Below are 56351 nucleotides of genomic sequence, written 5' to 3'. Positions count from 1 at the left end.
CGCCGCGAGCCACTGCGGCAGCAGCTCCATCAGGTCGGGCGAGGTGCCTCGGCGGCCGCCGGTCGCGGTGCCGGAGCGGTCGGACAGCAGCATCGCCAGTCTGCGTGCCGCGGTGGCCGGCAGCGCGGGGCGCGCGTCTCCCGGGGCCGGTTCGAGGCGGCGCGCGGCCGGTGCCGGACGCAGCCCGGCCCGCCGCCGTACGGTCGCCACGGCCGCCTCGTCCAGCAGGGCCACCGGGGCTTCGCGCCCCGGTCGGCCGGTCTCGGGCGGCCGCCGGTCCGTGCCCAGCAGAGCCGTGGTGACGAGATCCTCCCAAGCGGTCACGGGGTTCCCCTTCCACGAGATCCAGGAGTTCTGTGAGTCCCGCAAGTTCTGTGAGTTCCGCGGGTCGGTTCGGGTGTGGGGTGGTGGTGCCGGGTCGGTTCGGGTGTCGGCCGGGTCAGCACAGCGGCACCGCCTCGCCCGCTTCCTGCGGCCAGGCCGTCAGCGGGGTGAAGCCGCGGTGGCCGCACTCGCCGAAGACCGTGACCGGGGCGCCGCCCGAGAGCGCGACCAGCCGCCACAGACCCGGCCCGGAACGGGCGCCGGGAGCCAGGGGCAGCGCCGACTCACCCTCGGCGTCCGCCAGTTGCCAGGAGTCGCCGTCCGGGACCGGCACGACCCGGTCGAGCGTCACCGGCACCGACTCCAGCCACGGGTCGTCGCGCAGTGCCTCCCCGTACCGGGCCGCCGCCTGTGCCGTCGGTATGCCCGGCGGCCGTGCCGGCAGGGGCGCGGGAGCGGCGAACCGCTCGCCCAGCGCCGCCCGGTGCTGACCCGCGCCCGGATAGGCGGACAGCTCCGCGTCCAGGGCGAGGCCGACCGGCAGCGCCAGCTCGGGGGCGCGGCCGGCCGCGCCGTAGGAGAGGAGCAGTGCCGTACGGCCCGAGTCGGCGCCGTGCAGCCAGATCCGGCGGGTCGTCAGCTTCGCGTCCGCCGTGTCGTACTGGGCGAGGACCAGCCAGCGGTCGCGCACCGGCGGGCCGTCCGCCGGTGCGGGCAGGCCGATGCGGGAGCGCACCGTGGCCGCGAGGTCCGCCGGGAGCCGGTCGCGGCGCAGCCAGCCCTGGTCGAGGAGGTGCAGCAGCGCGCACTCCTCAAGGAGCCGCACCGGCCAGCCCGGACCGGATCCCGGTATCGCCCCCAACTCCCGCACCCGCGCGGCCAGTCCGGGAGCCTGGGCGTCGACCATGCGGGCCGCCGTCTCCTCCCACAGGCCGTACCCCGCCTGCTCGGCCGCGGCCAGGCCGCCGCGCAGCAGGTCGGACAGCCGCTGCTCCAGCTCCGTGGCGCCCGCCGTGACCCGCTCGGCCCGCTGCTCCGCCCGGTGCCGGGCCGCCTCGGGATCAGCGGCGGCCGGGGAACTCCCGGCGCCCGCCGGCCGTTTGTCCTCCGCCCGCCTGCGTCTGCCCGCGATCCACTGCTCGGCCCAGTCCGGCGGCTCCTGCGCCGCGGGCACCGAGTCGTCCTCGCCCGCCCAGAGCAGGAGCAGTCCGAGGGCGTGCTTGCAGGGGAACTTCCGGCTCGGGCAACTGCACTTGTAGGCGGGCCCCGCCGGATCGGCGATGTCCACGATCGTCTGGTACGGCTTGCTGCCGCTGCCCTTGCACAGTCCCCATACCGTCCCCTCCTCGCAACTCCCGGCTCCGGACCACGGCCCCGCCGCTCCGAGCCTGCTTCCCGCTTTGCGTGACGCGGCGTCAGGCGCCAAGGCCAGCACCTGGTCCGCACTCCAGCGCACCCCCTGCTGAGTCATGCCATCGAAGGTAGATCCCGCCACTGACAATCGCCCCGGCGAGCACATGTGTGCAGGTCGGAGTGATTGTCAGTGGCGTGGTGCACGGTGGACACCAGATCCGAACCGGCCGAGCTGGAGGGGGCCTCAGCCATGACTGTGTCCGTGGAACCGACCGACCCGACGACCGTCGAGAGCGCGCTGCGACCGCACGCCGAGCACGCCTTCGCCGCCGAACTCGCGGCACTGGCCGCACAGGACGACCGGCCGCGCCCGGCCCGCTGGAAGCTGTCGCCGTGGGCGGTGGCCACCTATCTGCTGGGCGGCACACTGCCGGACGGGACGGTGATCACACCGAAGTACGTCGGCCCGCGCCGTATCGTCGAGGTCGCCGTCACCACCCTCGCCACCGACCGCGCCCTGCTCCTGCTCGGCGTGCCCGGCACCGCCAAGACCTGGGTCTCCGAGCACCTGGCCGCCGCCGTCAGCGGTGACTCGACCCTGCTGGTGCAGGGCACGGCCGGCACCCCGGAGGAGGCGATCCGCTACGGCTGGAACTACGCGGAGCTGCTGGCCCACGGCCCCAGCCGGGACGCCCTCGTGCCCAGCCCTGTCATGCGGGCCATGGCGGAGGGCATGACGGCCAGGGTCGAGGAGCTCACCCGGATCCCCGCCGACGTGCAGGACACGCTGATCACGATCCTGTCCGAGAAGACCCTGCCCATTCCCGAGCTGGGCCAGGAGGTGCAGGCGGTCCGCGGCTTCAACCTGATCGCCACCGCCAACGACCGCGACCGGGGGGTCAACGAGCTCTCCAGCGCCCTGCGCCGCCGCTTCAACACCGTGGTGCTGCCCCTGCCGGAGAGCCCGGAGGCCGAGGTCGACATCGTCGCGCGCCGCGTCGACCAGCTCGGCCGCTCGCTGGCCCTGCCGGCCGTGCCCGACGGCATCGAGGAGATCCGCCGGGTCGTCACCGTCTTCCGCGAGCTGCGCGACGGCGTCACCGCCGACGGCCGCACCAAGATCAAGTCGCCGAGCGGCACGCTCTCCACGGCCGAGGCGATCTCCGTCGTGACGGGCGGCCTCGCCCTGGCGGCCCACTTCGGGGACGGCGTGCTGCGGGCCGGTGACGTCGCCGCCGGCATCCTCGGGGCGGTGGTCCGCGACCCGGCCGCCGACCGGGTCGTCTGGCAGGAGTACCTGGAGACGGTCGTCCGCGAGCGGGACGGCTGGAAGGACTTCTACCGCGCCTGCCGCGAGGTGAGCGCGTGAGCGACGACACGGCGTGGCGGCGGTCGCCCGGCCCCGGGCCGCTGCTGCTGGGGGTACGGCACCACGGGCCCGGCTCCGCACGGGCGGTGCGGGCCGCGCTGGACGCGGCCCGGCCGCGGGCCGTGCTGATCGAGGGGCCGCCCGAGGCCGACGCGCTGATCCCGCTGGCCGCCGACCCGGAGATGCGGCCACCGGTCGCGCTCCTCGCGCACGCCGTGGACGAGCCCGGCCGCTCGGCCTTCTGGCCGCTGGCCGACTTCAGCCCCGAGTGGGTGGCCGTCCGCTGGGCCCTGGAGCACGGGGTCCCGGCCCGCTTCATCGACCTGCCGGCCGCGCACACGCTGGCGTGGGAGCGTCAGGAGGACCCGTGCGAACCGGATGACGGATCCGACACCGGGCAGCAGCGGATCCGTGTCGACCCCCTCGCCGCCCTCGCGGAGGCCGCCGGTTACGACGATCCCGAGCGCTGGTGGGAGGACGTCGTCGAGCACCGGGGCGGGGCCGGGGAGCGGGACGTGTTCGCGCCGTTCGCCGCGGTGGCGGAGGCGATGGGGGCGCTGCGGGAGACGTACGGGGCCGGCGGCCGCGACCGGGATCCCGTGCGGGAGGCCCACATGCGGCTCCGGCTGCGCGCCGCACAGCGGGAGTTCGGCGAGCAGGTCGCGGTGGTGTGCGGGGCGTGGCACGTGCCGGCGCTGCGTGCGAAGAGCACCGTCGCCGCCGACAAGGAACTGCTGAAGGGGCTGCCCAAGGTCAAGGCGGACATGACCTGGGTGCCGTGGACGAACCGCCGGCTGGCCCGGGCGAGCGGCTACGGCGCGGGCATCGACTCGCCGGGCTGGTACGGACATCTGTTCCGCGCCCCGGACCGGCCGGTGGAGCGGTGGCTCACCAAGGTGGCCGGACTGCTCCGCGAGGAGGACCGGATCGTCTCCTCGGCCCATGTCATCGAGGCGGTACGGCTGGCCGAGACGCTGGCCGTGATGCGCGGCCGCCCGTTGCCCGGCCTCGGCGAGACGACCGACGCGGTGCGGGCGGTGCTCTGCGAGGGCTCGGACGTCCCGCTGGCGCTGGTGCACGACCGGCTGGTGGTCGGGGACGTGCTGGGGGAGGTGCCGGAGGCGGCGCCCGCGGTGCCGTTGCAGCGGGACCTGGCCCGGGAGCAGCGCCGGCTCAGGCTCAGGCCGGAGGCGCTGGAGCGGGAGCTGGAGCTCGACCTGCGCAAGGAGACCGACGCCGGGCGCAGCCGGCTGCTGCACCGGCTGCGGCTGCTCGGCGTCGGATGGGGGGAGCCCGCGCAGTCCCGGGGCAGCACGGGCACGTACCGGGAGACGTGGCGGCTGCGCTGGGAGCCGGAGCTGTCGGTGCGGGTGGCCGAGGCCGGGGTGTGGGGGACGACCGTCGAGGGCGCGGCGACGGCCAGGGCCGAGGCCGACGCGGAGCACGCGAGCGCCCTCGCCGACGTCACCGGGCTCGCCGAGCACTGCCTGCTCGCCGGGCTGCCGGACGCCCTGCCGGTGGTGATGCGGGCGCTCGCCGACCGGGCCGCGCTGGACACGGACGTCGGCCGGCTCGCCCAGGCCCTGCCGGCCCTGGTCCGCTCCCTGCGCTACGGCGACGTCCGGGGCACCGACACCCAGGCGCTCGCCGAGGTCGCAGCGGGTCTCGCCGAGCGGGTCTTCGTCGGGCTCCCGCCGGCCTGCGCCGCCCTCGACACGGACGCGGCCGACGAGATGCGCGGCCACGTGGACGCGGTGCACACGGCGGTGGGACTGCTCGGGGAGACGGCGGCGCAGGCCGGTTCCGGCCACTCGGACCTCCGCCTCCGCTGGCGGACCGTGCTGCGCACGCTCGCCGGGCGGGACACCGTGCCCGGGGTGCTGCGCGGGCGGGCCGTGCGGATCCTGCTCGACGAGGGGGAGCTGGGGCCGCAGGAGGCGGCGCGGCTGATGGGTCTTGTGCTCTCGCCGGGAACCCCGCCGGCGGACGCGGCCGCCTGGATCGAGGGATTCGTCGGCGGGAGCGGCGGGGGCGGGATGCTGCTGGTGCACGACGAGCGGCTGCTCGGCCTGGTCGACTCCTGGCTGACCGGGGTGCCGGCGGAGGCGTTCACGGACGTGCTGCCGCTGCTGCGGCGGACGTTCTCGGCGTACGAGCCGGGGGTGCGCCGGACGATCGGAGAACTGGTGCGCCGTGGCCCGGGGGAGCGGCTCCGGGGCGGAGCGGGGCAGGCTGACGGGACACCGGGATTCGGTGCCGAGCCGGACGCCGGGCGCGCCGACGCCGTACTGCCGGTGCTGCGCCTGCTGCTCGGCCTCGGCGACGGGGAAGACGCGGCGGAATCGGACAACGACCTTGTGGGGGCGGGGAGATGACCACGGACGTGACGGACGCGGACACCGGCAGCGGCACCGGCAGCGGCACCGGTGATCCCGCGCGGGAGCGGCTGCGGCGCTGGCGGCTGGTGCTCGGGGGCGAGGCCGCCGACGGGACCGGGTGCGCGCTGTCGGGGCGGGACGCGGCGATGGACGGAACGCTGGCCGCGCTGTACGGGAAGGGGGACAGACCGCAGTCGGGGCGGGAGCGTTCGGCGGGGCTGGGGGCGTCGGCTCCGTCGGTGGCGCGCTGGCTCGGGGACATCCGGACGTACTTCCCGTCCTCCGTCGTCCAGGTCATGCAGCGTGACGCCATCGACCGGCTCGGGCTGGCCGCGCTGCTGCTCGAACCGGAGATGCTGGAGGCGGTGGAGGCGGACGTGCACCTGGTCGGCACCCTGCTCTCGCTCAACAAGGCGATGCCGGAGACGACGAAGGAGACGGCCCGGGCGGTCGTGCGCAAGGTCGTCGACGACCTGGAGAAGAGGCTGGCCACCCGTACCCGGGCCACCCTCACCGGTGCCCTCGACCGCAGCGCCCGCATCAGCCGCCCGCGCCACCACGACATCGACTGGAACCGCACCATCGCGGCCAACCTCAAGCACTACCTGCCCGAGTACCGGACGGTGGTGCCGGAGCGGCTGGTCGGGTACGGGCGGGCGTCGCAGTCGGTGAAGAAGGAGGTGGTGCTCTGCATCGACCAGTCCGGGTCGATGGCGGCCTCGGTGGTGTACGCCTCGGTGTTCGGGGCGGTCCTTGCGTCCATGCGGTCGATCGACACCCGGCTCGTCGTCTTCGACACCGCGGTGGTCGACCTCACGGACCAGCTGGACGACCCGGTGGACGTCCTGTTCGGCACCCAGCTCGGCGGCGGGACGGACATCAACCGGGCGCTGGCGTACTGCCAGTCGCAGATCACCCGGCCGGCGGAGACCGTCGTCGTCCTCATCAGCGATCTCTACGAGGGCGGGATACGGAACGAGATGCTGAAGCGGGTCGCGGCGATGAAGGCGTCGGGGGTCCAGTTCGTGGCGCTGCTCGCGCTGTCGGACGAGGGCGCGCCGGCCTACGACCGGGAGCACGCGGCCGCGCTCGCGGCGCTGGGGGCACCGGCGTTCGCGTGTACGCCGGACCTCTTCCCCGAGGTGATGGCGGCGGCGATCGAGAAACGGCCGATCCCGGTGCCGGACACCGTGTGACGCCCTGCCCGGAGGGTGACTTGTCGACTCGGTGAGGTCCGGCACCGGACGCCAAAACGGACATGACTACCCATCGGTAACAGGGGGCTTGCGCAACCTCGGGAGTCCCGTGCAAGGATCGAAGTCTCCACTGGTCTTTCACCGGCCTTCACGCCGTTGGACTCTTTCTGCTCTGTTCCGCCGCACGGGAGGATCCTCCCCGTCTTGACCTCGCCAGCAGTTCTGTCCGGTGCCGCCGCACGCGTGTTGCGTTCGGCGGCGGGGCGGCGTGCGCTGCAACTGGCGCTGCTGGTCGGCGGAGTGCTCGCGCTCGGCTTCCTCTGCGGGCAGCAGGCGCAGGCGGCCGAAGGGGCGACGTCGGCTCCGTCGCTGACGTCGGTCGTGACCCGGACCGTGCCGCTGCGGGATGTGGTGACGCCTCATCGGGAGCCGGGGGTGGCGCGGAAGCCCGTCATCAAGGCCGTGCCAGTGGTCGACGGCGTCGACGAAGTCGTCCGGTCCGTGACCGGCGCGGTGAGCGACACGGTGACCAGGACCGTGACCTCTCCCGTCACCTCGGCCCTGACCGAGACGCTCGCCGAAACGGTGCGGCAGGTGACGGAACTGCCCGCCGTACCGGTGGTGCAGGTGCCGGAGCTTCCCGTCGTCTCCGACCCGCCGGCCGAGTCGGACCCGGCACCGGCACCGGCGCCCGGCCCCACGCAGGCGCAGCCGCGGACACCGGCCACGCACGACGCCGGGCAGGAGAAGCCCCGTACGGAGGCCGTGACGGAAGCGGCGGCGACCACCGCCGCGTCGTACGGGCCGCGGAACACCGCCGCCGTGACCTTCGGGTCCGGCAAGCCGCCGCACAGCGGCGCCCACCGTGCCGCCCGCGCCGCCGACGCTCCCGCCCGCCCCGCGCCCGCCGGCGACCCGGACGGCGCGCTGGGCAAGTCGGCGGTGGACGCCGCCCCCTCCCGGCACGGTGACGCACACGCCGTGACCTTCGCCGACCGGGCGCCGCTCAGGCTCGCGCCCGGTGCCGCCGCGCGGCTCGACGCGGCCGGGACCCGGGACCGGTACCGGGACATCCCCCTCTTCCCCGGCTAGGACCGGCGACCACCTTCCCCGCCACGGACCTGCCGCGCGGGGGCGGAACAGGTCTGCCCGCCCGCCCGGGCCCTTTGCGGATCCCCCTCCGGACTCCGTGAGCACGCCTCGGCTCCCCTGCCGAGCGCTCCGGGCGGCGATGTCCCCAGCCGCGCTTCCGGCCCCACCGGAAGCTCTCCCGGCTCCGTATCTGCGCGGAAGACGCGCCGGAGCCCCGAAGGACTGACGCACGCATGAACGAGTACATCGGCCGTTCCATGGTCATAGCCGCCGGCGGGAGCTGGGCGGGGGCGTTCGGCCGGCCCGCGGCGGCCGGCGCCGAAGCACCGCCCGCCGTGTCGGGCCGGGCGGACCGGATCCGCGGTGCCCAGGCCATCCAGGGCGCCCGTGCGGCCCGCGCCGCGACGGCCACGGCCATGGCGCAGGCCACCGCCCGAGCTCACGCCCAGGCCCTCCAGAACCGCGCGGAGGCCATGCTCACGGACATGGAGACGGCCCCCGGCGCCTTCCCCTTCCGCCCGGCCGTCACCCCCATGACCCCGGAGGCCGGCCGCCGGGCGTAGGCCTGCGTGACCGGCTCTCCGCGACTCCGTGGGCGGCTCGGTACGGACGGCCGAACGCCGTCGGTCCGTCCGGCCGAATCCCACGGTTCGGGCCGGCCCTCCCCCCTGGGGCGGGGTGCGGCCGCCCGGCCCGAGGACCGGAAATCCTCGGGGCCTGAGGCCTCACCGGGCCAACCCCAGCCCGGTGAGGCCTCGCACTTCGCACGCAAGACGGCACGCCGTGCCACGAGAACCCCGGATACCCGGCATCATGTGACAGGTATCACCGCTCAGGTGTGACTCCCGATTTAGAGACCCCCAGCGAGCGGCGATAATCTGCGAGACGGACATGCCGCGCGCTCGGACACCGTGTGCGCACCCCTTGTGACACATTGCGGACGTCACGTTGCCCTTCGCGGCACGCCCACGCATCCAACGAACCGCGAGATCACTGATAGGGACGGAAGCGCGTGGACCTGTTCGAGTACCAGGCGAGGGACCTCTTCGCCAAGCACGATGTACCGGTGCTGGCCGGTGAAGTCATCGACACGCCTGAGGCGGCGCGCGAGATCACCGAGCGGCTGGGCGGCAAGTCTGTCGTCAAGGCGCAGGTGAAGGTCGGTGGTCGCGGCAAGGCCGGTGGCGTCAAGCTGGCCGCCTCCGCGGACGAGGCCGTCGCCCGTGCGACGGACATCCTCGGCATGGACATCAAGGGCCACACGGTCCACAAGGTGATGATCGCCGAGACCGCCCCGGAGATCCTCGAGGAGTACTACGTCTCCTTCCTCCTCGACCGTGCCAACCGCACCTTCCTCTCCATCGCCTCCGTCGAGGGCGGCATGGAGATCGAGGAGGTCGCGGCCACCCGCCCGGACGCCGTCGCCCAGACCCCGATCAACGCGATCGACGGTGTGGACCTGGCCAAGGCCAAGGAGATCGTCGCCGCGGCGAAGTTCCCGGCCGAGGTCGCCGACCAGGTCGCCGACATCCTGGTCAAGCTGTGGGACACCTTCGTCAAGTCGGACGCCCTCCTCGTCGAGGTCAACCCGCTCGCGAAGGTCGCCTCCGGTGACGTCCTCGCCCTGGACGGCAAGGTGTCGCTCGACGACAACGCCGAGTTCCGCCACGACTGGGACGAGCTGCACGACAAGGCCGCGGCCAACCCGCTGGAAGCCGCCGCCAAGGAGAAGAACCTCAACTACGTCAAGCTCGACGGCGAGGTCGGCATCATCGGCAACGGCGCGGGTCTCGTCATGAGCACCCTGGATGTCGTCGCGTACGCCGGTGAGAACCACGGTGGCGTCAAGCCCGCCAACTTCCTCGACATCGGCGGCGGCGCCTCCGCCCAGGTCATGGCCAACGGCCTGGAGATCATCCTGGGTGACCCCGACGTCAAGTCGGTCTTCGTCAACGTCTTCGGCGGCATCACCGCCTGCGACGAGGTCGCCAACGGCATCGTGCAGGCCCTGAAGCTCCTGGAGGACCGCGGCGAGGACGTCTCCAAGCCGCTCGTCGTCCGCCTCGACGGCAACAACGCCGAGCTGGGCCGCAAGATCCTCACCGACGCCAACCACCCGCTGGTGCAGCGCGTCGACACCATGGACGGCGCCGCCGACAAGGCCGCCGAGCTGGCAAACGCCGCCAAGTAAGCACTCAGGACGAGGACACAACACACCATGGCTATCTGGCTCAACAAGGACAGCAAGGTCATCGTCCAGGGCATGACCGGCGCCACGGGCATGAAGCACACCAAGCTCATGCTCGGTGACGGCACCAGCGTCGTGGGCGGCGTCAACCCCCGCAAGGCGGGGCAGACCGTGGACTTCGACGGCACCGAGGTACCGGTCTTCGGTACGGTCGCCGAGGCCATCGAGAAGACCGGCGCCAACGTCTCCGTCATCTTCGTGCCGGAGAAGTTCACCAAGGACGCGGTCGTCGAGGCCATCGACGCCGAGATCCCGCTGGCCGTCGTGATCACCGAGGGCATCGCCGTGCACGACTCGGCGTCGTTCTGGGCGTACGCCGGCAAGAAGGGCAACAAGACCCGGATCATCGGCCCGAACTGCCCCGGCATCATCTCCGTCGGCCAGTCCAACGTCGGCATCATCCCGGGCGACATCACCAAGCCGGGCCGTATCGGCCTGGTCTCGAAGTCCGGCACGCTGACGTACCAGATGATGTACGAGCTCCGTGACCTCGGCTTCTCCACCGCCGTCGGCATCGGTGGCGACCCGATCATCGGCACCACGCACATCGACGCGCTCGCCGCGTTCGAGGCCGACCCCGAGACCGACCTGATCGTCATGATCGGTGAGATCGGTGGCGACGCCGAGGAGCGGGCCGCGGACTTCATCGCGAAGAACGTGACCAAGCCGGTCGTCGGCTACGTCGCGGGCTTCACCGCGCCGGAGGGCAAGACCATGGGCCACGCCGGCGCCATCGTCTCCGGTTCGTCGGGCACCGCCCAGGCGAAGAAGGAGGCCCTGGAGGCCGCGGGCGTCAAGGTCGGCAAGACCCCGACCGAGACGGCGAAGCTGGCGCGCGAGATCCTGGCCGGCTGAGCGTCGTTCTCGACGCCGGTTGACTGAACGTCGGTAGGCCCGTCCCCGGGGTGGGGGCGGGCCTACCGACGTTTGCGCCGGCCACGCCGGGTGGGTGCCTCCCCCACTCTCGGCTTCGCTCGAGCGGGGGGACCCCCATCGCCCACCCGTGCCGCCCTGCGGCACGCGTGCCCGCAGCTGAGTAACCCCGTAACTACCTCGCCACCGGCACCAGTCTCTCCGGCCCCTTCTCGGTGGCCCTCCGCAGCTTCGCCTGCAACGCCCGCTCCGCGGCGGACAACGGCCCCAGCCCCACCTCCGCCGGCACCCCGCTGATCGCCTGTGCCGGGCCGATCGGCGCCTCGTAGTGCGTCGGCGCCGTCCGCAGCGTGAGGGTCGTCGCCGCGATGATCGTCGCCGTGAAGGCGAGCGCGGACCGGGTCCAGAAACGGGTCCGCTGTTCGGCGTACGTCCGCACGGTGGGCGGCTGGGCCGCCCGCAGCCGCTCCGTCGAGGCCAGTTCGGCCAGCCGCCGGTGCAGCGCGCCGGGGTCGGCGAGTTCCGGCACCTGGCCGGCGACCAGCCGCCGCGCTCGGGTCAGCCGGCCGGCCGCGGCCGGCGTGCTCGCCTCCGTCTCCGCCGCGGTCTCCGGCAGGTCGAGGCCGACGCCGTCGTACAGCAGGAGCGTGCGCCGGTACGTCGGCGGCAGCTTCAGCAGCGCCTCCAGGAGCGCGCGGTCGGCCGCGTCGGCCGGCGGGGGCTCGGGGTGGCGGTGGCGCAGCCGGAGGCGGTGCCAGGGGGAGAGCGCACACTCGTGCGCCACCGCCCGCACCCAGCCGGCCGGGTCCCGGTCGCGGGCCACCTGCGGCCAGTTCTGCCAGGCGAGTTGGAAGGCCTGCTCGACGGCCTCCTGCGCCAGCTCCCGGCGGCCGGTGAGCAGGTAGGCCTGCCGCACCAGGGCCGGGGCGCAGAACGCGTAGAGCGCGTCGAAGGCCTGAGCGGGCGTCAGAGCGGGGGACGGTCCGGCCTCGTCGGTACGGGCAGGGCTCTGCGTCATCGGGCGCACCTCCCTTCGAAAAAGCACATAAACATATATTGGGCGACACTTCGTCTGTTCCCCGGTTACGACGGGAAAGCGCGTGTCGTTGGGAGCATGGCGGTCGTGATTCGGATGACCGCCCGCCGACCGTCGTTGCCGTCCCGCCGATCGTCGTCACCGCCGCTGCTCAGCCGGGTGCGCGACCGTTCCCCGGGGCTGGGCGCGAGCCTGGCGGCCGGTGCGCTCGCGGCCGGGCTCGGACTCGGATCCTTCGCCGTACTGGCGATCGCGCTGTGGGTCAGCTCGCCGTACCCCGACAGCGGACCGGGCGGCGCGCTGCACGTCGCCGCCGCGCTCTGGCTGCTCGCCCACGGCGTGGAACTGGTCCGTACCGACACGCTGTCCGGGGTGCCGGCCCCGGTCGGGGTGACGCCGTTGCTGCTGCTCGTCCTGCCCGCGCTGCTGCTGTACCGGGCGGCGCGGTACGCGGTGGACGCGCCGGACGGCGACGACCCCGACGCACCGCCGCCGGTCCGCGCCCGTACGGCCTGGGCCGGGGTCGTCGCCGGCTACCTCGGCGTCGGCGGCTGCGCCGCCCTGTACGCGTCCGGCGGCGAACTGCGGCCCCAGTGGGCGTGGGTGGCGGTGTGCCCGCCCCTGCTCGCGGCGTGCGCGGCGGGCGCGGGGGTGTGGACGGCGTACGGCCGTCCGCGTGAACCGCTGCTGAGCCTGGTGCCGGTGCTGCCGGGTGCGGTACGGCGGCGGCTGCTCGGGCGCGACACGCGGGTGCGGTGGGGTACGGCCCTGCGCGCGTCCCTGGCCGGGACGGCCGTGTTCCTCGGGGGCGGGACGCTGCTGCTCGCGGTGTCGCTGGTGGGGCACGGCGAAGCGACGCGGGCGTCGTTCCTCCAGCTGACGGAGGGCTGGACGGGCCGGTGCGCGGTCCTGTTCCTCTGCGTCTCGCTGATCCCGAACGCGGCGGTGTGGTCCGCGTCGTACGCCGTGGGCCCCGGCTTCGCGCTCGGCGCCGGGCACCTCGTGAACCCGCTGGCCTCGGATCCGGCACCGCTGCTCCCGCCCTTCCCGCTGCTGGCGGCCGTGCCGCAGCACGGTCCCGGAACCCCGGTGAACTGGGTGGCCGGGGTGGTGCCGGTGGTGGCCGGGGTGACGGTGGCGTGGTTCGTGGCGGCGCGGGCGGCCGAGCGGCGCTGGTCGGCCGAGCGCACGGCCGGGGTGGTGGCACTGGCGGCACTGCTCGGCGCGCTGCTGGTCGCGGCGCTGGCCGAGCTGGCGGGCGGCCCGCTGGGCGTCGCCGCGCTCACCTGTTTCGGCCCGGTCTGGTGGCAGACGGGTGCGGCGACCGGCGGCTGGCTCCTCGCGGTGGGCCTGCCGGGAGCCCTGGCGCTGCGGGCGTGGCGGAGGGCGGGCGCCGCCTCACTCGCCGCATGGCTGGGGTTCGCCGGGCGGACGCCGCAGGACGGGCAGGCCGCGGCGAAGGAGCAGACGCAGGGGAGCCGCACACCGTCGGCCTCGACCCCCGCCTCGACTCCGGCCTCGGGTCCGGCTCCCGCTCCGGCCCTCGCTCCGGCCCCGGTCTTCGTGACCGGACTGCTGCCCGATCAGATCGACGGCGACGGCTACGCCTCCGAGCGGTACGAGGCGCTGCCGGCCGAGCCGCACGAGGTGCTGCCCGTCGACCCGCTGCCGGGCCCCTGGGAGGACGAGGCGGCGCGCAAGGCCCGCTGGACGGCGTTGCGGAAGCTGTCCGAGCCGGACGCCGAGGACACCGACGGCCCCTGAACCGCCCGGCGGCGTCCCCTGTCGCGTCAGCTGTTCCCGCTGCCCAGGACGCCCCGCAGCTCCTGCGGCAGCAGATGGTCGCAGGACTGCTTGGCCTCGTTGGTGAGGGCGTCCGAGACGCAGGTGTAGTAGTCGCGGTAGACCATCTGGGCCGTGAAGTTGGCCGCCACCAGGGCCAGCGCCAGGGACGCCGTCACCAGGCCGCTGATCGCCGCCGTCGTCTGAGGGCGGCCGGTGGCGGCCTCGTCCGGGTTGCGGGGCTTGGCGCGGAGTGCGCTGATGCCCCAGTACACGGCCAGGGCGCCGAGCAGCAGCGCCACGTACGGCCAGCTGAAGAGCGCGAAGAGGAAGGCCCACATGCCGCACAGCAGGGCGTACCGCGCCCGCCGCTGGGCCGGGTCGGTGGGGTCCCAGCGCATGCCGGAGCCGCCGGGACCGCCGGGACCGTTCTGGCCGCCGCCCCCCGGGCCGCCGTCGGGGCGCTCGCCGAAGCCGCCGGACTGCCGGCCGGGCTGGCGGTCGCTCCACTGACTGCCCCACGGGGCTTCCCGGTCGTCGTCACCGGCCGGGCGGCGCGGCCGCCACGGGCTGTCCGGCGTGCCCTCCGGCGGCGGGGCGAAGGGGTTGTCGTCCTGCTGGTCGCCCTTCGGCCGGTCCGAGGGCGCGTCCGGCGGCGAAGCCGGCCGCTCCCGCAGCAGCACGGCGGAACGCGTCCCTCCCTGTACCGACTGCGGGGGGAGCATACGAAGTCCCAGGCTGCGGTCCGGCATCAAGTGAGCGTCTTCCCCTAGATCAAGATGAACAGAACAGAGCTGATGGATCGGCTGGATGCGGATCTGGATTGCGGATCTGGATTACGGATACGGGCACAGATACGGATACGGATACGGCGGACGGCTGCGGGCGATCGGCACAGCAGCCGAAACGACCGCCTACCCCGTGAACGCGTCGTATCCCGGACGCGTTCCCGCCTCGGTACCTCCCAGACGCTACCTTCCGGCCACGCCCCCGTCCCGTGGGGGCCGCCCGGTGTGCCGGTATCGTTGCTGACGGTCGGCCGCTTCGTAGACTTCCCCGTATCCCGGGGCGCGAAGCACTCGTACGAATGTACAAAGCGGGTGCGGGGCCGGCCGCCGTACCGACGCTCCCCCGAGAAAGGGCCCCACCGTGGCCGCCAAGCCCGTGGCCAAGCGCCTCGTCGTGCTGGTCTCCGGATCCGGCACCAACCTCCAGGCGCTCCTCGACGCGATCGCCGAGCACGGCGCCGAGGCCTACGGCGCCGAGGTCGTCGCCGTCGGCGCCGACCGGTCCGGCATCGAGGGGCTCGCGCGTGCCGAGCGGGCCGGGATCCCGACGTTCGTGACCAGGGTGAAGGACCACGGGACCCGGGAGGAGTGGGACCGGGCGCTGGCCGACGCCGTGGCCGCCCACGAACCCGACCTGGTCGTCTCCGCCGGGTTCATGAAGATCGTCGGGAAGGAGTTCCTGGCGCGGTTCGGCGGGCGGACCGTCAACACGCACCCCGCCCTGCTGCCCAGTTTCCCCGGGGCCCACGGGGTACGGGACGCGCTCGCGTACGGCGCCAGGGTCACCGGCTGCACCGTCCACTTCGTCGACGACGGCGTCGACACCGGGCCGATCATCGCTCAGGGCGTGGTGGAGGTCCGGGACGAGGACGACGAGAGCGCGCTGCACGAGCGCATCAAGGACGTCGAGCGAAGGCTGCTCGTCGAGGTCGTGGGGCGGATCGCCCGCAACGGCTATCGCATTGAGGGACGAAAGGTAGTTATCCAGTGACCGCCGAGAGCACTGTCACGGCCGAGAGCGGCAAGCGGGCCATCCGTCGCGCGCTCGTCAGCGTCTACGACAAGACCGGGCTCGAAGAGCTCGCCCGCGGACTGCACGAGGCCGGTGTCGCGCTCGTCTCCACCGGCTCGACCGCCGCCCGCATCGCCGCCGCCGGCGTCCCCGTCACCAAGGTCGAGGAGCTCACCGGCTTCCCGGAGTGCCTGGACGGCCGGGTCAAGACCCTGCACCCCAAGGTGCACGCCGGCATCCTCGCCGACCTGCGCCTGGAGGACCACCGGCGCCAGCTCGAAGAGCTCGGCATCGAGCCGTTCGACCTCGTCGTCGTGAACCTCTACCCGTTCCGCGAGACCGTCGCCTCCGGTGCCTCGCCCGACGAGTGCGTCGAGCAGATCGACATCGGCGGCCCCTCGATGGTCCGCGCCGCCGCCAAGAACCACCCCTCGGTCGCCGTCGTCACCAGCCCCGCGCGGTACGCCGACGTCCTCAAGGCCGTCGACGAGGGCGGCTTCGACCTCGCCACCCGCAAGCGGCTCGCCGCCGAGGCCTTCCAGCACACGGCGTCGTACGACGTGGCGGTGGCGTCCTGGTTCGCCTCGGAGTACGCCCCGGTCGACGACTCGCAGTTCCCCGACTTCCTCGGTGCCACCTGGGAGCGCGAGAGCACCCTGCGCTACGGCGAGAACCCGCACCAGCCCGCCGCCCTCTACGTGGACGCCGCCGGCGGCGGTCTCGCCGAGGCCGAGCAGCTGCACGGCAAGGAGATGTCGTACAACAACTACACGGACACGGACGCCGCCCGCCGTGCCGCGTACGACCACGACGAGCCGTGCGTCGCGATCATCAAGCACGCCAACCCCTGTGGCATCGCCATCGGTTCGGACGTCGCCGAGGCGCACCGCAAGGCCCACGCCTGCGACCCGCTGTCCGCGTTCGGCGGGGTCATCGCCGTCAACCGGCCGGTGAGCCGGGAGATGGCCGAGCAGGTCGCCGAGATCTTCACCGAGGTCATCGTCGCGCCCGACTACGAGGAGGGGGCTCTCGAAGCCCTCGCCAGGAAGAAGAACATCCGGGTGCTGAAGGCGCCGGGCGCCCCCGCCAACCCCGTCGAGGTCAAGGCGATCGACGGCGGTGTGCTGCTCCAGGTCACCGACCGTCTCCAGGCCGACGGCGACGACCCGGCCAACTGGACCCTCGCGACCGGCGAGGCGCTCAGCCCCGAGGAGCTGGCGGAGCTCGCCTTCGCCTGGAAGGCCTGCCGGGCCGTGAAGTCCAACGCCATCCTGCTCGCCAAGGACGGCGCCTCGGTCGGCGTCGGCATGGGCCAGGTCAACCGCGTCGACTCCGCGAAGCTCGCCGTCGAGCGGGCGGGCGAGGAGCGGGCGCGCGGTTCCTACGCCGCCTCCGACGCGTTCTTCCCGTTCCCCGACGGCCTGGAGATCCTCACCGCGGCCGGCGTCAGGGCCGTGGTGCAGCCGGGCGGTTCGGTCCGTGACGAACTCGTCGTGGAGGCCGCGAAGAAGGCGGGCGTGACGATGTACTTCACCGGGACGCGGCACTTCTTCCACTGAGCCGCCGCACAGCGAGCCCGAACACCAGGGCCGTGTCCCCCGCAGCGGGGGACACGGCCCTTGGAGTGTTTCGGCGACCGCTCAGTTGCTGCGGATCACGATCGTGCCGCACACCTTGTCCGCGAAGGTCTGACGCTTGGCGTCCCACGCCGGCCACAGGTAGCCGAGGTAGCAGGGCAGGCCGTCCAGGATGTGGGCCAGCTGGCGCACGAACGCCATGCCCGCACCGATCGGCTGGCCCGTCTCCTCCTTGAGCGTGCGGGTGCCGACCGCCTTCTTGCCCAGGCTCTGGCCGGTACGGCCTTCCAGGATGATCTGGTAGATGAACAGGCCGATCAGGCCGAGGAAGCCGATGATCGTCAGCGCGGGGGTGCTCTTGCCGGCGCCCACCAGCACGAGGACGTACGGAATGCCGTACAGCAGCGAGTCGATCAGCCTGCTCAGGAAACGCCAGCCCCAGTTCGCGTACGGCGGCGTCGCGCCGTACCCCTGCTGCGGGTAGCCGTAACCGCCCTGCTGCGGGTAACCCGGCTGCTGCGGGTAGCCGTAACCCTGCTGCGGCGGCACACCCTGCGGGGCCTGCTGGTAGCCGGGCTGCTGCGGGTAGCCGTAGCCGGGCTGGCCCTGCTGCGGGTCCTGCGGCTGACCGTAGGGGTTGTTGGGCGCGCCGAAACTCATGACGGGTTTCCTCCGTTTGACCTGCGGGGACGACGCGGACAAAGACGGAGGTACGTCATGATCTGAGCGGTTTGCCCCCCATCGGACCGCGATACTGCGCCGCTCATCGTTTAGTACGGGCGTGTTGTTGTCCACCCTGATTCGCGATGTGTTGTGCAAGTGCAACATCATTGATCTTGACCGCACACCCGACTGGAACCGGGAGACCGGCATCCGCGAGGATGGAGCCATGACCGCCCAGATTCTCGATGGCAAGGCCACCGCAGCAGCGATCAAGTCCGATCTGACCGCCCGCGTGGCGGCGCTGAAGGAGAAGGGCGTCACGCCCGGCCTCGGCACGATCCTGGTCGGGGACGACCCCGGCAGTCAGAAGTACGTCGCCGGCAAGCACCGCGACTGCGCGCAGGTGGGCATCGCCTCCATCCAGCGTGAACTCCCGGCCACCGCGACCCAGGAGGAGATCGAGGCGGTCGTCCGCGAGCTCAACGACGACCCCGCCTGCACCGGCTACATCGTCCAGCTCCCGCTGCCCAAGGGCATCGACGAGAACCGCATCCTGGAACTGATGGACCCGCACAAGGACGCGGACGGCCTGCACCCGATGAACCTCGGCCGGCTGGTGCTCGGCGAGCCCGCGCCGCTGCCCTGCACCCCCAACGGGGTGCTCACCCTGCTGCGCCGGTACGGCGTCGAGATCAAGGGCGCCGAGGTCGTGGTCGTCGGCCGCGGTGTGACCATCGGGCGCCCGATGCCGCTGCTGCTCACCCGGCGCAGCGAGAACGCCACGGTGACCCAGTGCCACACCGGCACCCGGGACCTCGCGTCGCACCTGAAGCGCGCCGACATCATCATCGCCGCCGCCGGCTCCCCGCACCTGATCCGCCCCGAGGACGTCAAGCCGGGCGCCGCCGTCCTCGACGTCGGTGTCTCCCGCAACGCCGACGGCAAGATCGTCGGGGACGTGCACCCCGGGGTCGCCGAGGTCGCCGGGTGGCTCTCGCCGAACCCCGGCGGGGTCGGGCCGATGACCCGCGCGGAGCTGCTCGTCAACGTGGTCGAGGCGGCGGAGCGCAGTGCCGGCTGACCGCGGTCACGAGCAGGGTGCGGGGCGCCGGGCGACCCGGCGCTTCCCGCTGTTCACCCGGGACACGGCGCGCCCCGAAGGGGGCGGCAGGGCCGCGTCGGGGGATCTGCCGGCACCGGCCCGGCAGTGGCCGATGCTGGCGGTGCTGGCGACCGTCGCGGTGGGGCTGCTGCTGACCTCGCTGGACCAGTTCCGGGTCGGCGCGCTGCTGATCGGGGCGGCGCTGCTGGCCGGGGCGGTGATGCGGTGGATACTGCCGAGCGTGGGGATGCTGGCGGTCCGGTCGCGGTTCACGGACATCGCCACGTACGGGGTGCTGGGGCTGGCGATCGTGCTGCTGGCGTTGATGGCGCAGCCGAAGCCGTGGCTGGTGATCCCCTATCTGAAGGACACGCTGCATTTCACGATGAAGAGCTAGCGGGTTCCCTGGCCGAAAGGCGGCCCGTCCCCTCCCCCGAGCAGGACGGACCGCCGTCGGGAATCAGCCTTCCCACCGCGCGGCGGCTGTTCAACGGCTGTCGGCCGGCTGTGGCAGAGAGGTGACAGTTCCGCCACGGGCCGCCCGTACTGCCACTGCCTGCGGGAACCGGCGGGCCGCCCACCGTCGTCACCCGCTCTGAACTGGCAACGAACTGGCAACGAGGCACGCCGTGGAGGTGCGTGATGGGCGGCTGGCAGCCGCTGCCGGAGGGACTCCCGCCGGAGGTGCGGCACTTCGTGGAGCAGTTGCGGCTCCTCAAGGACGACACCGGCCTCAGCCTGGTCGCGCTGGGCGCCCGCACCGCGTACAGCAAGTCCTCCTGGCAGCGCTATCTCAACGCCGTGCAGCCACCGCCCCGCCAGGCCGTCGTCGCGCTGTGCCGGGTCGCGGGCCTCGCCGGTGCGGACGCCGAACGGCACGCCGTGCGCTGGGAGCTCGCCGTCGAGGCCTGGCCGCGCCCCGCGACCCCGCCGGACCCGGACCGTCCGCCGGGCGCGGGGGAGGCGGAGGGGTACGAGGACGATCCGACCCTCCCGTGGTGGGACCGGCCGGCACAGGAACCGGCGCCCCGCCCGCACGGCCGCCTGCTGCTGTACGCGGTCCTGCTGCTGCTCGCCCTGCTCCTCGTGGCGGTCGTCGGCGCCGTGGCTCTCGGGTGAGCTGTGCCCCCTGTGACCTGCGAGGTCACGGCTGGATGACCGGTGTGTCGATGTGTTGACAAGTTCGCGGATATGTCACGGAGTCGACTCACAACCGGGCTAACGTGTCCAATCGGGACGAGCCGAGGGCCCGTTGGACCGTAGGGCGGGCGGCGTGCAACGGTGCATGCCGGACGGGTCGATGCTCCAGTGCGCCCCCTGCTCGGGGACTGTTCTCCGGGACCGCCGCATCCCGCTGGGTAGCCAGAACGGGGACCGGCGCGGGGGCACCGCGCGAGGGGAAACGCGGGGGAAGACACGGCACCGAACCGGGGGAAGAGGACCGGGGGAAGAGGGGGGAAGCAATGCCTCGTTGGAAAGCCCTGCCGGACGAACTCGATCCGCAGGTCAAGGAGTTCGCGACCCAGCTGCGGCGGCTCGTGGACCGCAGCGGCCTGAGCGTCGCGGCACTGTCCGACCGCACCGGCTACGCCAGGACGTCCTGGGAGCGCTATCTCAGCGGCCGTCTGCTGGCACCGAAGGGCGCGGTCGTCGCGCTCGCCGAGGTCACCGAGACCGATCCCGTCCACCTCACGACCATGTGGGAGCTGGCGGAACGGGCCTGGAGCCGTTCGGAGATGCGCCACGACATGACCATGGAGGCGATCCGGATCTCCCAGGCGCGGGCCGCGCTCGGGGAGTTCGGGGCACCGCCGGCCACGTCCTCCGGCGCCGACGGCGGCAAGGCGCCGCGCCTGGCGGGCAGCGCGGTGGCGATGCCGGGGATCGCCGGACCGGCGGGCGTCTCGCCCACCATCCCGCCCCAGCCGACGGCACCCGACGCGAACCGCCGGGAGGGCCCGGGCGCCCGCGGCCCGGCCGCGCCCCCGTCCCCGGCCCCGTCCGGTGGTGGCAGGCGGCGGCTGACGATGTTCCTCGCCGGGGTCGTCGGGGTGGTCGTGGTCATCGCCGCGGTCCTCTTCTTCACCGGAGGCGACGGCGGCGGCAGGAAGAACCAGGGCAACGGCGTCTCGGCCACCCCGTCCACCGCCACCAGCAGCGACCTCCCGGCCGGGGTGAAGTGCGCGGGCGCCGGCTGCACGGGCAAGGACGCGGAGGCCATGGGGTGCAGCGGCGACCTCGTGACCACCGCGAAGACCGTCACGGTCGGCGCGACCACGCTGGAGGTCCGCTACAGCCGGACCTGCGGCGCCGCGTGGGGCCGGATCACGGGCGCGGCCCGGGGCGACTCGGTCCGGGTCACGGCCGGCACCACCACGGAACGCGGCGACATCACGGCCGCCGGCGACACGATCGCGTACACGCCGATGGTGGCGGTGCGGGACGCGGCGGCGGCGAAGGCCTGCGCCACGCTGGCGTCGGGGCAGACAGGCTGCACGACGTAGGAGACGGCTGCGTATCAGCCTGTCCGGCGTTCGAGGACGAGGCCCGCGAAGAAATCGTCGGCACACAGGAATGCCGGCCTCCATCCTGGGCACGCGACACGTATCCCCCCACGGGAGTCCGGAAACCGGTACCCCCGAGTGGCGGCCGTCCTGTCTCACCTCTCCCGGACAGGCGGCCGCCTCTTTTGTGGGGTGAGCCACACCGACCCCTCGCCCTCCGGCATCCTTGATGCGCGATAGCCTGAGCGGTGGATCTCTTGATACCAAGAGATCGATCATTTGTACGTCCGCACCCCAGGGCACCCAGGGCAAGGACGCCCACCGCCAGCTGTCATACGGAGAACGCCATGACCCGCACTCCCGTGAACGTCACCGTCACCGGCGCGGCCGGCCAGATCGGTTACGCCCTGCTCTTCCGCATCGCCTCCGGCCAGCTGCTCGGCGCGGACGTGCCGGTCCGGCTCCGCCTCCTGGAGATCACCCCCGCGCTGAAGGCCGCCGAGGGCACCGCCATGGAGCTCGACGACTGCGCTTTCCCGCTCCTCCAGGGCATCGACATCAGCGACGACCCGAACGTCGCCTTCGACGGTGCCAACGTCGCCCTCCTCGTGGGCGCCCGCCCGCGCACCAAGGGCATGGAGCGCGGTGACCTCCTGGAGGCCAACGGCGGCATCTTCAAGCCCCAGGGCAAGGCCATCAACGACCACGCCGCGGACGACATCAAGGTCCTGGTCGTCGGCAACCCGGCCAACACGAACGCGCTGATCGCGCAGGCCGCGGCGCCGGACGTACCGGCCGAGCGCTTCACCGCGATGACCCGCCTCGACCACAACCGCGCGCTGACCCAGCTCGCGAAGAAGACGGGCTCCACGGTCGCCGACATCAAGCGTCTGACCATCTGGGGCAACCACTCCGCCACCCAGTACCCCGACATCTTCCACGCCACCGTCGCCGGCAAGAACGCCGCGGAGGTCGTGAACGACGAGAAGTGGCTGGCCGAGGAGTTCATCCCGACCGTCGCCAAGCGCGGCGCGGCCATCATCGAGGCCCGCGGCGCGTCCTCCGCGGCCTCCGCCGCCAACGCCGCCATCGACCACGTCCACACCTGGGTCAACGGCACCGCCGACGGTGACTGGGCCTCCATGGGCATCCCGTCGGACGGCTCCTACGGCGTCCCGGAGGGCCTGATCTCCTCCTTCCCGGTCACCACCAAGGACGGCAAGTACGAGATCGTCCAGGGCCTGGAGATCAGCGAGTTCTCCCGCGCCCGCATCGACGCGTCGGTCCAGGAGCTGGCGGAGGAGCGCGAGGCGGTCCGCGCCCTCGGCCTCATCTGAGCCTCCGATACCCCGACGGGCCCCGTTCCGGATTCCTCCGGAGCGGGGCCCGTTCGCGTCCGGTGGGCGTTACTCCATCCCCCGCTTCCCCGGTGTCCAGAACGGCTTGGTGAGCACCGCGCGCCGGTCCCACCCCGCCTCCTGGACCAGCACCTTCCGCACCGCCTGCACGGCCCGCGCCTCCCCGGCGACGTACGCCACCCCGCCGGGTTCGGGAGCGAGCCGCCGTACCGCCTCCGGCAGCGAGGTCTCGGTCCGGAGCACCCAGTCGAGGCGCTCCGCGTGGGTGAGGGGCAGCCGGTCGGCGGCCGTCTCCGTCTCGACGCAGCCGGAGATCCGGGCCTCCTCGGGCAGCGCCGCGAGCATCGCGCCGAAGGCGACCGCGGCCGTCTCGTCGCCGACGAAGACGTGGTGGTCGGCGTCGGGGCGCAGCGTGAAGGTGCCCTCGGGCCTGCGCAGCCGCACCTGCTCTCCCGTCCCGACGGTCCGGCCCCACCGGGCGCCCGGTCCGCCCTCGGTGTGGTCGAGGACGCACAGCTCGACCACGCCGGACGGGTCGTAGTGCCAGACCGAGTACGTCCGCAGGGTCAGGCCGGTGACCAGGACCCGGACCTGCTGGCCGGGCCGGACGTCGAGGCCGGCGAGCTGGTCGCCGTCGATGCGCAGGCGGCGCATCCGGGTGGTGATCTGTTCGGCCTCGGTGACGGTGCCGCGCAGGGTCAGCAGGTCGAGGACGGGGGACAGGAGGGCGGGCATCGGGGCTCCTCAACGGGCCGGGGTGTGCGGGGAGTTGCTCAGGCGCCGGTAGAACGCGATAGTACGTGTTCCGGACCGGACGCGATAGTGCGTGTCGGGGTGCGGCCGCCGTATCCGGCCACCACGAGCGCCGTCGCCGCGAGCACCAGCAGCGCGACGGTACGCAGGGCCGGGCCCATCCCGGAGGCGAGGTCGCTGTGTGCCGACAGGATCGTGCCGGTGACCGCGACCCCGAGGGCCGCGCCGGTCTCCCGGGCCGTGGTGCCCAGGCCGGAGCCGAGACCCGCCTGGTGCGGCGGGAGCGAGCTGACCACGCCGAGGGTGAGGGCGGGCATCGACAGGCCGGTGCCGGCCGAGATGACCAGCAGCCAGCAGGCGTACAGCCAGTACGGCGTGGCCGCATCGACGGTGGACGCGCCGAGCAGGCCGAGGCCGATCAGGGCGAGCCCGGCGCCGACGACCGCGCGCGGGTGGCCCGCCCAGCGGGCGGCGAGCCTCGGGACCAGGGCCATCCCGATCGTCAGCGGCATGATCGCGACGCCGGTCACGGCCGCGTCGTAGCCCTTCACACCTTGCAGGTACTGCGAGTTGACGAAGAAGAGGGAGAAGAGGCCGAAGAAGCCGGCCGCCGTGCCGAGGGACGCCGAGCGCAGCCGGGCGGAGGCGAAGACGCGGGGGTCGAAGAGGGGGCGCGGCGAGCGCAGGGCGTGCGCGGTGAAGAGCGTGGTCAGTGCGGCGCCCGCCGCGAAGGAGCCGAGGATGGGCGCCGACGTCCAGCCGTACGTCGTGCCCTCGATGATGCCGAACAGCACCGCCACCAGGCCCGCCGTCAGGAGCACGGTGCCGAGCGGGTCGAGGTTGCTGTGCGCGGAGCGGTCGGTGCGGGGGGTGACCAGGGCGACGGCCAGGGCGAGCAGGGCGGCCGGCGGGACCATGGCGGCGAACAGGGCCCGCCAGGGCAGGAACTGACCGACCAGGCCGCCGCCCAGGTTGCCGACCGCGCCGCCCAGGCCGAGGGCCAGGGTCCAGGAGGCGAGGGCGCGGGCGCGCCGCTCGGGGGCGGAGAGGCGGACCAGGATCGACAGGGTGGCCGGGGTGATCAGCGCGGCCCCGGCCCCGGACAGGCCGCGGCCCGCTATCAGCACGGCCGGATCCGGCGCGAGCGCGCTGGTGGCCGCGCCGGCGGCGAACAGGGCGAGGCCCGCGAGCAGGGCGCCCTTGCGGCCGTGCCGGTCGCCGAGCGCGCCGGCCGGGATGAGCAGGGCTGCGAAGGCGATGACGTAGGCGTCGACGGTCCACAGGATCTCGCTGTGCGAGGGGTGCAGGGACGACGCGGCCAGTTCGGGGATGAGCAGGTTGATGGCGGCGACCATGCTCTGCGCGACCAGCACGCAGGCGCACAGGACGAGCAGGACGGGGCGTTTCAGGGCGTGCGAGGGCACGGCTCCTCCCGGGAGCTGGTGGGTGGTGTGGGCTGCCCTGTCACCGTAGGCTCGGCGCTGACCTGCTTTCCAGTGCAACCTTTGCAAGGGACGACTGCGTATGACGCAATCCGCGGGATCCCCCGCCGGCCTCGACCTGAACCTGCTGGTCGCGCTGGACGTGCTCCTGGAGGAGCAGAGCGTGCAGGGGGCCGCGCGGCGCCTGCATCTGTCCGAACCGGCCATGAGCCGCACCCTCGGCCGGATCCGCAGAGCCCTCGGCGACCCGGTGCTGGTGCGCGCCGGGCGCCGGATGGTGCCGACCCCGCACGCGCTGGCCGTGCGCGCCGAGGTGAGCGCGGTGGTGGAACGCGCGCGGGCGCTGTTCGCGCCGGGCCGGGACACCGATCTGCGGACCGTCTCCCGGACCTTCACGATCATCGGCCCGGACGCGATCGCCGGCACCCACGCCGCCGTCCTCTTCGCCAGGGCCGCCGCGGAGGCGCCCGGCATCCGCATCCGCTTCCTCGCCGAGGCCCACGTGGACCTGCCGTACCTGCGGCAGGGCATGGCCGACCTGGAGGTCGGGGCGATCGACACCACCGCGCCCGAGGTGCGGGTGGAACATCTCCAGGAGGACCGCATGGTCGGCGTCGTACGGTCCGGACACCCGCTGCTGGCCGGCGAGCTGACGCCCGAGCGGTTCGCGACCGTCGCCGGTCACCTGAACGTCTCGCGGCGCGGCAAGCTGCACGGCCCCGTCGACGCCGCGCTGGCCGAACTCGGTCTGGAACGCCGGGTGGTGGGTACCGTCGGCACCTTCCCGGCCTCCCTCTTCGTGCTGCGCGACTCGGACCTGATCGGCCTGATCAGCTCCTGGGGAGTCCCGTTGGCCACCGCCCTGGGTCTCGTCACCTTCGAGGTCCCGCTGCCGTTGCCGCCGGTCCCCCTCGGCCTGGCCTGGCATCCGCGCCACGACGCCGACCCGGCGCACGCCTGGCTGCGGGGCTGCGTACGGGAGTTGGTGACCGAGGGGGCCGGGGCCGTTGTCGGTGCCGGGGCGTAGCCTTCGGGGCAGGGCTGACGGCACCCGGTCGGACGTGTGGTGGGAACCGCCCGTCGCCGGCACCGAACTCGACACCCTGATCGGTTCTCTGGAGCGGCACCGACACGTCGGGCAGGCCGACCTGATCCGGGAGTCGATCGACGGACGCGTGGGGGAGGATCCGCCGGTCCGCCGGCGGACTTCTGACCTGCGGCGATCCGGTCCCCCCGACCGGTCTCCCCACCCGGTCGCATCGCCGTTCATTTAAATTCAGTATTCACGGAGCGCAATCTCCCGCATATTTACAATTTCTTCGACTGTGACCCCGTGGGAATTATATAACTTCTCTTCCGGGTGACGGAATTCCCCCGAACGCTCCAAATCCCACCCAGTGTGACGGTCGTTAGGTGACCGTGACGCGATTGGACTGGTGCGCAGCCGAAGATCATCCGACAACTGTGCTCCGTTGGCCCGGTGGTATGGATATCACCTCATGCTCGGACCTGCTCGATGATTTCCTGACGAGAATCAATGCGATGGAAAATGAATATCGGCGGACCTTGGCAAATCTGTACGGGGCGTTCTGAGGCGGGTGCGGAGGTAATCGATGGACGGGATTCAGCACGACTCGGGGCCGGGTCTCTACGACCACACCGGCTTCTACGACCACCCCGGTCTCTACGACCACGCCTGGGGTGCCCCGGAGCCGGACGTCGCGCCGAGCGACTGGGACCCGGTCGAGGAGCTGGCGCAGATACTGTCCGCACCGACCGGTGTGACCACGGCCCCCACCCTGCTGGACGTGCCGGCCCAGCGCCGGGGCAGTCGCCGGCGGGTCCGCCATCGGGTCCGCCATGACTCCCACCTGCTCGACGGCGGCCGGAGCGTCACGCACATCACGATCCTGATCGCGATGGTCTCGCTGTGCGCGGTGTCCATGCTGGCCTGGTCGCTCTGCTACTCCTACGCGCAGCTGCGCGGCATCGCCTCGTCGGTGCTCCCCGGAGGGCTGGCGCGGTACTGGCCGCTGACGGTCTACGGCCCGTGGTTCGTGGCGGCGCTGTCCGTTCTGCGGGCCACCGCGCAGCGCCGGAGCGCGCGGCGGTCCTGGTGCGTCGTGCTGGCCGCCTCCGTCGTGGCCGTGGCCCTGTGCATCAGCCACTCCTCCCATGCGCTGCTGTCCTTAGTCATCTTCGGGATTCCGCCCGTCACCGCCCTGGTCTGCTTCTGGGAGCTCGTCGGCCAGATCTCGACCAAGAGCAAGCCCCGGCATGCCACGCCCACCGCATCGGCGGGCACCGCGCCCTGAACCCGAGGGCCATCGCCCTCCTCGGGGGTTTTATTCCGTTCTGTCCGACTGTTCAGTGACGCCGCACACTTTCGGCCGACGATTGCGCATGCAATCCGAGGCCGAGGGCAGGTGCTGGCGGTCCCCGAGTGTGACCCGGATGTCACGCAGGGGCACCGAACAGGAACGGAAGGCAATACCGATCATGGCGGACAGCACGGCACGAGCGACCATCCATGCCGGAGGCGACTGGCTGGCAGCGGTCTCCGGCGCGACACGCGAGATCATCGACCCCGCGGACGGCCTGCACTTCACCGTGGTCGCCGAGGGCGACGAGAAGGACGCCGAGACGGCGGTGGCCGCCGCCCGGCGCGCCTTCGACACCGGCGACTGGCCCCGGACCCCCGTCGCCGAGCGCGCCGCCCTGCTCCGCCGGGTCGCCGACCTCCTCGTACGCGACCGCGAACAGCTCGGTCTCCTGGAGAGCCGGGACGCGGGCAAGACCGTGGAGGAGGGCCGCGTCGACATCGACTGCGTCGCCGACGCCTTCCGCTACTTCGCCGACCTGGTCACCGCGGAGGGCGCGGGCCGGGTGGTGGACGCGGGCTCGGCCGACATCCACAGCGTCGTCGTATCCGAACCGGTCGGCGTGTGCGCGTTGATCACGCCCTGGAACTACCCGCTCCTCCAGGCGAGTTGGAAGATCGCCCCGGCGCTCGCGGCCGGCAACACGTTCGTGGTCAAGCCGAGCGAGCTCACCCCGCTGACGACGATCGCGCTGATCGAGCTGCTCGCCGAGGCCGGGCTGCCCGCGGGGGTCGCGAACCTCGTCACCGGCCCCGGCCACACCGTCGGCGCCCGTCTCGCCGAGCACCCGGACGTCGACCTGGTCTCCTTCACCGGCGGCCTGGTCAGCGGCACCAAGGTCGCCCAGGCCGCCGCACCCACCGTCAAGAAGGTCGCCCTCGAACTGGGCGGCAAGAACCCCAACGTCGTCTTCGCCGACGCCTGCGCCACGCAGGAAGGTTTCGACACCGCCGTCGACCAGGCCCTCAACGCCGCGTTCATCCACAGCGGCCAGGTCTGCTCGGCCGGCGCCCGGCTGATCGTCGAGGAGCCGGTCCGGGAGCGGTTCGTCGCCGAACTCGCCCGCCGGGCCGCCCGGATCCGGCTCGGCCGGGGCACCGCGGACGGCGTCGAGTGCGGCCCGCTCGTCTCCGAGCAGCAGCGCGCCAAGGTCGAGGCGTACGTGGCGTCGGCGCTGGCGGAGGGCGCGGTGCTGCGCGCGGGCGGCAAGCGCCCCGAACCGTCCGCCGACCGCCCGGCCACCGGCTACTTCTACGAGCCGACCGTCCTCGACCAGTGCCACCGCGAGATGCGGGTCGTACGCGAGGAGGTCTTCGGCCCGGTCCTCACCGTGGAGACCTTCCGCACCGAGGACGAGGCGGTCGCGCTCGCCAACGACACCGAGTACGGACTCGCGGGCGCCGTCTGGAGCGCGGATGCCGGCCGGGCCCGCCGGATCGCGGGCCGGCTGCGGCACGGCACGGTGTGGATCAACGACTACCACCCCTACCTCCCGCAGGCGGAGTGGGGCGGCTTCGGAAAGAGCGGGACCGGCCGCGAGCTGGGACCCGCCGGGCTCGCCGAGTACCGCGAGACCAAGCACGTCTACCAGAACCTCGCGCCGAAGCCGGTGCGCTGGTTCGCCGGCTGAGCCCACCCGGCCACCGTCCGCCAGAAGCCTTCGCAGCAGCGAGCCAGCGAGCCAGCGAGCCAGTAAGCCCTTTGGAGTACCCCCCCCCATGTCCCACCAGACCTACGACTATGTCGTCATCGGCGGCGGAACCGCCGGTTCCGTCATAGCCTCCCGCCTCACCGAGAACCCCGACGTCACCGTCGCCGTCATCGAGGGCGGCCCCAGCGACGTCGGCCGCGACGACGTCCTCACCCTGCGCCGCTGGATGGGCCTGCTCGGCGGCGAGCTGGACTACGACTACCCGACCACCGAGCAGCCGCGCGGCAACTCCCACATCCGGCACAGCCGCGCCCGGGTACTGGGCGGCTGTTCCAGCCACAACACCCTCATCTCCTTCAAGCCGCTGCCCTCCGACTGGGACGAGTGGGAGGAGGCGGGGGCCAAGGGCTGGGGCGCGGTGCCGATGGAGGCCTACTACGCCCGCCTCCTCAACAACATCGTCCCGGTCGACGAGAAGGACCGGAACGCCATCGCCCGCGACTTCGTGGACGCGGCCCAGGAGGCGCTGGGCGTCCCGCGCGTGGAGGGCTTCAACCGCCGGCCGTTCACCGAGGGCGCCGGCTTCTTCGACCTCGCCTACCACCCCGAGACCAACAAGCGGTCGAGCGCGTCGGTGGCCTACCTCCACCCGGTGCTGGACGAGCGCCCCAACCTGCATGTCCTCCTGGAGACCTGGGCGTACCGCCTGGAACTGAACGGCACCCGCGCCGAGGGCGTGCACGTCCGCACGAAGGACGGCGAGGACCTGCTGATACGGGCCCGGAACGAGGTCGTCCTGTGCGCGGGCGCCGTCGACTCCCCGCGGCTGCTGCTCCATTCGGGCATAGGCCCGGCGCCGGACCTCGAAGCCCTCGGCATCCCGGTCGCGCACGACCTCCCGGGCGTCGGCGAGAACCTCCTCGACCACCCCGAGTCGGTGATCGTCTGGGAGACGAACGGCCCGATCCCGGAGAACTCCGCGATGGACTCCGACGCGGGCCTGTTCGTCCGCCGCGACCCCGAACAGGCGGGCCCGGACCTGATGTTCCACTTCTACCAGGTCCCGTTCACGGACAACCCCGAGCGCCTGGGCTACGAACGTCCCGCGCACGGCGTCTCGATGACCCCGAACATCCCCAAGCCCCGCAGCCGCGGCCGCCTCTACCTGACCAGCGCCGACCCGTCCGTGAAGCCCGCGCTCGACTTCCGCTACTTCACCGACGAGGTCGACTACGACGGCCGCACCCTCGTCGACGGCATCCGCATCGCCCGCGAGATCGCGAAGACCGAGCCGCTGGCGGGCTGGCTGAAGCGCGAGGTGTGCCCCGGTCCGGAGATCGTCGGCGACGCGGAACTGAGCGAGTACGCCCGCAAGGTCGCGCACACGGTCTACCACCCGGCGGGCACCTGCCGGATGGGCGCGGCCGACGACCGACTGGCCGTCGTCGACCCCGAGTTGCGGATCCGCGGCCTGGACGGCATCCGCATCGCCGACGCCTCCGTCTTCCCGGCCATGCCGGCCGTGAACCCGATGATCGGGGTGCTGATGGTCGGCGAACGGGCCGTGGACCTCCTGAAGGGCGGTGCGTGATGAGTGGTACGACCCCTGTCTTCTCCGTCGACGGCCTGTGGAAGGTCTTCGGCCCCAAGGCCGACCGCGTCCCGGCGGACCCCGGACTGACCGGCCTGCCCGCGGCCGAACTCCGCACCCGCACCGGCTGCACGGCCGCGGTCCGCGACGTCTCCTTCGACGTCCGCAAGGGCGAGGTCTTCGTGGTGATGGGCCTGTCCGGCTCCGGGAAGTCGACCCTGGTCCGCTGTCTGACCCGGCTCATCGAGCCGACGGCCGGCCGGATCGCGATCGACGGCGAGGACGTCCGCGCGATGGACAAGGGACGGCTGCGGGAACTGCGCCGGCACCGCGCCGCGATGGTCTTCCAGCACTTCGGGCTCCTCCCGCACCGGTCCGTCCTCGACAACGTGGCGTACGGCCTGGAGATCCAGGGGGTGCGCAGGGCCGAGCGGCGCGCGCGGGCCGCCGAGGTCGTCACCAAGGTCGGCCTGGAGGGGATGGAGCAGCGGCGCCCCGGCCAGCTGTCCGGCGGCCAGCGCCAACGGGTCGGCCTCGCACGGGCGTTGGCCGTCGACCCCGAGGTCCTCCTCTTCGACGAGCCGTTCAGCGCGCTCGACCCGCTGATCCGGCGGGACATGCAGGAGGAGGTGGTCCGCCTGCACCGCGAGGAGGGCCGCACGATGGTCTTCATCACCCATGACCTGTCGGAGGCGCTCAAGCTCGGCGACCGTATCGCCCTGATGCGGGACGGCAGGGTGGTTCAGCTGGGCACCCCGGAGGAGATCGTCGGTTCGCCTGCCGACGACTACGTCCGTGAGTTCGTCCGGGACGTGCCGCGCGAGCAGGTGATGACGGTTCGCTCCGCCATGCGGGCGCCGGCGGAGACCGAGGCGCCCGACGGCCCTGCGGTCGGCCCGGAGGCGACGGTCGCCGAGGCGATCGAGGTGGTCGCGGAGGCCGGTGTCCCCGCGCGGGTCGTGGACGGGGACCGCTGCGTCGGCGTGGTCGACGCCGACACGTTGCTCGCCGTCGTGGCGAAGGCGGGTACGGGCAGCACTTCGGCCGCGGGCGGTCGGGGGCCGGTCGCGCAGTTCCCCGCGCCCCTGAAGGGGCGCTCCCCAGCCGTCGGCAGTCATGACGACCCAGCCGCGGGCGCGGCGGCACCCCGCGAGCGCGGGCGAGTGACACCCCCCGCCCCGCGCACCAGTCCGGAGGACGTCTGATGGCGACGATCACTGTGCCGAGCCCTCGTCAAGTGGCGCTCCCCGCCGGCCGAGCCGCCCGTAAGCTCCTGGCCCTCGCGCTGATCGCCGCCGTCCTGGTCCCCGTCGCCAATGCCCACTGGGCGTCCGCCCCCTGGCCCCACCACCTCACCGTCGACCTCTCCTCCCCCCTCACCTCCGCCAGTAACTGGGTCATCGACAACCGGGACACCCACCCCCTCTTCCTCTACTTCTTCGGCTACATCAGCGACGCCGTCGTCCTCACCGTCCGTGCCGTCTACCTCACCCTCCTCGCCGCGGGCTGGCCCGGTGTCACCGTGGTCGCCGCCGTTGTCGCGCACCGCGTCGCGGGGATGCGGCTCGCCGCCGGTACGGCCGCCGCGTTCCTCGCCTGCGGTGCGCTCGGCATGTGGGTGCCGACGATGCAGACCCTCGCGCTGATGGTCGTGGCCGTACTCGCGTCCGTGGCCGTGGGTTTCGTGCTCGGGCTCGGCGCCGGGCTCTCCGACCGGCTGAATCGCGCCCTGCGCCCGGTCCTCGACACCATGCAGGTGCTGCCCGCCTTCGCCTACCTCCTCCCCGTCGTCCTGGTCTTCGGCATCGGCGTCCCCGCGGCCGTCCTCGCCACCGTCGTCTACGCCGCCCCGCCCATGGCCCGGCTCACCGCCCTCGGCCTGCGCGGCGCCGACCCCGAGGTCCTGGAGGCCGTGGAGTCGCTCGGGGCCACCCGCGCGCAGCGGCTGCTGACGGCCCGCCTCCCGCTCGCCCGCAGGGAACTCCTCCTCGGCCTCAACCAGACGATCATGATGGCGCTGTCGATGGCGGTCATCGCCTCCGTCATCGGCGCCGGCGGCCTCGGCGACCGTGTCTACCAGGCCCTCGCCTCGGTCGACGTCGGCGCGGCCCTCGCCGCCGGTATTCCGATCGTGCTCCTCGCGGTCGTGCTGGACCGCATCACCGCGGCGGCGGGTGAGCGCGGCGACGTCCGGAAGCCCCCCGTCGGCCTCCTGTACGGCCTCGGCGCCACCGTCGCCGTCGCGCTCGCCGCCCGGCTCCTCGGCCGCCTCGACTGGCCCACCGCCTGGACGCTGAACTTCGCCGAACCGGTCAACCGCGCCGTCGACTGGATGACCGCGCATCTGTACTCGGGCGTGCCGGTGGTCGGCGGTACGGCGGACTTGGCGGGGCACTTCACCACCTGGGTCCTCGACCCCGTCCGCTCCGGGCTGCAGTGGCTGCCCTGGTGGGCGGTGCTGTTCGTGGTCGCCGCCCTGGCCTGGCTGATCGGCACCTGGCGCACCGCGCTCACCGCCGTCCTCGCGATGGCCGCGATCGGAGTGCTGGGGGTGTGGGAACCGTCGCTGGACACGCTGTCCCAGGTCCTCGCGGCCGTCGCCGTGACGCTCGTCCTCGGCTTCGCGACCGGTATCGCCGCCGCCCGCAGCGACCGCGTGGAGCGCGCGCTGCGTCCCGTCCTGGACGTCTTCCAGACCATGCCGCAGTTCGTGTATCTCATCCCGGTCGTCGCGTTGTTCGGTGTCGGCCGGGCGCCCGCCGTCGCCGCCGCCGTCGTCTACGCGCTGCCGGCCGTCGTACGGATCACCGCGCAGGGGCTGCGCCAGGTGGACCCGGCCGCCCTGGAGTCCGCGCGGTCGCTCGGCGCGACCGGCCGTCAGCAGCTGCTGCAGGTCCAACTACCCCTTGCACGGCCCGCGTTGCTGCTCGCCGTCAACCAGGGCGTGGTACTCGTCCTCGCCGTCGTCATCATCGGCGGCCTGGTGGGCGGTGGCGCCCTCGGGTACGACGTCGCCTTCGGTCTGGCCCAGGGCGACCTGGCGACCGGGCTGGTGGCCGGTGCCGCCATCGTCTGCCTGGGGCTGATGCTCGACCGGGTCACCCAGCCCACGGAACGCCGTACGCGGAAGGGAGCGTGACCATGCGCCGTACGACACTCGTCGCCGCCGCCTCCGTCCTCGTCCTCGCCACCGGCTGCGGTGCCGCCGACATGACCAAGCAGGCCTCGCCGTTCGCCAACGCGCAGGGGTCGAAGACCGTGACCCTGTCCGTGCAGTCCTGGGTCGGCGCGCAGTCGAATGTGGCTGTCGCCCAGTACCTCCTTGAGCACAAGCTGGGGTACCGCGTCGACACCGTGCAGGTCGACGAGGTCCCGGCCTGGGACGCGCTCAGCCAGGGACGCGTGGACGCGATCCTGGAGGACTGGGGGCACCCGGACCAGGAGAAGCGGTACGTCGAGGACAAGAAGACCATCAGCCGGGGCGGGGAGCTCGGGGTCACCGGGCACATCGGGTGGTTCGTGCCGACCTATCTCGTCAAGCAGCACCCGGACATCACCGACTGGCGGAACCTGAACAAGTACGCCTCGCTCTTCCGCACCGCGGAGAGCGGCGGCAAGGGGCAACTCCTGGACGGCTCACCGTCGTACGTCACCAACGACAAGGCGCTGGTGAGCAACCTGAAGCTGGACTACCAGGTCGTCTTCGCCGGTTCCGAGGCCGCCCAGATCACCCAGATCAAGCAGTTCGCCAAGGAGAAGAAGCCCTTCCTCACGTACTGGTACGCACCCCAGTGGCTGTTCAAGAAGGTGCCGATGACCGAGGTGCGGCTGCCCGCGTACAAGGAGGGGTGTGACGCCGACGCGGCCAAGGTCGCCTGCGCCTATCCGCACACCCCGCTGCAGAAGTACCTCAACACCGACTTCGCGCACAGCGGGGGCAAGGCGGCGGCCTTCCTGAAGAAGTTCACGTGGACGACCGAGGACCAGGACCAGGTCTCCCTGATGATCGCCGACCAGAAGCTGAGCCCCGAGGAGGCCGCGAAGAAGTGGGTGGACGGCCACCCCGAGGTGTGGAAGCGGTGGCTGTCCTGAGCCCGCCGCCGGGCGTGGTGCCCCGTCACCGGTCCGGCCGTAGGCGGGTGACCCGAAGGTATGTCCGGCGGTTACCCCTCCGGCCGATGCCCGAGGGAGGCGCACGTGGTCTACACCCGGAAGAACGTCAACAAGCTGACCCGAGCCGAGCGGCGCCGGTTCGTGGACGCTCTGCTGGAGGTCAAACGCCGCGGTGAGTACGACGAGTTCGTCCGGATCCACATCGCGCACAACTCCGCCGACCGGGAACACCGGTTGCGCACCGCCCACATGGCACCCTCCTTCCTGCCCTGGCACCGCAGGCTGCTGCTCGAACTGGAGCGCGCGCTGCGCAGGGTGGACGCGTCGGTGACGGTGCCGTACTGGGACTGGACCCGTGACCGGGCGCCGAACTCCCTGCCGTGGACCGATGATCTGCTCGGCGGCAACGGACGGCGCTCGGACCGGCAGGTGATGACGGGTCCGTTCGCCTACCGGGCGGGCCACTGGAAGATCACCGAGAACGTGACCGACGTGCACTACCTGACCCGCGATCTCGGCCACGCCCGTGCCCCGATCCAGCTGCCGACCGGCCGCGACGTCGAGTTCGCGCTGGCCGACCCGGTCTACGACAGCTGGCCCTGGAACTCGGCCGTCACCCGCGGCTACCGCAACAAGCTGGAAGGCTGGGGGAGCGGCCGGGGCAGCGTCTCCTGGCGGAACCACAACCGGGTCCACCACTGGGTCGGCGGGGTGATGGTCAGCGCCGCCTCCGTCAACGACCCGGTGTTCTGGCTGCATCACTCCTTCGTCGACCTGCTGTGGACCCGCTGGCAGCAACGGCACCCCGGACACACGTACCTTCCCACCGAACCTCCCGGCGCGGGCGACCCCCAGCGCGGCCGGGTCGTGGCCCGGCACGAACGGCTGCCGCCGTGGGACGTCACGCCGGCCGAACTGGAGGACGTGCGTGGGATCTACAGGTACGAGTGAGGTGGGGGCGCTTGTCCGTTCGAGATGTCACACATCCCGCTGAAATCCCGGCGACACAGCGATCATCGCGCGCGTACGGCTTGCCGTTGACGATGAAGCTGGTGTCTTCTGCGAAGGAGAGCCACCGTGCGAATTTCTGACATCCAGCGCTGTGAGATCCGGCCCGGACGGCTCGTCGAGTGGAGGTTCAGCCCGGTGACGATCGCGGCCGCGGCGGCGCTGCCGCCGGATCCGCGACCACCGGCGTACATCCAGGAGTCGCACATCAGAACGGCCCGGTCGGTGCGGGAGGACGGACTGTTCGTACCGACCTGGCTCGGCGCTGCGTTCGACCTGCCGGGCCCGGTCGATCTCGACGCGCTGGAAGGGGCGTTGCGCGGCTGGACGCTGCGGCACGAGACGCTGCGCAGCGGCTTCCGGTGGGCCGGTGACGACATGCAGCGGTTCACACTCGCCGAGAACGACGTGTCGCTGCACCGCGAAGTGGTCGGCGAGTTCACCGACGCGGGGGCGCTGACCCGGTACCTGCAGGATCGGTTCGACGCCGCGGCCGACGCGCTCGGCTGGCCGAACCTCATCTACACGGCGGTCGTACGCGAGGACTCCACCAGCGTGTACATGGCCTTCGACCACACCAACGTCGACGCCTACTCGATCCACCGGCTCCCGGAGGAGATCAACGGACTGTACGCGGCGGCCGTCACGGGAAGCCCCGTCACCGGTCCCTCCGTGGGGAGTTACGTCGACTTCTGCGAGCAGGAGCGGGCCAACGCGGACGGCATCGACGACACCCACGCCATCGTCACGCGCTGGCGGGAGTTCATCGCCCGGTGCGGCGGCCGGCTCCCGGAGTTCCCCGTCGACCTCGGGCTGGAGCCCGGCGGGGTGCTGCCCACCCAGAAGCTGGTGTGCGAGCCGCTCGTCGACGCGGCCGCCGCAGCCGCGTTCGAGGCGTACTGCCGCCCCTACGGCGGCAGCCTGGTGGGCATCCTGGCCGCGACCAGTCTGATCGTCCACGAACTCGGCGGCCAGCCGGTCTACCGCACCGTCGTGCCGTTCCACACCCGGCTGAAGTCCGCGTGGTCGGACTCGGTGGGCTGGTACGTCGGCGGCGCACCCATCGAGGTACCCGCGGCGCGGGACCTGGAGACCGCGCTCGACACGGTCCGTGCCGAGCTGCGGGCCAACCGGTCGCTGGCGCGCATCCCGCTCGCCCGCGTACTGCGGCTGCTCGGCACGGACTTCCGGCCGACCTCGCCCGACATGTACTCGATCATCTCGTACGTGGACGCCCGTCTCATCCCCGGCGCGGACGACTGGGCCGAGCAGAAGGCGTACGGGCTGCTCCGGGTGTCGTACGGCGACCAGGTGTGCGCCTGGGTCAACCGGCTGCACGAAGGACTCTGGTTCGCCTGCCGCTACCCGGACACCGACATCGCCTACAAGAACGTGCGGCGGTATGTCGAGAGACTGCGGGACCTGATCCTCTCCGTGCCCGCCCCCGATCGCCCGCGGCCCGCGGAGCTGGCGCTCTCCTGACCCAACTCCCCCCGCCCATAAGGTGATTATGTGTTGCTATGTCACCCTCGGGTTGGATGTCCGTTGTGGAACGCCTTATCCCGCTACTGCTAGTGTTCGTGCAATCACGCTAGGCAACCAATTCGCCGTATGAGCAAAGGACCGAGGGTTCCATGCGCAAGCTTCAGCAGGTCGTGATCGCAGCAGTGGCGGCCGCCGGCGGCCTGTCCGCCGTCGGTGCCACCCCCGCCGTGGCCGATGCCTACGACAGTGGGCCGCAGGTGTCCAACCACTACCGCCCCTACCAGGAGTGCAGCCCGCAGACGGTGTCCGAGAACGACGTCCCGATCGGTGTGCTCGGCCTCGCCGACACCCTCGACACCAACTGCGGCCAGTACAACCAGGCTTTCACCGGCTGAGTTCGGCGGGTGTCCTCACGACAGAAAGCGCATCGCATGTTCAGCGGGAAGATCAGCGGGAAGAAGATCGCGGCCGTCTCGGGGCTCGTCGGCGGCCTCGCCGTGGCCTGCGCCGGTCTCGCCCCGGCGTACGCCGCGGCGGGTCCGGGCAAGTGCACCGACGATCTCATGGGCAACCTCACCTGCACCCAGCGGATCAAGGGCGAGGTTCCCGAGGGCGGAACCCCGCCGCACCAGGAGACCTGCAAGCCGGTGCAGCCCGTGCAGTTGCCCGCCGTCCTGGGTCAGGGGACGGAGCGGCTCGGGCCCGAGGTGACCTGTTCCCCCGGAACCGTCGGGGTGGCGCCCGTGGAGAAGGGTGACGAGCCGGAGTCGCCCGGCGACCCGTTCCGTGTCATCGGCCGGATCCTTCCGGTCGGTGGCCGGTAGCGCCGATACGGCAGACGGGGCTGATGCGCAACATGGCGGGCGTAGATCCTCGGTTGACTACGTAATGTGTGTATATGCTCACACTAAGTAGTCGAGCCGGGCGTTACCGCCTGGACCAGAAAGGGTCAATCATGCGTAAGTTTCAGCGCGTCGCACTCGTAGCGGCGACGGTTGCGGGGCTCTCCTTCCTCGGTGCCGGGGTCAGCTCCGCCGCCGGTGGCGAGGACGCGCCTCCGCAGATCACTGCCGTGGCCAACTCGGCGGCCAACGCCCTGGCCGTCGGCGGTGGTTACTACGCCACTCCGCAGGCCGAGCCGCAGGCGCAGCCCGAGGCGCAGCCCGAGGCGCAGCCGCAGGAGCAGGGGAACTCCGGTCCCGAGCAGGGCGGTTACGACCAGAACCAGGGTGGCGAGTAAAAACGCACCCCGCACGAACTCGGTACCCCGCACCGGCACCGCTTCGGTCCGTTCGCCGGTGTGCTGAGTGACAACCATGGCGAAGGCAGCCCGGACGCACCCCGACTCCGTCGAGGTATGCGTCCGGGCTGCTTTGCGTCGCCCTTCGCAGAGGAAGACAACTCATGTTCACTGCACGGAAGATCGCCACCGTCTCGGGGCTCGTCGGAAGTCTCGCCGCGCTCTGTGTCGGCGCCGGGCACGCGTACGCGGACCCGTCCCCGGGCGACTGCAGGACCACCGCCCAGGGCGGCACCGTCTGCGTTCACAAGAGCGAGTCGCGTATCGACAAGAACGGTACGCACGTCGTCAAGCAGGCGCAGGACTGCTCGACCTCCGACCGGCCGCGCGTGCTGTTCCCGGACGACCAGATGGTGGGTGAGGGATCCACCAGCGCCGGGGAGGTCGTGGACTGCTCCAACAAGGCGGAGCTGCCCAAGGGCTTCAAGAGGCCGCACATCGAGTTCTGAGGGCCGCACAAACAACAGTCCCCGGTTTCCCGGCCGTTGGCCGGGAAACCGGGGACTGTTGTTTCGCCCTACTTGCCGAGCGCGCTGTTGCTGCAGCCCATGGACGAACCCAGGGACGACTGCTGCGCACCCGAGTTGCCCTCGCCGTTCAGCAGGTTGCCGCCCAGGCCGTTGAGGATGCCGACCTCGCCGAGGACGTCGAGGTTCAGGTCGTGCGACTTACAGCTGCTGCTCTGCTGGATGTTGAATTCGTCGCCCTTCTTGCCCCAGCCCTGGTCGGCGTGGGCGGCGCCGGCGCCGAGGAGCCCGAAGCTCCCGAAAGCGGTGACGAGAACGGCGGCGGTGCGGAGCTTGTGCATGTCATCTCCGATGAATGAGGTGGATGCGATCTGCGGGAAATCGCGATCTGTGTCATAAAGGCTGATACGAAATACCCGAGATAACCGCGCGACGCGCCGAATACCGCTGTATTTCCCCGCCTTGAAGACCAGTCGACACACACGAATGGTCCCGGCGCGCGGCGCCGGGACCATTCACTGTCCGGCGCCGCGGCGTCGGACGGAGCCTCGGAAGGCTGCTGTTACCGGCCTCAGAAGGCGCTGTTGTTGCAGCCCATCGTCGAACCGAGGTTGGTGGCCTGGGCGCCCGGGTTGCCCTCACCGTTCAGGGCGCTGCCCAGCAGGCCGTTGAGCAGACCGACCTCGCCGAGGACGTCGAGGTTCAGGTCGTGCGACTTGCAGTGGGAGCTCTGGGTGATGTTGAACTTGTCGCCGCCGCCGCCGTGCCCGTGGCCGTCGCCGCCGGCGTAAGCCGTGCCACTGACGAGGCCGATGCTGCTGAGAGCGGCGACCAGGACGGCGGCGTTGCGAAGCTTGCGCATGTCATCTCCGTGGAGTGGGGGGTTGCGATCTGCGGAAGATCGACTTTTTACAATTACGGGAGATTAGTACCTAATAGGGCAAATCTGGCAACGACGCGCGGTTCTCTGCGATACACGGCAGAAACACCCGAAGAGTCGAACGGCCGTCAGCCCTGGCGCTGTGCGCTGGCGAGGGCGTTCGACTGGCTGTTGGCCTGGCTGCACTCGATGCCCCGGGTCTGCGAGGCCGCGAGCAGGGCGACCGGGACGTTCGCGTCGAGCAGGGACTGCGGGCTGCACTCCTGGTACGGACGGAACAGGTTGTTCTGCTCCACCGGTCCGCCCTGCGCCTGTTGCGGGGCCTGCGGCGAGATCTGGGGGCTGATCTGCGGGTTCAGCTGGGGGTTGAGCTGCGGCGCGACCTCGGTGCCGCGCTGCGGGGCCTGTTGCGGGGCCGGTGCGCCGTACGTCTGCGCGGTCGCCTGGGCGGAGGTGGCCGCGGCGGCCTGGGCGTCCGGCTGGGAGACGGGGGTGGGCCCGGTCCCGTAGGAGACGGGAGCGGCGGAGCTGGGGCCGGCACCGACAGCGGTCAGACCGCCGGCTGCTGCGACGATGAGCGCGACCTGCCGAAACTTGCGCATGAAATCCTCGGCTCTTCATTTGATCTGTGCACGGAACCTGATGAAATGACTGATGGGGTGGCGCGGTTATCGCCTGGTCGCCGCCCCGGGCGGCTGGGATGGCCCTTCGCCCTCACCCTGTGGGGAACGAGAGGCGTGCGGACCCGGATACGGGCGCGGTGTCGTGTCACCCGTTTGCCGAAAGGCATATGAGCGGCAACGCCCGTATCGGTGACGGCAATTGGGTGACGCGACTCAGAATTCCCGTGACCATCGCCGGACATTCCTCGTTCCGGTGGGGAGAGGGCGGCGGCCGAGGACCTGAGGAGAACGAGGCGAATCGCTGCCGACTCCGATGCGAAGTTCGCGTGCTGCTCAGGAGTACCGCTGCTGAAAGTGCAGTGTCATTGCCGCACCGTCTGCACGCGCGACCGCACTGAAGGCAATGGACTTTCTCATCTCCAGGTATCGAAGGGCCGAGGGTTTCATGCGCAAGCTTCACAAGGCCGCGCTCGTTCTGGCAGCGGCCGGCGGTCTGTCCGCCATCGGCGCCGGCGTCAGCTATGCCGACGCTGCTCCCGTCGGATACGGCGGTCCGGCTCCGGTGCCGGCTCCGGACCAGCCGTATCCCCAGGCCCCGCCTCCGGCACCTGCTCCACAGCAGGCCCCCTATGCCGCCGGCCAGACCCAGGGCTCGGCCCAGGCCACCGTCCCCGCCTACCCGCAGCAGCAGGCCGCGCCGCCGCAGTACCAGCAGGCCCCGCCGCCCCCGCAGTACCAGCAGGCGCCGCCGCCCCAGCCGTACCCTCAGCAGCAGACCGGTTACGCCGCCGCCTCGGCCTCGTCGCAGGGCTCGGCCCAGGCCACCACCGCCCCGGCGTACCCGCAGCCGCAGTACGCCCCGCAGCCGCAGTACCAGCAGGCGCCGCCGCCCCAGCAGTACGCCCAGCCGCAGGCCGCTCCCGCGTACCCGCAGCAGCAGTACGCTCCGCCGCCGCAGTACCCCCAGCCGCAGCCGCAGCCCGCCCCGCCGCAGGTCGTACCGCAGGTCATGCCTCAGGTCATGCCGCAGGTCGCCCCGCAGCTGGCCGTTCCCCAGGGCTACGCCCCGGAAGGTCCGACGCGCGTCACCCCGCAGGTGAACCCCCAGGTGAACCCGCAGGTGAACCCGCTCATCAACCCCGTACTCGGCGCGGGCGTGCCCGGGCTCGCACCGGTCGGCCTCGGCCAGGTCGCGGCGCCTCCCGTCGGCCAACTGGGGCTTCCCCGCCTCGGCTGACGCCCTCCCGTCATCGTCCGCACCGTCCATTCGATCCGCAGCGGATCACCGTCCGCTCGACCAACGGAGAATCCATGCGCACGTTCCACAAGGCGTTCCTCGTGGGCGCCGCCGTCCTCGGCAGCGTCTGCTCGATCGGCGGCAACACGGCCTTCGCACACGGTGAGCCGGGCCACGACATCGACGTCACCCAGGGCACCGAGTGCCGCTCGCACGACATGAACATCGAGGTGCTCGGCAACGTCAGCGCCCTCACCGGCCTGGCGGGCAACCTGCTGAACGGCGAAGGGAACCCGGGTGCCCAGCAGAGCCACCTCGGCTCGGACATGGGCTGCAACAACCAGGCGCTCTGACCTGACAGGCCACTTCTCTTCTTGCTACTCAGCCATTTTCCCAACGTTTCACCGAGTCCGGGTGACTGCCCGCGACGCGTCTGGAAGGGCAGGTACCCCATGAAACGGGTTACCCGGAACAGTGTGATCGCCATGGCCGTCGCCTCTGGTGCGATGGCAGTCGCGGGGACGGCCCACGCCGACTCCGCCGCGGACGGCACCGCGAGCGGCTCGCCCGGGCTGGCGTCCGGCAACACCGTCCAGTTGCCGGTGGACATCCCGGTGAACGTGTGCGGGAACACCGTGGACGTGGTCGGGCTGCTGAACCCCGCGATGGGCAACAAGTGCTCCAACGAGGGTCACAACGAGGGTCACAAGGCGCCGGGGAAGGGGGGCTCCAGGACGTCGGGCCGGGCCACGGCCGACGGAACCGCCCACGACTCGCCGGGAATTCTCTCCGGCGACCTCGTGCAGATCCCGGTCCACGTGCCCGTGAACATCAGCGGCAACAGCGCGAACCTGGTGGGTGCCCTCAACCCGGTCTTCGGCAACGAGTCGAGCAACGGCTCGGACGACCAGCCCGACGCGCCCACACCGGACACGCCGCGGGTTCACCACGAGCCCCAGCACCCGGCCAAGGCGCACCCGCGGCGGACCACCGTCGTGCGGCAGCGGACGACCGACACGCTCGCCCAGACGGGAGCGGCGAGCCCCTGGGCGCCGGCCGCCGTGAGCCTGGCCTCGCTGGCGGCCGGCGCGGTGCTGTACCGGCGCTTCCGCCCCGGGACGAACAGCGCGTACTGCGCCTAGCGCGCAAGCGCGTGCAGTGACCGCAGGGCCAGCCGCAGCAGGCCAGGTCCGAACGTGACGCGGGTGGCCCCGAGTTCGCCGAGTCCGGCGGGCGAGGGGCCCTCGCCGTCCACGCGGGCGTACATGTTCAGCGGGCCCTCGATGCCGGCGCGGAGGAGGGGGAGCACGGCGACGGGGGCGTCGATCGGGTAGATGCAGTCGGCGCCTGCCGCGACGTACAGCGCGGCCCGCTCGATGGCCCGGTCGGGGTCGGTGACGCCGCGCGCGAAGGTGTCGACGCGGGCGTTGAGGAACAGCCGGTCACCGGCGGCCGAGCGGACCTCGGCCAGCCACTCGGCGTGCTCGTGCGGGTCCTTGAGGACACCCCCGCCGGAGTCCTCGAGGTTGCAGCCGACCGCCCCGGCCGCCAGCAGGCGTTCGACCAGCTCCTTCGGCGCCAGCCCGTAGCCGTCCTCCACGTCCGCCGACACCGGCACGTCCACGGCCCGCGTGATCCGCGCGACGGCCGCGAACATCTCCGCCGCCGGGGTCCCGCCGTCCGCGTACCCCAGACTCGCCGCCACCGCGGCACTCGGCGTCGCCAGCGCCGGGAACCCGGCCGCCACCAGGGCCCGGGCGCTCGCCGCGTCCCACGGGCCGGCCAGGACCAGGGGGTCGCCGGGCGGGCGCCTGTGGTGCAGCGCCCGGAAGACCTCGGCCTTGCTCACCCGTGCTGTCCCGGCGTGTAGTGCCCGGGGACCATGCGGGTCGTCACGGCGAACCGGTTCCAGGAGTTGATCACGATGATCGAGGCGATCAGCTGCGTCAGCTGCACCTCGTCGAAGTGCTTGGCGGCCCGCTCGTAGACCTCGTCCGGCACGAAGCCGTCGGTCAGCACGGTGACGGCCTCGGTCAGCTCGATCGCGGCGAGCTCCTGCTCGGTGTAGAAGTGCTTCGACTCCTCCCACGCGCTGAGCTGAACGATGCGCGCGATGCTCTCGCCCGCCGCGAGCGCGTCCTTGGTGTGCATGTCGAGGCAGTACGCACAGTGGTTGAGCTGCGAGGCGCGGATCTTCACCAGCTCGAACAGCTTGGCGTCCAGGCCCTTACGGGCGGCCCCGTCCAGGCGGACCATCGCCTTGTAGACCTCGGGCGCGTGCTGTGCCCAGGAGAGGCGGGGGGTGTGCTCGGGGGCGTACTCGGCGTTTTCCTGATTGCTCATGGTGCCGACATTAGGCGCCAGGCAGCCCAGGGGTATGGTCCATTTCCATGGAGAATGCATGGGCCACTCCGTCGGCTCGGCCCGCTTCGCCCGCTCGGCCCACCCGGGCCGCCCTGGGCATCGACCTCCACCTGGAACCGGCGGCCGGTCCGGGCCTGCGCCGGGGCCTGACCGACGCGCTGCGCGAGGCCGTGCGCAGCGGCCGGCTGCTCCCCGGCACCCGGCTGCCCTCCTCCCGTTCCCTCGCCGCCGACCTGGCCATCGCCCGCAACACCGTCGCCGACGCCTACGCCGACCTGGTCGCCGAGGGCTGGCTCACCGCCCGGCAGGGCTCCGGCACCCGGGTCGCGACGGGCGTGGCGCCGGTGCGGCAGGCGGAGACCCCCGCGGGTACGGCCGCCCACCGGCCCGCCTACGACCTGCGGGCCGGCTTCCCCGACGTCTCCGCCTTCCCGCGCACCGAGTGGCTGAAGGCCGCCCGCCGCGCCCTCACCGCCGCCCCCAACGAGGCCTTCGGCTACGGCGATCCACGCGGCCGCGCCGAACTGCGCACCGCGCTCGCCGCCTACCTCGCCCGTGCCAGGGGCGTGCGCGCCGACCCCGAACGGATCGTGATCTGCGCCGGGTTCTCGCACGGCCTGAGCCTGCTCGGCCGGCTGCTGCGGGCCCGCGGGGCGGACACGGTCGCCGTGGAGTCGTACGGCCTCGACGAGCACTGGCAGCTGCTGACGGCGGCCGGACTCCGCCAGGTCGCGCTGCCGTTCGACGAGCTCGGCACGGACACCAGGGAGTTGGCCCAGGGATCGGCCGCCGTACTGCTGACCCCCTCCCACCAGTTCCCGATGGGCGTGCCGCTGCACCACGACCGGCGGGCGGCCGTCGTGGACTGGGCGCGGCGCACCGGCGGCCTGGTCCTGGAGGACGACTACGACGGCGAGTTCCGCTACGACCGCCGTCCCGTCGGCGCCCTCCAGGGCCTCGCCCCCGACGAGGTGGTCTACCTGGGCACCGCCAGCAAGTCCCTGGCGCCCGGCCTGCGGCTGGCCTGGATGGTGCTGCCGCCGACCGTGGCCCGGGAGGTGACGGCGATCAAGGGCGGCGTGGACACCTGCGGGGCGCCGGACCAGCTGACCCTGGCCGAGTTCATCACCTCCGGCGCGTACGACCGCCACGTCCGCGCAGCCCGCTTCCGCTACCGGCGGCGCCGGGACGCCCTGGTCAGAGCCCTCGCCGAGCGCGCCCCGGCGATCCGGGTCACCGGTATCGCGGCGGGCCTGCACGCCGTGCTGCGGCTGCCGCCCGGCACCCAGGGCCGGGTGATCCGGGCCGCCGCGGACCGCGGCCTCGCCGTCGAAGGCCTCACCCCGCGCCACCACCACCCCGAGGCGGCCACCGCGCCCCCGGACGTCCTCGTCCTCGGCTACGGCACCCCGCCCGACCACGCCTGGTCGGGCGCGCTGGAGATCCTGTGCACGGTGCTGTCCGACCCGGCTGTGACCGGCGTCGCCTGAATTCCCGGACAACGGCCCCCGTAATTGAATTACGGAGGCTAGAGTCTCCCCCATGAGCAATGGCGATCAGATTTCCCGCGTGGCCCTCAAGAAAATCACCCCCGACGTCTCCTCGGCGATGGGTTCCCTGCATGCCGCCGCCGTCACCGCGGCCCAGGACGCCAAGGTCGAACCTGAAATACTCGAACTGGTCAGAATCCGCGCCTCCCAGCTGAACGGCTGCGCGTTCTGCCTCGACATGCACACCAAGGACGCCCGCGCGCAGGGCGAGACCGAGCAGCGGATCTACGCCCTGAACGCCTGGCGGGAGACCCCCTTCTTCACCGAACGGGAGCGCGCCGCACTGGCGTTGACCGAGGCGGTCACCCTTGTCGCCGACGGCCACGTGCCCGACGACGTCTACGCGGAGGCCGCCGGGGTCTTCGACGAGCCGCAGCTCGCGGCGCTCGTGTGGGCGGTTACCGTCATCAACGCGTACAACCGGATCGCTATTGCGACGCGGATGGTGCCGGGGGCTTATCAGCCCAAGTAGGCCGAATGAAATCAGGCCGATATCCGGCCCGGTAAGATATTGCCGGGCCGGTTTTTTCTTGCGTTTCATCGATTGTGTTGCGGCTGCGGGGCGGTGGGGGCTGGTCGCGCAGTTCCCCGCGCCCCTTACGGGGCGCTATTCAGCCGCTTATTCATAGCGGCTCAGGTACCTCCTCGTCGAGCCACGCCCGCCATTCCGGTACCCGTACCGCCGAGCCCACCCCCGCCGGCCCTCCCACCCAGCGCGTCACCGGTCTGATCCCGTGCAGGGCGTTGACCAGCCACACCTCCCGGTCCGCCAGTTCGGCGAGGGTCCGTTCGCGGTGGGCTACGCCGATGCCGGTGCGCTCCGCGCGCTCCTGGATCAGGGCGAGGGTCACACCCGGGAGTAGCGGGAGGCGGGGCGGTGGCAGGCACAGGGTGTCGTCCTCCCACCAGAGCACGCTGGTGGTGGCCGCCTCCAGGACCACCCCGGACGGGCCCACCAGCACCGCCTCCTGGGCGCCCGCCTCGACCGCCCGGGCGCGCAGCCGGGCCAGGACGTCCAGGTCGGGTCCCTTGCGGCGGGGCACGGTACGCGGATCCGGCTGGCCGGCCGCCCAGACCTCGACCGTGGAGCCGAGCGGCGGGGCGGGCCGCAGCCGCAGCCGCACGTGGTGGGGCGTGAGTTCGACGCGGGGGAACCACTCGCCGGTACGGGGCAGCGCGGCCGTCACGGCCCGCCAGAACTCCAGCAGCCGGTACGCCGGTGGCCCGTCGCACTCGCCGCAGGACCGCACGAAGCGGTCCCGGTGCCGGTCGAGGCCGCGCACCCTGCCGTCCCGCACCAGCCAGGAGTCTGCGACCAGCAGCGGTTCGTCAACGTCCGGGACGGGCCGCAGGCCGGCGGCCGGTGACCACGCGAACACGCCTTCCGCCACGGCCGGTCGTGTCATGACTCCTCCTCCGTGCCGCTGCCGCACTCAGTATTTACGGCCCGACAGAGCCGCTGCCCCGCTCCGCGGCCCGTACGGCGCGTGCTCCAGCCAGGATCCGCAGGAGGGCAGGACCGGCGCCAGCGCCGCCGCCGCACGCTGCCGCAGCCGGACGATCCGGCGCCGGGGCCGCAGCTGGTCCAGGGCGGCCCCGGCCGCCTCGCTGTTGAAGAGCGCGGCGGCCCGCCGTACCGCCGCGAAGTCCGCCACCGGGCTGTTCGCGACGGTCTCCGCCGCGGCCGCCGCGACTGCATCTGCCGCCGCTGCCGCGACCGCATCTGCCGCCGCTGCCGCGTCGGCGATTCCGCTGTTCATGCCCCGCGCCCCGAACGGCGGGAAGAGGTGCGCGGCCTCCCCGGCGAGCAGCACCCGCCGGTGCGGGTCGGTGAAGGAGGCCGCGACCTTGCGCAGGAACCGGTACGTCGACACCCACAGGATCCGGTCCGCATATCCCTCGCCCACCACCCCGGGCAGCCAGCGGCGGACGGCCTCCTCGGTGCCGTACTCCTCCGCCCGGTCGTGGGCGTGGCACTGGAGGTCGACCTGGAAGCCCCCGGTGAACGGCACCCGCATCACGCTGCGGCCGCCGACGCCGGGGTGCTCGTAGTGGAAGACCCTTTCGAGGGGCAGTTCGGCGCCCGGCCGGTCCGCCACGTCGACGACCACGTGGAAGCCCTCGCCGTGCGTGCCCTCCATGGGGATGCCGAGCCCGGCCCGGACGGCGGAGCGCGCGCCGTCCGCCGCGATCACGTGCCCGCACGTCAGCTCCCGGCCGTCCGCGCAGCTCAGCGAGGCGCCCGAGGCGGTGGTACGGACGCCGATCACACGCGCGTTCCACGCGAACTCCACGCCCGCCGCCGCGCACGCCTCCCGCAGGAACCGTTCGGTGTCCACCTGGCGCAGGCTGGTGAAGGGCGGCCGCCCGGACGGGGGCGGAAACGTGCGGGAGTACACCTCCCGCCCCCGGTACAGGGTGCGTCTGGTGTGCCAGGTCCGGCCGTACGAGGTGATCTCGTCGGCGAGTCCCGGCCGCATCCCGTCGAGCAGCGCGAGGGTCTCGCGATGCACGAACAGGGCGCGGCTGCCCGGCCGTTCGCGGTCCTCGGGGTCGGCTTCGAGGAGCAGCACCGGCAGTCCGTGCGCACGCAGCGCCAGCGCCGCCGACAGGCCCACCGGGCCGGCGCCGACCACGACCACGGGGGTCACGCGCGGACACCCGCCGCCAGCATCCGGGTGATCTCCACCCGCTTCACCTTCCAGGTCGCCGTCATCGGCAGCTCCTCGAACCGCCACTGCCGCGGCTCGGCCATCGCCGGCAGGTCGGCGGTCGCCGCCCGCCAGCGCTCCGGGTCCAGCGGCCGTTCCCCGCGCACGCACACCACCGGGACCGGCTCCCGGTCCGCGCCCGGCACGATGACCACCTCACGCAACTCCTCCAGCCGGTCCATGAGGGTGTCCTCGACCTCCAGGTTGCTGTGCACGGAGTCGATCCGGTCGATCTCCCGGTCGATCAGGTACAGCGCGCCCAGCCGGTTCCGGTACCCCATGTCGCCCATCTGCCACCACTCGCCGTCCAGCTGCCGCTCGTACTGCTCGCGGGCGCCGAGATAGGTGAGGATGCGGCCCCGGGTGCGGGCCTCGATCCGGCCGGGGGTGCCGGGCGCGGCCGGCTGCCCGTCGGGGCCGGTGACGCGGACGCTCGTGAAGCCCGGGATGCCGATCCCGACGCGCCGCCCGTCCGCGCGGGCCACGGTCCGGCGCGTGAACCACTGGAAGGCGACCGGCCCGGTCTCGCTCTGCCCGTACAGCTGGAGCAGCCACGGGCTGCGGCGCTTCGAGGCGTCGAGCAGCCGTCGTACCGTGCGCGGGTGGATGGCGTCGAACGTCGAGCCGTACGACTTCACGCGCGACAGCGGGGCGCCGGGCGCGTCGGCCAGCTCCTCCCAGAGCACGAAGGTGTTGGGGTGCGTCTCGACGATGCCGGGGCGGTGCCGGGCCAGCATCGGGCCGACCCTCGCCGGGTCCGGGTCGGTGATCAGCAGCAGCGGGCTGCCGTAGTGCAGCAGGACGCCCAGCAGGTGGTAGAAGCGGGAGTGCACGAAGGACATGTGCAGGGCCGCGACCTCGCCGCGGGTGGGCCAGCCCATCGCCTGCTGCGGGACGAGGCGGTTCCACATGGTCTGCGGGCAGTGCACGGCGAGTTTGGGGACGCCGGTGGTGCCGGAGCTGTGGGTGATCAGGGCGGGTTCGCGCGGGTGCAGCCGGATCGCCGGCGGGACCTCGGCACCGGTGTGCTCGGTCAGGGACACCACACCGGGCACGCTGTCGACGGTGAGGGTCTGCCGGACCAGGCCCTTGACCTCCAGGCCGGCCAGTTTCGCCGCGTCCGTGACCAGCCACGGCTGCTGGAGCCGGGCGAGCAGCTTGCCGACCACCTCGCCGGCCAGCGCGGGGGAGAGCAGCACGGGCACCGCGCCGATCCGGGAGACCGCGCAGGTCAGCAGCACGATGTCGACGTTGTCGGTCTTGTGTACGACGACCTGTTCGGCCGGTCGTATCCCGGCCGCCCACAGGCGCGCCGACAACTCCTCGACCGCGTCGGCCAGTTCCGGGTAGCTCAGGCGGACCCCGAGGTCCGGGTGGGTGTCCAGGGGCCGGTCCAGGGTGACGAACACCCCGCCGTGCCGGTCGGCGGCGCGCCGGAACAGCGGGCCGAGGTAGAAGCCGCGGTCGCCGATCAGGGACTCCTGCATGGAGACGGTCCTTTCAGTCATGGTCACCACGCGCCCCGGCGGACCAGATGGCGGCGGAGCTTCCCGGTCGGGGTGCGGGGCAGGGAGGGCAGGAGGCTGACGCTGCGCGGGACCTTGAAGGCCGCGAGCCGCTCCCGGGCCAGCCACAGCAGCTCCTCCTGGAGCCCGTCCGGCGCCGGGGTGACGGCGGGGACCACGAAGGCGCGCAGCCGTCCGGTGCCGGTCCCGTCCGGCACGGCGGCCACCGCGACCTCCCGCACCCCGGGATGGGTGCGCAGCACGGCCTCCACCTCCAGCGGGGAGACGGTGATCCCGCCGACCATCTCCAGGTCGTCGGTGCGGCCCAGGTGCCGGTAGGCGCCGTCGGGTTCACGGACCGCCCGGTCGTGGGTGGCCAGCCAGCCGCCGGCCAGAGTGCGCGCGGTCTCCTCGGGCCGGTCGAGGTAGCCGGGCGTCACCGTGGGCCCGCGCACCCACAGCTCGCCCTCGTGACCGTCCGGCACCGGGCGCCCGTCGCGGTCGCGCAGCTCCACCTCGAAGCCGGGGACGGGACGGCCGACGGTACCGGGATGGTTGTGGCCGAGGCTGTTGGCACAGAAGGCGTGCCCGGCCTCGGTGGAGCCGATCTGCTCCAGGACCGGGGCGCCCAGCAGCTCGCCGACCCGGGCCCCGAGCCCGTCGGGCAGGCCCTCGCCGGCCGACACGGCGGCCCGTACGGAGGCGAAGCACGCCCCGTGCCCGGTGCCCCGGTCGGCGACCAGCGCCGCGTACGCGGACGGCACCGAGTACAGCAGGGTCACCCGGTGCCGGGCGACCAGCTCGTCCACGGCCGCCGGGTTCGGGCGCCGGTCCACCAGGACCGCACTCGACCCCGAGAAGAGCGGGAAGACGAAGGCGTTCCCGAAGCCGTAGGCGAAGTACAGCTTGGAGACGGACAGGGTGACGTCGTCCGCGGTGATGCCGAGCAGCCGCCGCCCGATCAGGTCGTGGTACGCGGCCGGGTGGGCGTGGGTGTGGACGACCCCCTTGGGCCTGCCCGTCGTCCCGGACGTGTACTGCACGTACAGCGGGCTGTCCGCGTCGACCGGGCGGGCGGCGGCGGGTTCGGCGGCGGGGGCGAGGGCGAGGAGCTGGTCGGCGCCGAGGCGGGCCCGCCCGGAGAAGCGGTCCTCCAGGCCCGGTCCCGTCAGGCACAGCACCGCGTCGGTGTCGGCGGCCATGAACGCGTGGTCGGCGGCGGGCAGTTCGGGGTTGACCAGGACGGCCACGGCGCCGAGCCGGGCGACCGCGAGGAAGCCCACCACCCAGGCGATCCCGTCCGGCAGCGCGAGCACCACCCGGTCGCCGGGGGCCACGCCCTGGGTGGCGAGGACGGTCGCGGCCCGCGCCCCGAGGCCGTGCACCTCGCCGTGGGTCCAGGCGCGGTGGCCCTGGTGGAAGGCGGGACGGTCGCGCCAGCGGTGGCGCTCGGCGAGGTCGGTGAGAAGGGCGGCGAGGTTGGCGGTGGCGGTGAGGGCGGGGGCCTGGGTCATCGGGCGGCCTCCTCCACGGCGTCCGCCGCGGCCGACGCCGTGTGCTCCCGCAGCGCCCGCATCTGCGCGGCCGTCTTCAGCAGCATCTCGTCGTACTCGGCGGCCGGGTCGGAGTCCAGGACGATCGCCCCGCCCGCGCCCAGCTGCATCCGGCCGCCCGCCATCACGGCCGTGCGGATGACGATGTTCAGGTCCGCGCCGCCGCTGCACCCGAGGTAGCCGAGCGCTCCCGAGTACACGCCCCGGGCCTCGGTCTCCAGACCGTCGATGATCTCCATCGTGCGCAGCTTCGGGGCGCCGGTCATCGACCCGCCGGGGAAGCAGGCGCGCACGCAGTCCACGGCGTCCGTGCCGGCCCGCAGCCGTCCGGTCACGGTCGAGACCAGCTGGTGCACGGTCGCGTACGACTCGGTGGCCATGAGGCGGGGGACCCGGACGGTTCCGGTGCGGCAGACCCGGCCCAGGTCGTTGCGGAGCAGGTCGACGATCATCAGGTTCTCGGCGCGGGTCTTGGCGTCCGCCGCCAGCGCGTCCCGCAGCCGGCCGTCCTCGAACGGGGTCGCCCCGCGCGGCGCGGTCCCCTTGATGGGCTTCGCCTCGGCGACCCCGTCCCGGGTGATCCGCAGGAACCGCTCCGGCGAGGAACCGGCCACGTCCAGGTCGCCGAAGCGCAGGAAGGCCGCGTACGGCGCCGGGTTGACGCGGCGCAGCTCCCGGTAGAAGGCGTACGGGTCGGGCGGGGCGGGCAGCCGGGCCGCGTTGGTCAGGCAGATCTCGTAGCTGGTGCCGGCCCGCAACTCCCGCCGGCAGGCCGCGATGTCGGCGAGGTAGGCGGCCCGGTCGCGCACCAGCCAGGGCTCGGCGGCCGCCAGGTCCGGCTCCGCGGCGGCGGGCGGGGCCGGCCGGGGCGCGGCCGGGGCCAGGAAGCTGAGCTGGGCCAGCGTGTCCGTCAGCCACTCCTCGGCGGCCCGCGCGGCCTGCGGGGTGTCCTCCGCCAGACAGACCGCGTAGGTGACGTCCTCCTCGTGGTCCACGGCGATCAGCCGGTCCGCGAACAGCCAGCAGGCGTCCGGGGTGTCGGCCCGGTGCCGGTTCGGGGAGCCGCAGTCGGCCTTGGTCTCGTAGCCGAAGTAGCCGACATAGCCGCCGGTGAAGTCGAAGGGCAGCCCGTCGGCGTCCACCCGGCGGCTGCTCAACTGCCGCTTCAGATAGTCGAAGACGCTCGCGGACACCTTGCGCGGCGGTCGTCCGGCCCGCTCGACCGCACACCGCCCGGCCGTGACGTCGTAGCGCACGAACTCGGCGAGCGGGCCGCTGTCGTCGCCCAGGAAGGAGAAGCGCGAGCGGCCCTCCTCGACGAGCGAGCTGTCCAGCCAGAACGCGCGGGGCGAGGCGGCGAAGAGGCGGCTGAAGGCTGCCTCCGTGTCGACGGCACCGGCGATCTGCCGGGTGTGCAGGCGGTACGCGGGCGGGGTGCGGTCGGCCTGCCGGGGGCGCGGGATGGTGGCGCCGGCGCCGGGGACGGCCGCCGCGGTCCGGGGGACGGTGGCTGCGGCCCGGGGGACGGTCGCCGTGGTCGGCGGGACGGCGGTGTTCTTGGTACGTGCTCTGCGGGCCCGGCGGGCGGTGAGGTTGCGGAAGTTCACCAGCATGCGGTGGCCGTACTCGGTGAGCACCGACTCGGGGTGGAACTGCACGCCCCACAAGGGCCGTTCGCGGTGCCGCAGCCCCATCAGGACGCCGTCCTCGGCCCAGGCGGTGGCCTCCAGGGCGGCGGGCAGCGGCTCGTGCACCGCGAGGGAGTGGTAGCGGACGGCGGTGAAGCCCTGGGTCAGTCCCTCGAAGAGGTCCCGCCCGTCGTGCCGCACCCGGGTCAGGTGCCCGTGCCGCGGCTGCGGAGCGGGCGCCACCCGGGACCGCTCCCCGAGCGCGATGCCCTGGTGGCCCAGGCACACCCCGAGCACGGGGACGGTGGCCTCGGCGATCACCCGGGCGCTGATGCCGAAGTCACGGCCGACGCCCGGATGCCCGGGCCCCGGCGACACCACCACGTTGTCGAACTCCGCGAGAGCGGGCGGCGCCGGCTCGTCATTGCGGATCACCACCGGTTCCTCGCCGTTGACCTCGGCGATCAACTGGAACAGGTTGTAGGTGTACGAGTCGTAATTGTCGATGAGCAGGGTCTTCACCCGCCCACCTCCCTCGGGTCGTTCCCGGGCCTATACGGCCCGTCGTTTGTGCCGCCCGCGCAGCGCCTGGAGCGGGGGATACAGCCATTTCTTGAAGAAGCGCTGAAGTCGCGGCATGAGAATCCACGTGACAAGCGCTGTCACGCAGAGGCAGAGCACCAGAGTGCGAATGAGCGGGTTGACGCCGCCGAGATAGGGCAGCACGGCGATATTGAACAGCAGGACCGGCGGGAACACCGCGCTCATGTTGATGAACCACAGTTTCCACTTCGCCGGCGGGGTGGGCGGCGGCGGTGCGGGCGGCGGGCCGGTCAGCGAGTCGAACCACTCCTTCGACCCCCGTACGCTACGCCGCCCGGTGGGCCGGGCGATGCCGTCCGCGCGGATCTCCCACTCGCCGCGGTCCGGGGAGTTCTCCCAGGCCAGCGCGGAGTCCTCGGTGGCGAAGCGATACACGACATGCCATTCCGTCTCCTGGTCGACTAGGACACCGCCGCCGAGGAACCCCGGCCGGCGGGCGCTCGCGCCCAGCATGGCCCACCCCCACGAGTGGAAGTCGGCCTCGCGACCCGGCATCACGTGATAGGCCACGGTGACGGTGACGGGATTACTGGTCACGGTGTCCTTTACGGAATGGACACAACTCGCGTTCAAAGATTCAACGAGTTTTTTGATGTCCGGATCGTGACTCTTTATAGCGCTTTCTATGTGCTTGCCGCGGTCTGCTGCCCGCTACTTCTGGTAACTCGCCCGTAATTCCGGAAAGTGCTTGCCGGGTCGGCCGCGGAAGTTGCACGATCGCGGTCCCAGAACGAAGGAGGCCGCCATGTCGAGGTACGTCTGGAATTTGACTGAAGAGGGTCGACAGGCAATCGATCAGGCGCGTTCCGTGATCGAACCGGCGCGAAAAGAAGTGACCGCGCACCCGCTTTACCAGCGAATATCGGACCGGGAACACCTGGCCGCGTTCATGGCCCACCACGTGTTCGCCGTCTGGGACTTCATGTCCCTGCTCAAGTCGCTCCAGCGGGAGCTGACCTGCGTCGACGTCCCCTGGGTGCCCCGCGGCTCCGCGGTGGCCCGCAGGCTCGTCAACGACATCGTGCTGGTCGAGGAGAGCGACGCCCTGAAAGACGGCTTCACCAGCCACTTCGAGCTGTACCGCGCCGCCATGACGGAGGCGGACGCCGACACCGCCCCCGTCGACACCTTCGTCGCGCTCGTCGCCGAGGGCCACGACGTGCCGGCGGCCCTGCGCGTGGCTCAGGTCCCCGCGCCGGCCGCCGAGTTCGTGCGCACCACCTTCGGCATCATCGCCGACCGCCCGCTGCACTGCCGGGCCGCCGCCTTCGCCTTCTCCCGCGAGGACCTGATCCCGGACATGTTCGACCAGGTCATCAGGGAAGAGGGCACCGACCGCTTCCCGCTCTTCCGGGACTACCTCGCCCGGCACATCGAGGTCGACGGCGAGGAGCACACCCCCATGGCCCTCCAGATGGTCGCCGACCTGTGCGGCACCGACGACGCCCGCTGGCACGAGGCCACCGAGACCGTGCTCGTCGCTCTGGAGGCCAGGTCCCGGCTGTGGGACGGCATCACGGCCGCGATGGGGTGAGCGCGGCCGGGGGCGGGGCGTGCCTTCGCGCCTCGCGGGGCGTGCCCCCACGCCATGCGGGGCGTGCCCCACGCCCCGCGCCCGGCGCGTCAGCCGAAGGGGCGCGGCCGAGGAAGCCGCGGATGTGCTCGGCGATCCGGATCGCGGCGGAGGCGGTCATGGCGTGGAGCACCGTCCAGCAGACACTGCCCGGCCGGATGAAGGCGCGACGCCACTGCCGGCGCACCCGCGACGCCGTGACCCACTGACGGCAGGCGCCGCCATCGGGCAGCGGGCTCACCCCTCCTCGGCCTTGACCGGCGCCTCCCCGAACCGGCCCAGGGCCAGCGCCCCCGCCACGGCCACCGCGAAACCGAGCACCGCGAGCCAGGTCAGCCCCTCCCGGGTGCGGTCGCCGAGCCACACCACCCCCACCGCCGCCGGGCCGATCGTCTCCCCGATGACCATGCCGGCCGTCGCCGTGGTCACCGAGCCGCGTTGCAGGGCCGAGGTCAGCAGCATGAAGGCGCCACCGCCCCCGATCAGCAGCGCATAGATCGCGGGGTTGGTGAACAACCCGGCCGGCCGCAGGGTGTCGATCAGCCGCACCGACACCTCCACCACCCCGAACCCGAACCCCGCCCCGAGGCCGAGGACCAGCGCCCGCCCCCGCCCGGTCAGCCGCCCGCCGGCCAGGCCGAGCAGCAGTACCCCCACCGCCGTCCCGAGCATCACCCACTTCAACGTCATGGACCCGGCCCGGTCCCCCTCCGGCCCCGACGCCAGCCCCAGCATCGCGAGCCCCGCGCACACCACCCCCACCGCGGCCCACTCCATCCCGCTCAACCGCACCCGCAGCAGCCGCGCCGCGACCACCGCGGTCACCGCGAGCGACGACGCCAGGGCCGCGCTCACCGCGTAGATGGGGAGCGCTCGCAGCGCCAGGATCTGGAACACGAACCCGAGCCCGTCCAGCCCCAGCCCGACGACGTACCGCCACTGCCGCACCGCGCGCAGCAGCAGCGCGGCCTCCCCGCCGGCGCCGTCACCGGCGGCCCGCGCGGCCATCGCCTGCAGGACCGTCGCCGTACCGAAGCAGATCGCGGCCGCGAGGGCGCACACCATTCCGAAGAGCACAAAGGGACTGTAGGCGAGGGGAGCGTGCGGTGATCGGGAGGAAAGTAAGAAGGAGCGGGCCCGGGGCGACCCCGGACCCGCTCCTCGGGCTTCTCGGGCGTCAGCTCGCGCCGGTGAGCCAGGCGGTGGCGTTGAGGGCGAGGGCCGCGTTGGTGGCGCCGCTGTCGTTCCAGCCGTCGTACAGCGTGTTGCCGGACTGGC

The 56351-nt window shown here is 72.5% G+C and carries 54 protein-coding genes and 1 pseudogene (1 of these 55 running past the window's edge); 35 read left to right on the top strand and 20 right to left on the bottom strand.

The features are described 5' to 3' along the window. Both ABT137_RS29010 and ABT137_RS29005 read right to left on the bottom strand, forming a co-directional pair. Positions 1 to 324: the 5' end (the start) of a DUF5691 domain-containing protein gene (locus ABT137_RS29010; protein WP_351714015.1), read on the bottom strand. Its footprint begins 1269 nt before the window's first position; only the first 324 of its 1593 coding nucleotides appear in the window; it begins with the start codon at positions 322 to 324; its stop codon lies off the left edge, out of view. Positions 325 to 439: 115 nt separating this feature from the next. Then, on the bottom strand, positions 440 to 1795 hold the full coding sequence (locus ABT137_RS29005) for an SWIM zinc finger family protein (protein ID WP_351714012.1): 1356 nt from the start codon (positions 1793 to 1795) through the stop codon (positions 440 to 442). Positions 1796 to 1927: 132 nt separating this feature from the next. Between ABT137_RS29005 and ABT137_RS29000 the strand changes: the two genes are divergently transcribed. The 7 genes from ABT137_RS29000 to sucD all read left to right on the top strand — a co-directional run bounded on the left by ABT137_RS29000 (position 1928) and on the right by sucD (position 10815). After that, on the top strand, positions 1928 to 3046 hold the full coding sequence (locus ABT137_RS29000) for an ATP-binding protein (protein WP_351714010.1): 1119 nt from the start codon (positions 1928 to 1930) through the stop codon (positions 3044 to 3046). Next, positions 3043 to 5421 (top strand): DUF5682 family protein, encoded by a 2379-nt coding sequence (locus tag ABT137_RS28995; protein ID WP_351714009.1) that lies wholly within the window; start codon positions 3043 to 3045, stop codon positions 5419 to 5421. Before ABT137_RS29000 ends, ABT137_RS28995 begins: the two co-directional genes overlap by 4 nt. After that, positions 5418 to 6620 (top strand): VWA domain-containing protein, encoded by a 1203-nt coding sequence (locus ABT137_RS28990; protein WP_351714007.1) that lies wholly within the window; start codon positions 5418 to 5420, stop codon positions 6618 to 6620. Before ABT137_RS28995 ends, ABT137_RS28990 begins: the two co-directional genes overlap by 4 nt. 204 nt (positions 6621 to 6824) lie before the next feature. Then, positions 6825 to 7712: a hypothetical protein gene (locus ABT137_RS28985; RefSeq protein ID WP_351714006.1), complete on the top strand. Its 888-nt coding sequence runs from the start codon at positions 6825 to 6827 to the stop codon at positions 7710 to 7712. 233 nt (positions 7713 to 7945) lie between these two features. Beyond that, entirely contained in the window at positions 7946 to 8275 is a 330-nt protein-coding gene (locus ABT137_RS28980) for a hypothetical protein (RefSeq protein ID WP_351714004.1), read from the top strand. Between the two features lie 449 nt (positions 8276 to 8724). Continuing rightward, a complete protein-coding gene (gene sucC, locus ABT137_RS28975) occupies positions 8725 to 9903 on the top strand; it encodes an ADP-forming succinate--CoA ligase subunit beta (RefSeq protein WP_351714002.1) in 1179 nt (392 codons plus the stop codon). A gap of 27 nt (positions 9904 to 9930) precedes the next feature. Beyond that, complete coding sequence (gene sucD / locus ABT137_RS28970) at positions 9931 to 10815, top strand: succinate--CoA ligase subunit alpha (protein ID WP_351714000.1); 885 nt, start codon at positions 9931 to 9933, stop codon at positions 10813 to 10815. A 193-nt stretch (positions 10816 to 11008) separates the two neighbouring features. Here sucD and ABT137_RS28965 read toward each other — a convergent pair whose 3' ends face one another. After that, positions 11009 to 11851: an RNA polymerase sigma factor gene (locus ABT137_RS28965; RefSeq protein ID WP_351713998.1), complete on the bottom strand. Its 843-nt coding sequence runs from the start codon at positions 11849 to 11851 to the stop codon at positions 11009 to 11011. 96 nt (positions 11852 to 11947) lie between these two features. On the opposite strand from ABT137_RS28965, the gene ABT137_RS28960 reads away from it, so the two are divergent. Next, positions 11948 to 13633, top strand: a complete 1686-nt coding sequence (locus ABT137_RS28960; RefSeq protein ID WP_351713996.1) for a cell division protein PerM — start codon at positions 11948 to 11950, stop codon at positions 13631 to 13633. Positions 13634 to 13659: 26 nt separating this feature from the next. Here ABT137_RS28960 and ABT137_RS28955 read toward each other — a convergent pair whose 3' ends face one another. Next, positions 13660 to 14403, bottom strand: a complete 744-nt coding sequence (locus tag ABT137_RS28955) for a hypothetical protein (RefSeq protein WP_351713994.1) — start codon at positions 14401 to 14403, stop codon at positions 13660 to 13662. A 397-nt stretch (positions 14404 to 14800) separates the two neighbouring features. On the opposite strand from ABT137_RS28955, the gene purN reads away from it, so the two are divergent. Together purN and purH are read left to right on the top strand one after the other, a co-directional pair. Beyond that, entirely contained in the window at positions 14801 to 15430 is a 630-nt protein-coding gene (gene purN, locus ABT137_RS28950) for a phosphoribosylglycinamide formyltransferase (RefSeq protein ID WP_351713992.1), read from the top strand. Further along, complete coding sequence (gene purH, locus ABT137_RS28945; RefSeq protein WP_351713990.1) at positions 15427 to 17010, top strand: bifunctional phosphoribosylaminoimidazolecarboxamide formyltransferase/IMP cyclohydrolase; 1584 nt, start codon at positions 15427 to 15429, stop codon at positions 17008 to 17010. Before purN ends, purH begins: the two co-directional genes overlap by 4 nt. Before the next feature lie 81 nt (positions 17011 to 17091). Here purH and ABT137_RS28940 read toward each other — a convergent pair whose 3' ends face one another. Then, complete coding sequence (locus ABT137_RS28940) at positions 17092 to 17688, bottom strand: RDD family protein (RefSeq protein WP_351713988.1); 597 nt, start codon at positions 17686 to 17688, stop codon at positions 17092 to 17094. A 229-nt stretch (positions 17689 to 17917) separates the two neighbouring features. Between ABT137_RS28940 and ABT137_RS28935 the strand changes: the two genes are divergently transcribed. From ABT137_RS28935 to ABT137_RS28915, 5 genes are all read left to right on the top strand, one after another. Then, on the top strand, positions 17918 to 18772 hold the full coding sequence (locus tag ABT137_RS28935; protein WP_351713986.1) for a bifunctional methylenetetrahydrofolate dehydrogenase/methenyltetrahydrofolate cyclohydrolase: 855 nt from the start codon (positions 17918 to 17920) through the stop codon (positions 18770 to 18772). Further along, positions 18762 to 19190, top strand: a complete 429-nt coding sequence (locus ABT137_RS28930; protein WP_351713984.1) for a DUF3017 domain-containing protein — start codon at positions 18762 to 18764, stop codon at positions 19188 to 19190. Before ABT137_RS28935 ends, ABT137_RS28930 begins: the two co-directional genes overlap by 11 nt. 245 nt (positions 19191 to 19435) lie before the next feature. Next, entirely contained in the window at positions 19436 to 19912 is a 477-nt protein-coding gene (locus ABT137_RS28925; protein WP_351713982.1) for a helix-turn-helix domain-containing protein, read from the top strand. A gap of 344 nt (positions 19913 to 20256) precedes the next feature. Further along, entirely contained in the window at positions 20257 to 21297 is a 1041-nt protein-coding gene (locus tag ABT137_RS28920) for a helix-turn-helix domain-containing protein (protein WP_351713980.1), read from the top strand. A gap of 347 nt (positions 21298 to 21644) precedes the next feature. Beyond that, positions 21645 to 22634 carry a malate dehydrogenase gene (locus tag ABT137_RS28915; RefSeq protein WP_351713978.1) on the top strand — a complete coding sequence of 330 codons (990 nt, stop codon included), beginning with the start codon at positions 21645 to 21647 and terminating at the stop codon, positions 22632 to 22634. A 69-nt stretch (positions 22635 to 22703) separates the two neighbouring features. Here the strand turns inward: ABT137_RS28915 and ABT137_RS28910 are convergent, their stop codons facing one another. After that, positions 22704 to 23390 carry a siderophore-interacting protein gene (locus tag ABT137_RS28910; protein WP_351713976.1) on the bottom strand — a complete coding sequence of 229 codons (687 nt, stop codon included), beginning with the start codon at positions 23388 to 23390 and terminating at the stop codon, positions 22704 to 22706. A gap of 38 nt (positions 23391 to 23428) precedes the next feature. Beyond that, positions 23429 to 24832, bottom strand: coding sequence for an MFS transporter (locus ABT137_RS28905; RefSeq protein ID WP_351713975.1), 1404 nt, complete (start codon positions 24830 to 24832; stop codon positions 23429 to 23431). A gap of 100 nt (positions 24833 to 24932) precedes the next feature. Between ABT137_RS28905 and ABT137_RS28900 the strand changes: the two genes are divergently transcribed. From ABT137_RS28900 to ABT137_RS28840, 13 genes are all read left to right on the top strand, one after another. Next, the gene (locus tag ABT137_RS28900; protein WP_351713973.1) at positions 24933 to 25877 is read left to right on the top strand and encodes a LysR family transcriptional regulator; all 945 of its coding nucleotides are present in this window, start codon (positions 24933 to 24935) and stop codon (positions 25875 to 25877) included. Between the two features lie 586 nt (positions 25878 to 26463). After that, positions 26464 to 27165, top strand: a complete 702-nt coding sequence (locus ABT137_RS28895; protein ID WP_351713971.1) for a DUF2637 domain-containing protein — start codon at positions 26464 to 26466, stop codon at positions 27163 to 27165. 184 nt (positions 27166 to 27349) lie between these two features. After that, positions 27350 to 28861: an aldehyde dehydrogenase family protein gene (locus ABT137_RS28890; RefSeq protein ID WP_351713969.1), complete on the top strand. Its 1512-nt coding sequence runs from the start codon at positions 27350 to 27352 to the stop codon at positions 28859 to 28861. A gap of 88 nt (positions 28862 to 28949) precedes the next feature. After that, positions 28950 to 30473, top strand: coding sequence for a GMC family oxidoreductase (locus ABT137_RS28885; protein ID WP_351713967.1), 1524 nt, complete (start codon positions 28950 to 28952; stop codon positions 30471 to 30473). Next, positions 30473 to 31678, top strand: a complete 1206-nt coding sequence (locus ABT137_RS28880) for a quaternary amine ABC transporter ATP-binding protein (protein WP_351713965.1) — start codon at positions 30473 to 30475, stop codon at positions 31676 to 31678. Before ABT137_RS28885 ends, ABT137_RS28880 begins: the two co-directional genes overlap by 1 nt. Beyond that, complete coding sequence (locus ABT137_RS28875) at positions 31678 to 33612, top strand: ABC transporter permease (RefSeq protein ID WP_351713963.1); 1935 nt, start codon at positions 31678 to 31680, stop codon at positions 33610 to 33612. The genes ABT137_RS28880 and ABT137_RS28875 overlap by 1 nt, the downstream gene beginning before the upstream one ends. A gap of 2 nt (positions 33613 to 33614) precedes the next feature. Beyond that, on the top strand, positions 33615 to 34565 hold the full coding sequence (locus tag ABT137_RS28870; RefSeq protein ID WP_351713961.1) for an ABC transporter substrate-binding protein: 951 nt from the start codon (positions 33615 to 33617) through the stop codon (positions 34563 to 34565). A gap of 105 nt (positions 34566 to 34670) precedes the next feature. Beyond that, positions 34671 to 35537, top strand: coding sequence for a tyrosinase family protein (locus tag ABT137_RS28865; RefSeq protein WP_351713959.1), 867 nt, complete (start codon positions 34671 to 34673; stop codon positions 35535 to 35537). A gap of 126 nt (positions 35538 to 35663) precedes the next feature. Continuing rightward, positions 35664 to 37076 (top strand): condensation domain-containing protein, encoded by a 1413-nt coding sequence (locus tag ABT137_RS28860; protein WP_351713957.1) that lies wholly within the window; start codon positions 35664 to 35666, stop codon positions 37074 to 37076. A 152-nt stretch (positions 37077 to 37228) separates the two neighbouring features. Further along, a complete protein-coding gene (locus ABT137_RS28855) occupies positions 37229 to 37474 on the top strand; it encodes a hypothetical protein (RefSeq protein WP_351713954.1) in 246 nt (81 codons plus the stop codon). Between the two features lie 36 nt (positions 37475 to 37510). Beyond that, entirely contained in the window at positions 37511 to 37903 is a 393-nt protein-coding gene (locus tag ABT137_RS28850; protein ID WP_351713952.1) for a hypothetical protein, read from the top strand. A gap of 131 nt (positions 37904 to 38034) precedes the next feature. Next, positions 38035 to 38319 (top strand): hypothetical protein, encoded by a 285-nt coding sequence (locus ABT137_RS28845; protein WP_351713950.1) that lies wholly within the window; start codon positions 38035 to 38037, stop codon positions 38317 to 38319. Between the two features lie 164 nt (positions 38320 to 38483). Next, complete coding sequence (locus ABT137_RS28840; RefSeq protein ID WP_351713948.1) at positions 38484 to 38828, top strand: hypothetical protein; 345 nt, start codon at positions 38484 to 38486, stop codon at positions 38826 to 38828. Between the two features lie 68 nt (positions 38829 to 38896). On the opposite strand, the gene ABT137_RS28835 is transcribed toward ABT137_RS28840, so the two are convergent. The 3 genes from ABT137_RS28835 to ABT137_RS28825 all read right to left on the bottom strand — a co-directional run bounded on the left by ABT137_RS28835 (position 38897) and on the right by ABT137_RS28825 (position 40328). Further along, positions 38897 to 39187: a hypothetical protein gene (locus ABT137_RS28835; RefSeq protein ID WP_351713946.1), complete on the bottom strand. Its 291-nt coding sequence runs from the start codon at positions 39185 to 39187 to the stop codon at positions 38897 to 38899. Positions 39188 to 39417: 230 nt separating this feature from the next. Then, on the bottom strand, positions 39418 to 39708 hold the full coding sequence (locus ABT137_RS28830) for a hypothetical protein (protein WP_351713944.1): 291 nt from the start codon (positions 39706 to 39708) through the stop codon (positions 39418 to 39420). A gap of 146 nt (positions 39709 to 39854) precedes the next feature. Continuing rightward, on the bottom strand, positions 39855 to 40328 hold the full coding sequence (locus ABT137_RS28825) for a hypothetical protein (protein WP_351713942.1): 474 nt from the start codon (positions 40326 to 40328) through the stop codon (positions 39855 to 39857). A gap of 466 nt (positions 40329 to 40794) precedes the next feature. Here ABT137_RS28825 and ABT137_RS28820 point away from each other — a divergent pair, with 466 nt between their 5' ends. From ABT137_RS28820 to ABT137_RS28810, 3 genes are all read left to right on the top strand, one after another. Then, entirely contained in the window at positions 40795 to 41586 is a 792-nt protein-coding gene (locus tag ABT137_RS28820) for a hypothetical protein (RefSeq protein WP_351713940.1), read from the top strand. 74 nt (positions 41587 to 41660) lie between these two features. After that, positions 41661 to 41939 carry a hypothetical protein gene (locus ABT137_RS28815; RefSeq protein ID WP_351713938.1) on the top strand — a complete coding sequence of 93 codons (279 nt, stop codon included), beginning with the start codon at positions 41661 to 41663 and terminating at the stop codon, positions 41937 to 41939. A 132-nt stretch (positions 41940 to 42071) separates the two neighbouring features. Next, entirely contained in the window at positions 42072 to 42728 is a 657-nt protein-coding gene (locus tag ABT137_RS28810; RefSeq protein ID WP_351713936.1) for a chaplin, read from the top strand. Here the strand turns inward: ABT137_RS28810 and ABT137_RS28805 are convergent. Both ABT137_RS28805 and ABT137_RS28800 read right to left on the bottom strand, forming a co-directional pair. After that, on the bottom strand, positions 42725 to 43435 hold the full coding sequence (locus tag ABT137_RS28805) for an isocitrate lyase/PEP mutase family protein (protein ID WP_351713934.1): 711 nt from the start codon (positions 43433 to 43435) through the stop codon (positions 42725 to 42727). The two genes, ABT137_RS28810 and ABT137_RS28805, sit on opposite strands and share 4 nt — an antisense overlap. Continuing rightward, a complete protein-coding gene (locus ABT137_RS28800; protein ID WP_351500229.1) occupies positions 43432 to 43929 on the bottom strand; it encodes a carboxymuconolactone decarboxylase family protein in 498 nt (165 codons plus the stop codon). Before ABT137_RS28800 ends, ABT137_RS28805 begins: the two co-directional genes overlap by 4 nt. A 47-nt stretch (positions 43930 to 43976) precedes the next feature. On the opposite strand from ABT137_RS28800, the gene pdxR reads away from it, so the two are divergent. Next, on the top strand, positions 43977 to 45440 hold the full coding sequence (gene pdxR, locus ABT137_RS28795; protein ID WP_351713931.1) for a MocR-like pyridoxine biosynthesis transcription factor PdxR: 1464 nt from the start codon (positions 43977 to 43979) through the stop codon (positions 45438 to 45440). Positions 45441 to 45492: 52 nt separating this feature from the next. After that, positions 45493 to 45972: a carboxymuconolactone decarboxylase family protein gene (locus ABT137_RS28790; protein WP_351713929.1), complete on the top strand. Its 480-nt coding sequence runs from the start codon at positions 45493 to 45495 to the stop codon at positions 45970 to 45972. A gap of 151 nt (positions 45973 to 46123) precedes the next feature. Here the strand turns inward: ABT137_RS28790 and ABT137_RS28785 are convergent, their stop codons facing one another. The 6 genes from ABT137_RS28785 to ABT137_RS28760 are packed head-to-tail and all read right to left on the bottom strand — an operon-like array spanning position 46124 to position 54037. After that, positions 46124 to 46906, bottom strand: coding sequence for an aminotransferase class IV (locus ABT137_RS28785; protein ID WP_351713927.1), 783 nt, complete (start codon positions 46904 to 46906; stop codon positions 46124 to 46126). Between the two features lie 27 nt (positions 46907 to 46933). Then, positions 46934 to 48151, bottom strand: a complete 1218-nt coding sequence (locus ABT137_RS28780; RefSeq protein ID WP_351713925.1) for an FAD-dependent monooxygenase — start codon at positions 48149 to 48151, stop codon at positions 46934 to 46936. Next, positions 48148 to 49719 (bottom strand): class I adenylate-forming enzyme family protein, encoded by a 1572-nt coding sequence (locus ABT137_RS28775; protein ID WP_351713923.1) that lies wholly within the window; start codon positions 49717 to 49719, stop codon positions 48148 to 48150. Before ABT137_RS28775 ends, ABT137_RS28780 begins: the two co-directional genes overlap by 4 nt. A 2-nt stretch (positions 49720 to 49721) precedes the next feature. Beyond that, positions 49722 to 51230, bottom strand: a complete 1509-nt coding sequence (locus tag ABT137_RS28770) for an AMP-binding protein (RefSeq protein ID WP_351713921.1) — start codon at positions 51228 to 51230, stop codon at positions 49722 to 49724. Then, the gene (pabB, locus tag ABT137_RS28765; RefSeq protein ID WP_351713919.1) at positions 51227 to 53419 is read right to left on the bottom strand and encodes an aminodeoxychorismate synthase component I; all 2193 of its coding nucleotides are present in this window, start codon (positions 53417 to 53419) and stop codon (positions 51227 to 51229) included. The genes ABT137_RS28770 and pabB overlap by 4 nt, the downstream gene beginning before the upstream one ends. Before the next feature lie 30 nt (positions 53420 to 53449). After that, complete coding sequence (locus ABT137_RS28760; protein ID WP_351713917.1) at positions 53450 to 54037, bottom strand: antibiotic biosynthesis monooxygenase; 588 nt, start codon at positions 54035 to 54037, stop codon at positions 53450 to 53452. A gap of 208 nt (positions 54038 to 54245) precedes the next feature. Here ABT137_RS28760 and ABT137_RS28755 point away from each other — a divergent pair, with 208 nt between their 5' ends. Further along, on the top strand, positions 54246 to 55034 hold the full coding sequence (locus ABT137_RS28755; RefSeq protein ID WP_502984590.1) for a DUF3050 domain-containing protein: 789 nt from the start codon (positions 54246 to 54248) through the stop codon (positions 55032 to 55034). A gap of 122 nt (positions 55035 to 55156) precedes the next feature. Beyond that, entirely contained in the window at positions 55157 to 55282 is a 126-nt protein-coding gene (locus tag ABT137_RS28750; RefSeq protein ID WP_351713913.1) for a hypothetical protein, read from the top strand. 28 nt (positions 55283 to 55310) lie between these two features. Here ABT137_RS28750 and ABT137_RS28745 read toward each other — a convergent pair whose 3' ends face one another. Then, entirely contained in the window at positions 55311 to 56138 is an 828-nt protein-coding gene (locus ABT137_RS28745; RefSeq protein ID WP_351714132.1) for a DMT family transporter, read from the bottom strand. Between the two features lie 115 nt (positions 56139 to 56253). Then, a pseudogene (locus ABT137_RS28740) lies at positions 56254 to 56351 on the bottom strand (hydrolase); the annotation flags it as partial.

Origin of the sequence: Streptomyces sp. NPDC001980, from assembly GCF_040296885.1 — a bacterium.
Lineage (GTDB): Bacteria > Actinomycetota > Actinomycetes > Streptomycetales > Streptomycetaceae > Streptomyces.
The sequence above is the reverse complement of the archived record's forward strand: the minus strand, read 5'-3'. Positions and strand labels throughout refer to the sequence as shown.

Coding starts and splice junctions, on each gene's coding strand:
- ABT137_RS29005 (WP_351714012.1), bottom strand. CDS start 1,795: ATGACTCAGCAGGGGGTGCGCTGGAGTGCGGACCAGGTGCTGGCCTTG.
- ABT137_RS29000 (WP_351714010.1), top strand. CDS start 1,928: ATGACTGTGTCCGTGGAACCGACCGACCCGACGACCGTCGAGAGCGCG.
- ABT137_RS28990 (WP_351714007.1), top strand. CDS start 5,418: ATGACCACGGACGTGACGGACGCGGACACCGGCAGCGGCACCGGCAGC.
- ABT137_RS28980 (WP_351714004.1), top strand. CDS start 7,946: ATGAACGAGTACATCGGCCGTTCCATGGTCATAGCCGCCGGCGGGAGC.
- sucD (WP_351714000.1), top strand. CDS start 9,931: ATGGCTATCTGGCTCAACAAGGACAGCAAGGTCATCGTCCAGGGCATG.
- ABT137_RS28965 (WP_351713998.1), bottom strand. CDS start 11,851: ATGACGCAGAGCCCTGCCCGTACCGACGAGGCCGGACCGTCCCCCGCT.
- ABT137_RS28960 (WP_351713996.1), top strand. CDS start 11,948: ATGGCGGTCGTGATTCGGATGACCGCCCGCCGACCGTCGTTGCCGTCC.
- ABT137_RS28955 (WP_351713994.1), bottom strand. CDS start 14,403: ATGCCGGACCGCAGCCTGGGACTTCGTATGCTCCCCCCGCAGTCGGTA.
- ABT137_RS28940 (WP_351713988.1), bottom strand. CDS start 17,688: ATGAGTTTCGGCGCGCCCAACAACCCCTACGGTCAGCCGCAGGACCCG.
- ABT137_RS28935 (WP_351713986.1), top strand. CDS start 17,918: ATGACCGCCCAGATTCTCGATGGCAAGGCCACCGCAGCAGCGATCAAG.
- ABT137_RS28925 (WP_351713982.1), top strand. CDS start 19,436: ATGGGCGGCTGGCAGCCGCTGCCGGAGGGACTCCCGCCGGAGGTGCGG.
- ABT137_RS28920 (WP_351713980.1), top strand. CDS start 20,257: ATGCCTCGTTGGAAAGCCCTGCCGGACGAACTCGATCCGCAGGTCAAG.
- ABT137_RS28915 (WP_351713978.1), top strand. CDS start 21,645: ATGACCCGCACTCCCGTGAACGTCACCGTCACCGGCGCGGCCGGCCAG.
- ABT137_RS28910 (WP_351713976.1), bottom strand. CDS start 23,390: ATGCCCGCCCTCCTGTCCCCCGTCCTCGACCTGCTGACCCTGCGCGGC.
- ABT137_RS28900 (WP_351713973.1), top strand. CDS start 24,933: ATGACGCAATCCGCGGGATCCCCCGCCGGCCTCGACCTGAACCTGCTG.
- ABT137_RS28895 (WP_351713971.1), top strand. CDS start 26,464: ATGGACGGGATTCAGCACGACTCGGGGCCGGGTCTCTACGACCACACC.
- ABT137_RS28890 (WP_351713969.1), top strand. CDS start 27,350: ATGGCGGACAGCACGGCACGAGCGACCATCCATGCCGGAGGCGACTGG.
- ABT137_RS28885 (WP_351713967.1), top strand. CDS start 28,950: ATGTCCCACCAGACCTACGACTATGTCGTCATCGGCGGCGGAACCGCC.
- ABT137_RS28880 (WP_351713965.1), top strand. CDS start 30,473: ATGAGTGGTACGACCCCTGTCTTCTCCGTCGACGGCCTGTGGAAGGTC.
- ABT137_RS28875 (WP_351713963.1), top strand. CDS start 31,678: ATGGCGACGATCACTGTGCCGAGCCCTCGTCAAGTGGCGCTCCCCGCC.
- ABT137_RS28870 (WP_351713961.1), top strand. CDS start 33,615: ATGCGCCGTACGACACTCGTCGCCGCCGCCTCCGTCCTCGTCCTCGCC.
- ABT137_RS28855 (WP_351713954.1), top strand. CDS start 37,229: ATGCGCAAGCTTCAGCAGGTCGTGATCGCAGCAGTGGCGGCCGCCGGC.
- ABT137_RS28850 (WP_351713952.1), top strand. CDS start 37,511: ATGTTCAGCGGGAAGATCAGCGGGAAGAAGATCGCGGCCGTCTCGGGG.
- ABT137_RS28845 (WP_351713950.1), top strand. CDS start 38,035: ATGCGTAAGTTTCAGCGCGTCGCACTCGTAGCGGCGACGGTTGCGGGG.
- ABT137_RS28840 (WP_351713948.1), top strand. CDS start 38,484: ATGTTCACTGCACGGAAGATCGCCACCGTCTCGGGGCTCGTCGGAAGT.
- ABT137_RS28835 (WP_351713946.1), bottom strand. CDS start 39,187: ATGCACAAGCTCCGCACCGCCGCCGTTCTCGTCACCGCTTTCGGGAGC.
- ABT137_RS28830 (WP_351713944.1), bottom strand. CDS start 39,708: ATGCGCAAGCTTCGCAACGCCGCCGTCCTGGTCGCCGCTCTCAGCAGC.
- ABT137_RS28825 (WP_351713942.1), bottom strand. CDS start 40,328: ATGCGCAAGTTTCGGCAGGTCGCGCTCATCGTCGCAGCAGCCGGCGGT.
- ABT137_RS28820 (WP_351713940.1), top strand. CDS start 40,795: ATGCGCAAGCTTCACAAGGCCGCGCTCGTTCTGGCAGCGGCCGGCGGT.
- ABT137_RS28815 (WP_351713938.1), top strand. CDS start 41,661: ATGCGCACGTTCCACAAGGCGTTCCTCGTGGGCGCCGCCGTCCTCGGC.
- ABT137_RS28810 (WP_351713936.1), top strand. CDS start 42,072: ATGGCCGTCGCCTCTGGTGCGATGGCAGTCGCGGGGACGGCCCACGCC.
- ABT137_RS28800 (WP_351500229.1), bottom strand. CDS start 43,929: ATGAGCAATCAGGAAAACGCCGAGTACGCCCCCGAGCACACCCCCCGC.
- pdxR (WP_351713931.1), top strand. CDS start 43,977: ATGGAGAATGCATGGGCCACTCCGTCGGCTCGGCCCGCTTCGCCCGCT.
- ABT137_RS28790 (WP_351713929.1), top strand. CDS start 45,493: ATGAGCAATGGCGATCAGATTTCCCGCGTGGCCCTCAAGAAAATCACC.
- ABT137_RS28785 (WP_351713927.1), bottom strand. CDS start 46,906: ATGACACGACCGGCCGTGGCGGAAGGCGTGTTCGCGTGGTCACCGGCC.
- ABT137_RS28775 (WP_351713923.1), bottom strand. CDS start 49,719: ATGACTGAAAGGACCGTCTCCATGCAGGAGTCCCTGATCGGCGACCGC.
- ABT137_RS28770 (WP_351713921.1), bottom strand. CDS start 51,230: ATGACCCAGGCCCCCGCCCTCACCGCCACCGCCAACCTCGCCGCCCTT.
- ABT137_RS28755 (WP_502984590.1), top strand. CDS start 54,246: ATGTCGAGGTACGTCTGGAATTTGACTGAAGAGGGTCGACAGGCAATC.
- ABT137_RS28750 (WP_351713913.1), top strand. CDS start 55,157: ATGTGCTCGGCGATCCGGATCGCGGCGGAGGCGGTCATGGCGTGGAGC.
- ABT137_RS28745 (WP_351714132.1), bottom strand. CDS start 56,138: ATGGTGTGCGCCCTCGCGGCCGCGATCTGCTTCGGTACGGCGACGGTC.